The 57,671-nt window shown below is 56.4% G+C and carries 47 protein-coding genes (2 of these 47 running past the window's edge); 29 read left to right on the top strand and 18 right to left on the bottom strand.

Annotated elements, in window-relative coordinates; all coding sequences use genetic code 11:
• The 6 genes from ACEUCR_RS12560 to ACEUCR_RS12535 form a co-directional block, all read right to left on the bottom strand.
• Positions 1–1,576, bottom strand: partial view of an EAL domain-containing protein gene (locus ACEUCR_RS12560; RefSeq protein ID WP_408790559.1) — the 5' portion only. It extends 347 nt beyond the left edge of the window; only the first 1,576 of its 1,923 coding nucleotides appear in the window; its start codon is at positions 1,574–1,576; its stop codon lies off the left edge, out of view.
• Positions 1,577–1,579: 3 nt separating this feature from the next.
• Complete coding sequence (locus ACEUCR_RS12555; RefSeq protein ID WP_374704012.1) at positions 1,580–2,305, bottom strand: transglutaminase-like cysteine peptidase; 726 nt, start codon at positions 2,303–2,305, stop codon at positions 1,580–1,582.
• A 139-nt stretch (positions 2,306–2,444) separates the two neighbouring features.
• Complete coding sequence (locus ACEUCR_RS12550) at positions 2,445–3,764, bottom strand: TolC family outer membrane protein (protein ID WP_041996570.1); 1,320 nt, start codon at positions 3,762–3,764, stop codon at positions 2,445–2,447.
• Positions 3,765–3,800: 36 nt separating this feature from the next.
• The gene (locus ACEUCR_RS12545) at positions 3,801–5,192 is read right to left on the bottom strand and encodes an HlyD family type I secretion periplasmic adaptor subunit (protein WP_041996565.1); all 1,392 of its coding nucleotides are present in this window, start codon (positions 5,190–5,192) and stop codon (positions 3,801–3,803) included.
• Positions 5,185–7,329, bottom strand: coding sequence for a type I secretion system permease/ATPase (locus ACEUCR_RS12540; protein ID WP_041996562.1), 2,145 nt, complete (start codon positions 7,327–7,329; stop codon positions 5,185–5,187). The genes ACEUCR_RS12545 and ACEUCR_RS12540 overlap by 8 nt, the downstream gene beginning before the upstream one ends.
• A 371-nt stretch (positions 7,330–7,700) precedes the next feature.
• Complete coding sequence (locus ACEUCR_RS12535; RefSeq protein ID WP_408790556.1) at positions 7,701–8,621, bottom strand: TIGR01212 family radical SAM protein; 921 nt, start codon at positions 8,619–8,621, stop codon at positions 7,701–7,703.
• Between the two features lie 601 nt (positions 8,622–9,222).
• Between ACEUCR_RS12535 and gltB the strand changes: the two genes are divergently transcribed.
• From gltB to ACEUCR_RS12455, 16 genes are all read left to right on the top strand, one after another.
• A complete protein-coding gene (gltB, locus tag ACEUCR_RS12530) occupies positions 9,223–13,680 on the top strand; it encodes a glutamate synthase large subunit (protein ID WP_111873017.1) in 4,458 nt (1,485 codons plus the stop codon).
• 11 nt (positions 13,681–13,691) lie between these two features.
• Positions 13,692–15,107: an FAD-dependent oxidoreductase gene (locus ACEUCR_RS12525; protein WP_111873016.1), complete on the top strand. Its 1,416-nt coding sequence runs from the start codon at positions 13,692–13,694 to the stop codon at positions 15,105–15,107.
• Positions 15,108–15,407: 300 nt separating this feature from the next.
• Positions 15,408–16,100, top strand: coding sequence for a 5'-methylthioadenosine/S-adenosylhomocysteine nucleosidase (mtnN, locus tag ACEUCR_RS12520; protein ID WP_408790553.1), 693 nt, complete (start codon positions 15,408–15,410; stop codon positions 16,098–16,100).
• Positions 16,097–17,059 (top strand): cobalamin biosynthesis protein, encoded by a 963-nt coding sequence (locus ACEUCR_RS12515; RefSeq protein WP_408790551.1) that lies wholly within the window; start codon positions 16,097–16,099, stop codon positions 17,057–17,059. Before mtnN ends, ACEUCR_RS12515 begins: the two co-directional genes overlap by 4 nt.
• Positions 17,052–17,891 carry a cobalamin-binding protein gene (locus ACEUCR_RS12510; protein WP_408790548.1) on the top strand — a complete coding sequence of 280 codons (840 nt, stop codon included), beginning with the start codon at positions 17,052–17,054 and terminating at the stop codon, positions 17,889–17,891. The genes ACEUCR_RS12515 and ACEUCR_RS12510 overlap by 8 nt, the downstream gene beginning before the upstream one ends.
• A gap of 15 nt (positions 17,892–17,906) precedes the next feature.
• Positions 17,907–18,290 (top strand): rhodanese-like domain-containing protein, encoded by a 384-nt coding sequence (locus ACEUCR_RS12505; RefSeq protein WP_408790545.1) that lies wholly within the window; start codon positions 17,907–17,909, stop codon positions 18,288–18,290.
• A 98-nt stretch (positions 18,291–18,388) separates the two neighbouring features.
• On the top strand, positions 18,389–19,393 hold the full coding sequence (gene pseB, locus ACEUCR_RS12500) for a UDP-N-acetylglucosamine 4,6-dehydratase (inverting) (protein WP_408790542.1): 1,005 nt from the start codon (positions 18,389–18,391) through the stop codon (positions 19,391–19,393).
• A complete protein-coding gene (gene pseC / locus ACEUCR_RS12495; protein ID WP_408790539.1) occupies positions 19,390–20,535 on the top strand; it encodes a UDP-4-amino-4,6-dideoxy-N-acetyl-beta-L-altrosamine transaminase in 1,146 nt (381 codons plus the stop codon). Before pseB ends, pseC begins: the two co-directional genes overlap by 4 nt.
• Before the next feature lie 57 nt (positions 20,536–20,592).
• Positions 20,593–21,303, top strand: coding sequence for a pseudaminic acid cytidylyltransferase (gene pseF, locus ACEUCR_RS12490; protein WP_408790536.1), 711 nt, complete (start codon positions 20,593–20,595; stop codon positions 21,301–21,303).
• On the top strand, positions 21,300–22,004 hold the full coding sequence (locus ACEUCR_RS12485) for a PIG-L deacetylase family protein (RefSeq protein WP_408790533.1): 705 nt from the start codon (positions 21,300–21,302) through the stop codon (positions 22,002–22,004). The genes pseF and ACEUCR_RS12485 overlap by 4 nt, the downstream gene beginning before the upstream one ends.
• Positions 22,004–23,041 carry a UDP-2,4-diacetamido-2,4,6-trideoxy-beta-L-altropyranose hydrolase gene (gene pseG / locus ACEUCR_RS12480; protein ID WP_408790530.1) on the top strand — a complete coding sequence of 346 codons (1,038 nt, stop codon included), beginning with the start codon at positions 22,004–22,006 and terminating at the stop codon, positions 23,039–23,041. Before ACEUCR_RS12485 ends, pseG begins: the two co-directional genes overlap by 1 nt.
• The gene (locus ACEUCR_RS12475) at positions 23,038–24,096 is read left to right on the top strand and encodes an N-acetylneuraminate synthase family protein (RefSeq protein WP_408790527.1); all 1,059 of its coding nucleotides are present in this window, start codon (positions 23,038–23,040) and stop codon (positions 24,094–24,096) included. Before pseG ends, ACEUCR_RS12475 begins: the two co-directional genes overlap by 4 nt.
• Positions 24,093–24,554 (top strand): acyltransferase, encoded by a 462-nt coding sequence (locus ACEUCR_RS12470; protein ID WP_408790524.1) that lies wholly within the window; start codon positions 24,093–24,095, stop codon positions 24,552–24,554. The genes ACEUCR_RS12475 and ACEUCR_RS12470 overlap by 4 nt, the downstream gene beginning before the upstream one ends.
• On the top strand, positions 24,541–25,560 hold the full coding sequence (locus ACEUCR_RS12465) for a DegT/DnrJ/EryC1/StrS family aminotransferase (RefSeq protein WP_408790521.1): 1,020 nt from the start codon (positions 24,541–24,543) through the stop codon (positions 25,558–25,560). The genes ACEUCR_RS12470 and ACEUCR_RS12465 overlap by 14 nt, the downstream gene beginning before the upstream one ends.
• Positions 25,557–26,210, top strand: a complete 654-nt coding sequence (locus ACEUCR_RS12460; RefSeq protein ID WP_408790519.1) for a WbqC family protein — start codon at positions 25,557–25,559, stop codon at positions 26,208–26,210. Before ACEUCR_RS12465 ends, ACEUCR_RS12460 begins: the two co-directional genes overlap by 4 nt.
• Positions 26,211–26,221: 11 nt before the next feature.
• A complete protein-coding gene (locus ACEUCR_RS12455; RefSeq protein WP_408790518.1) occupies positions 26,222–26,902 on the top strand; it encodes a class I SAM-dependent methyltransferase in 681 nt (226 codons plus the stop codon).
• A gap of 74 nt (positions 26,903–26,976) precedes the next feature.
• Here ACEUCR_RS12455 and ACEUCR_RS12450 read toward each other — a convergent pair whose 3' ends face one another.
• The 9 genes from ACEUCR_RS12450 to ACEUCR_RS12410 all read right to left on the bottom strand — a co-directional run bounded on the left by ACEUCR_RS12450 (position 26,977) and on the right by ACEUCR_RS12410 (position 36,364).
• Positions 26,977–27,624, bottom strand: coding sequence for a pseudaminic acid biosynthesis-associated methylase (locus tag ACEUCR_RS12450; RefSeq protein ID WP_408790515.1), 648 nt, complete (start codon positions 27,622–27,624; stop codon positions 26,977–26,979).
• Between the two features lie 91 nt (positions 27,625–27,715).
• The gene (locus tag ACEUCR_RS12445; protein ID WP_408790512.1) at positions 27,716–29,806 is read right to left on the bottom strand and encodes a motility associated factor glycosyltransferase family protein; all 2,091 of its coding nucleotides are present in this window, start codon (positions 29,804–29,806) and stop codon (positions 27,716–27,718) included.
• Positions 29,806–30,132, bottom strand: coding sequence for a hypothetical protein (locus tag ACEUCR_RS12440; protein ID WP_408790509.1), 327 nt, complete (start codon positions 30,130–30,132; stop codon positions 29,806–29,808). Before ACEUCR_RS12440 ends, ACEUCR_RS12445 begins: the two co-directional genes overlap by 1 nt.
• Positions 30,129–30,551 carry a flagellar export chaperone FliS gene (gene fliS, locus ACEUCR_RS12435; RefSeq protein ID WP_111873004.1) on the bottom strand — a complete coding sequence of 141 codons (423 nt, stop codon included), beginning with the start codon at positions 30,549–30,551 and terminating at the stop codon, positions 30,129–30,131. Before fliS ends, ACEUCR_RS12440 begins: the two co-directional genes overlap by 4 nt.
• Before the next feature lie 25 nt (positions 30,552–30,576).
• Positions 30,577–31,971: a flagellar filament capping protein FliD gene (gene fliD, locus ACEUCR_RS12430; protein WP_408790507.1), complete on the bottom strand. Its 1,395-nt coding sequence runs from the start codon at positions 31,969–31,971 to the stop codon at positions 30,577–30,579.
• Between the two features lie 33 nt (positions 31,972–32,004).
• Positions 32,005–32,460, bottom strand: a complete 456-nt coding sequence (locus ACEUCR_RS12425; RefSeq protein ID WP_408790504.1) for a flagellar protein FlaG — start codon at positions 32,458–32,460, stop codon at positions 32,005–32,007.
• Between the two features lie 39 nt (positions 32,461–32,499).
• A complete protein-coding gene (locus ACEUCR_RS12420) occupies positions 32,500–33,372 on the bottom strand; it encodes a flagellin N-terminal helical domain-containing protein (RefSeq protein ID WP_408790501.1) in 873 nt (290 codons plus the stop codon).
• 538 nt (positions 33,373–33,910) lie between these two features.
• The gene (locus ACEUCR_RS12415) at positions 33,911–34,819 is read right to left on the bottom strand and encodes a flagellin N-terminal helical domain-containing protein (RefSeq protein ID WP_408790499.1); all 909 of its coding nucleotides are present in this window, start codon (positions 34,817–34,819) and stop codon (positions 33,911–33,913) included.
• Positions 34,820–35,443: 624 nt separating this feature from the next.
• On the bottom strand, positions 35,444–36,364 hold the full coding sequence (locus ACEUCR_RS12410) for a flagellin N-terminal helical domain-containing protein (protein WP_408790496.1): 921 nt from the start codon (positions 36,362–36,364) through the stop codon (positions 35,444–35,446).
• Positions 36,365–36,764: 400 nt separating this feature from the next.
• Here ACEUCR_RS12410 and ACEUCR_RS12405 point away from each other — a divergent pair, with 400 nt between their 5' ends.
• Positions 36,765–37,397, top strand: coding sequence for a trimeric intracellular cation channel family protein (locus ACEUCR_RS12405; protein WP_041996517.1), 633 nt, complete (start codon positions 36,765–36,767; stop codon positions 37,395–37,397).
• Between the two features lie 102 nt (positions 37,398–37,499).
• Positions 37,500–37,889, top strand: a complete 390-nt coding sequence (locus ACEUCR_RS12400) for a hypothetical protein (protein ID WP_408790493.1) — start codon at positions 37,500–37,502, stop codon at positions 37,887–37,889.
• Between the two features lie 89 nt (positions 37,890–37,978).
• Here ACEUCR_RS12400 and thiI read toward each other — a convergent pair whose 3' ends face one another.
• Positions 37,979–39,427 (bottom strand): tRNA uracil 4-sulfurtransferase ThiI, encoded by a 1,449-nt coding sequence (gene thiI, locus ACEUCR_RS12395; protein ID WP_111872999.1) that lies wholly within the window; start codon positions 39,425–39,427, stop codon positions 37,979–37,981.
• A gap of 196 nt (positions 39,428–39,623) precedes the next feature.
• On the opposite strand from thiI, the gene ACEUCR_RS12390 reads away from it, so the two are divergent.
• Positions 39,624–40,613: a hypothetical protein gene (locus ACEUCR_RS12390; RefSeq protein WP_408790490.1), complete on the top strand. Its 990-nt coding sequence runs from the start codon at positions 39,624–39,626 to the stop codon at positions 40,611–40,613.
• A gap of 10 nt (positions 40,614–40,623) precedes the next feature.
• On the opposite strand, the gene ACEUCR_RS12385 is transcribed toward ACEUCR_RS12390, so the two are convergent.
• The gene (locus ACEUCR_RS12385) at positions 40,624–42,321 is read right to left on the bottom strand and encodes an FAD-dependent oxidoreductase (RefSeq protein ID WP_408790487.1); all 1,698 of its coding nucleotides are present in this window, start codon (positions 42,319–42,321) and stop codon (positions 40,624–40,626) included.
• Between the two features lie 132 nt (positions 42,322–42,453).
• Here ACEUCR_RS12385 and ACEUCR_RS12380 point away from each other — a divergent pair, with 132 nt between their 5' ends.
• The 3 genes from ACEUCR_RS12380 (at position 42,454) to ACEUCR_RS12370 (ending at position 46,960) form a co-directional block, all read left to right on the top strand.
• Entirely contained in the window at positions 42,454–45,417 is a 2,964-nt protein-coding gene (locus ACEUCR_RS12380; protein ID WP_408790484.1) for a sensor domain-containing phosphodiesterase, read from the top strand.
• A 65-nt stretch (positions 45,418–45,482) separates the two neighbouring features.
• Positions 45,483–46,268, top strand: coding sequence for a pyruvate formate lyase 1-activating protein (pflA, locus tag ACEUCR_RS12375; RefSeq protein WP_408790481.1), 786 nt, complete (start codon positions 45,483–45,485; stop codon positions 46,266–46,268).
• Positions 46,269–46,318: 50 nt separating this feature from the next.
• Positions 46,319–46,960: an energy-coupling factor ABC transporter permease gene (locus ACEUCR_RS12370; protein ID WP_111872995.1), complete on the top strand. Its 642-nt coding sequence runs from the start codon at positions 46,319–46,321 to the stop codon at positions 46,958–46,960.
• 68 nt (positions 46,961–47,028) lie between these two features.
• On the opposite strand, the gene ACEUCR_RS12365 is transcribed toward ACEUCR_RS12370, so the two are convergent.
• Entirely contained in the window at positions 47,029–47,553 is a 525-nt protein-coding gene (locus tag ACEUCR_RS12365) for an acyloxyacyl hydrolase (RefSeq protein ID WP_111872994.1), read from the bottom strand.
• Between the two features lie 802 nt (positions 47,554–48,355).
• On the opposite strand from ACEUCR_RS12365, the gene ACEUCR_RS12360 reads away from it, so the two are divergent.
• The 7 genes from ACEUCR_RS12360 to ACEUCR_RS12330 form a co-directional block, all read left to right on the top strand.
• Positions 48,356–48,730 carry a hypothetical protein gene (locus ACEUCR_RS12360; protein WP_111872993.1) on the top strand — a complete coding sequence of 125 codons (375 nt, stop codon included), beginning with the start codon at positions 48,356–48,358 and terminating at the stop codon, positions 48,728–48,730.
• Positions 48,731–48,756: 26 nt separating this feature from the next.
• Positions 48,757–50,523, top strand: a complete 1,767-nt coding sequence (locus ACEUCR_RS12355; protein ID WP_408790582.1) for a polysaccharide biosynthesis/export family protein — start codon at positions 48,757–48,759, stop codon at positions 50,521–50,523.
• Between the two features lie 66 nt (positions 50,524–50,589).
• Positions 50,590–51,390 carry an ABC transporter permease gene (locus ACEUCR_RS12350; protein ID WP_408790477.1) on the top strand — a complete coding sequence of 267 codons (801 nt, stop codon included), beginning with the start codon at positions 50,590–50,592 and terminating at the stop codon, positions 51,388–51,390.
• A gap of 22 nt (positions 51,391–51,412) precedes the next feature.
• Entirely contained in the window at positions 51,413–52,063 is a 651-nt protein-coding gene (locus tag ACEUCR_RS12345) for an ABC transporter ATP-binding protein (RefSeq protein WP_408790474.1), read from the top strand.
• A 15-nt stretch (positions 52,064–52,078) separates the two neighbouring features.
• Positions 52,079–53,281, top strand: a complete 1,203-nt coding sequence (locus ACEUCR_RS12340; protein ID WP_408790471.1) for a sugar transporter — start codon at positions 52,079–52,081, stop codon at positions 53,279–53,281.
• 137 nt (positions 53,282–53,418) lie between these two features.
• Positions 53,419–56,286: a class I SAM-dependent methyltransferase gene (locus tag ACEUCR_RS12335; RefSeq protein WP_408790469.1), complete on the top strand. Its 2,868-nt coding sequence runs from the start codon at positions 53,419–53,421 to the stop codon at positions 56,284–56,286.
• A 4-nt stretch (positions 56,287–56,290) separates the two neighbouring features.
• Positions 56,291–57,671, top strand: the 5' portion of a protein-coding gene (locus tag ACEUCR_RS12330) for a glycosyltransferase family 2 protein (RefSeq protein ID WP_408790466.1). It continues 1,037 nt past the right edge of the window; only the first 1,381 of its 2,418 coding nucleotides appear in the window; its start codon is at positions 56,291–56,293; its stop codon lies off the right edge, out of view.

The raw sequence follows: 57,671 nt of genomic DNA, 5'->3' as shown, positions 1-57,671 counted from the left end.
GGAGCTCGAGCAACAGACGGTTCTTGAGGTCGGGGTGGCTGCCAAGGAAGCTGCCCAGCCAGAGCAGGAACTCATCTGAACAGATGGCCCCCGGGGTGATGTTGATGGCCAGCACCAATTCACTCTCCTTGAGCAGCAAGGGCACAGTGGCCGTCAGCACCGCCTGGTCGAATTCGCTGCCCAGCTTGAATTGCTCGATGGCAGGCAGGAACTGACCGGCAAAATAGTCGTGACCATCGCGATGAATGGCCGCAAACAGCTCGGCGTGCAGCCGGGTGCCATCATCGAAACGGCAGGCGGGCTGCGCCTTGAAACGCCACAGTTGGCGGGCAATGGCATCTTCGACCAGATCCCGCCACGCCAGGCGCCCCATCATGCCCTGGGCGTGGCCGCCCTCCATCACCACGGCGCCACGGCGCTCGTTGCGCGCCCGGCCGAGGGCGTTATCCGCCTTGGTCAGCAGACTGGAGAGATCATCCTGGCTGTCGCGCCCGGCGATCCCTATGACGGACAAGGCATCGGCCTCACCCATGGGATTGACCACCAGATCGGCGATCCGGCCGTTGATCCGCTCGGCCAGCTCTTGCAGGCTGGCCAGCTCGCTGGTCGGGCAGAGCAGGGCATATTCGGTGGCGGAGATACGGGCGATGGCAGCCCCGTCCCAGCCACTGAGTTCATCATTGAGACTCTGGGCTATGCTCTTGACCATGTTGTCGCGCGCGGCGAAGCCCTCCTCCCGATAGATGTCGTCGAGCATGTCCACCGCCACCAGCAGTATGCCCCCTTCCCCACCCTCGGCTATCCAGGCGTTGACCTGGCCGACGAAATAGGCCCGGTTGCCCAGCCCAGACACGGCATCCAGATAGACCCGCTCGCGCAGATGCTCCGCCTCTTGCGCCTGCTCCTTGAACTGGTCGGCCAGCTTGCCCGAGAGGGTATTGATGGCTTGTACCACCTGCTTGAGCTCAAGGGTGCGTGGCTCGGGGATCACATGACCGAAATGGTGCAGCTCTATCTCCTGGGCCTGATCCCGGATCTGGGCCAGGGGTTTGAGCAGATAGTTGAGGGCACGCATCAGCAGCAGGGTCGTTACCAGGAAACCGATGATGAACCAGCTCGCCAGATTGGTCATCCCCTGCCAGAGCTCGTAGTAGGCTTGGCCGCTGTGGCCGACCACCTTGAGCTTGCCGAGCTGAAGCCAGCCCGAGGTGAGAATGGATTCATTGGATACATCGGGAAACAACTCCAACCCCATGAACCAGGCGGGCACCCCCTGAATGCCATGGCTGTTGTCGAGCTCGATCACCTCCTTGGAGGCCAGCATGTCGAGTCGCACCTGCTGGTAATAACCGCCATCAAACACTGCCTTGAGCACCGACTCGGCACTCACTTTGTCGCCATTCTCGAGATAAGGGGTCAGCGCCAGCCCGAGGGAGGTGGCCGTGTTGATCACCGTGGTCTCCTGCTGCTGCGCCAGATAGTTCCGGGTCGACGTGAATTGAACCCAGTAGGTCACGGCAAAGAGGACCCCGAACAGCATCAGCATGGTGGCCAGTAATTGTCGATATAGCGTCATAGGTTAATCATCCAAATTCACCACAGGTCGAGCCAATCGCCCAGAAGTCATGCGATTGCGTAAATCATTCCATAATCCCAAACGTGAAGACTGCCCGGCCAGCTCCCCCTGGCCACGGGCCTTCATCAACCACAGGTGACGACCATTGAAACTGTAGATAGGCAGCAAGTCCCTACGCTCGGTCGCCGGGCGTATGTCCCCTATCAGGTTATCCAGGATGATCGGCACGGATGACGGGGTCTCATAGTAGGCGACAACCATATGAAACTGGTTGTAATCCAGTGCCTTGACATACACCATCCGCATCTTCTCATCGTCGATGCCCAGCTCCAGCAGGGTAAAATACTTGGCGATGCTGAAGTCTTCGCAATCCCCCCCCGCGGCCCCCAGAAACTCGAGGGGCGTGGCCCAGTAATCCTTCTTGCGCCACAGCTTGCTGTCGTCGATAAAGCGCAGCTGATTGAAGAAACGATTGACCCGCTCCAGTTTCTGACGTTCCGGCCAGGCCGCCGCCCTGCTCTCAAGTGCCAGCAGACGCCAGCTCGCGGCGCGTTTGCCCGCCCGCTCACCATAGGTGTCCTTGGCCCGCTTGATGAGGGCAAGATCGGCATCCGTCAGCGGCTGGCTCGCCGCCAGCAGCAGAGGAAGCAGGGCAAGCCCGCACCAGAGCAGATGTCGCCCCTTGCGATAACAGGGACTGAGCCAACGCCCGATTGACCACGCTGTCACATCTTTCCCCTACGCAACGGGCTGACTGCCATATGAGTTACAAAACACGGGAGACGAGAGCGACATGCTGCAACCCTGATACGGAGATGACGACAAGTGGATTGTCGTCATCTCCCACACACAACATCAATGCATTGCATCAGTTTTTGGCTTGCCACTCGGCGGGTGGCTGCACCTGCATGGCACTGAGCAGACTGCCGGTCGCATTGAGGATGCGGTAGTCAGCCAGGAGGGAGTCATATTGCGCATTGATATAGCTGCGGCGCGCCTCGAACAGTTCGTTCTCCGTGTTCAAGACATCCAGCAAGGTACGCTGGCCCAGTCCGAACTGCTTCTTGTAGGCCTGAACCGTGTCATAGCTCGCGTCCACATGCTGTTGCAGGTAGATCTTCTGCTGATCCAGAGACTGTTTGGCATTCCAGGCCAGACGAGTCCCTTCCTCCACCTGACGGAACGCATTGAGGTGAATGTCTTTCGCCTGGGAGTAGAGCGCCGAGGTGGCCTTGCTCTCGGCCAGATCGGAACCGCCGCGGAACAGGTTGTAACGCATGCGCACCATGGCGGTCAGATCGTCATTGCGTCCCTTGATGGCATCGATATCCTCGTTCCAGTTCTTATCCACCTCAATGGCGACGTTGGGATAGAAGCCGGACTTGGACCCTTCATGCTGGTACTTGGCCGCCTCTATGTCCTGCAGGGAGGAGAGCAGGGTCGGGTGCGCCTCGGTCGCCGTCTTGAGCGCCGTCTCTATGGTCGCGGGCATCAGGCTGGCATCGGGCACCGGCTGAACCAGATCCCTGGGGGTTTCATTGACGACGCGGATAAATTCGCTTTCGGCATCGCGATAGTTGTTTTCCGCCGCGGCCTGGTTGGCGTAGGCACGGGCGACACGGCCCTCAATCTGGGTCTGATCCGCGGTAGAACCCAGACCGGAGTCGGTCCGTTTGCTGATGTCGCTGCGGATCTGCTCATGGGTCGCCAGGTTGTCCTTGGAGAGCTCCAGTATCTCTTGCTGGCGCAACATGTTGAGGTAGACCTCTGCGGTGCGCAGCGCCGTGTTCTCCGCTTCCGAGATCATGGCCAGTCGCTGGGCATTGGCCTCGGCTTTGGTGCGGGACACGTTGCTGCTGACATCGAAGCCGTCGAACAGCATCTGACGCAGACTCAGTCCCGCCTCCTTGCGGGTCAGGGTGTCATCGATACCGGGGCCGCCCACGCGAGTGGTCGGGCTGTCGGTCTCTTCATAGCCGACCCCTGCGCGCAGATCGACGGTGGGATAGTAGCCACCCTTGGCACCATCATGCTGGTACATGCGGGCCTGGTAGAGATCAAACGCTTCCTTGATCTTGGGGTGGGTAGCCAGCGTCTGAGCAACGGATTGCTCCAACGATTGGGCCTGAGCCAGGCCCGGAAGGAATATAGCGCCACTCACAATCATGGCAACAATCGTCTTTTTCATAATATCTCCAGTCATATGTTTTTATTGATTGTTGGCTTATCGTTCTCTCAATGCCGACTGTTTGGCCCGCAATATCGGTTTCAGCAAATAGTCCAAAACACTCTTTTTACCCGTGATGATATCCGCACTGGCCAACATCCCCGGGATGATGGGCAATGCATTGGTCTCATCCCCAAGATAGCTTTTTTCCGTCCTGACCCGTACCAGATAAAAGGAATTCCCCTCCTCATCCTGAATGGAATCTGCACTGATTTGTTCTACCTTGCCATGAAGCCCGCCATAAATGGTGAAATCATAGGCGGTAAATTTCACTACGGCGGCCAGCCCAGGGCGCAGGAAGGCTATGTCCTTGGGGGATACCTTGGCCTCAATCAGGAGTGTATCCTCAAGTGGCACTATCTCCATCAGATCCATGCCTGGCTGGACCACCCCGCCCAAGGTATTGATTTTCAGCTTCTTGATCGTTCCCTTGAGGGGAGCGACCACGCTGGTTCTATCCACCCTGTCCCGCAAACCCACCTGGCCTGCGGAGAGCTGGCCCAGCTTGCCCTGCCTTTCATTGAGCTCGGTCTGGGCATCGGCCCGGAATTTCAAGGCAATATCATTGCGCTTGGAGATGGCCTCACGCAATGCTGAATTCAATTTGGGAATAACGAGCCGGTTGCTTTCCAGCTCCCCCTGCATATCATTGACCTGGCGCTCGAGCTTGATCAATTCCACCTGAGGCACAATCCCCTCTTTTGCCAGGGGACGGCTGATATTCAGCTCCTGACGGGCTAGGTCGACACTGCGACTGATGGTGCGTATTTTCGCGTTGAGCTCGATTAATTCCTGCTCTTTCTGCTCTATCTGCTGGCCCAGAATATAGAGCTGGTTCTTGAGATTGTTGAGCCGATCATTTTGCGCCGATACCTCACGGGCCGCATATTCGGCAAAGACATTCTCGAACCCTTCCGGGAAATCGATGGCTTGCTTGTCGATCACCACCTGTTCCCGCCAGCCTATGTTGGGCTCCGTCTTGACCACCACGCTGCGGATCTCGGCCCGCAGACGCGCTATGTCGCCCTTGAGGGTGACCAGCTCCTGCTCACGCTCGCGAAAATCGGAGCGAAAACGGGTGTCATCGATGCGCAGCAAGGGCTGCCCCTTCTCGACTATGTCCCCCTCCTTGACGAAGATCTCCTTGACGATCCCCCCCTCCAGGTTCTGGATCACCTGCAACTGGCGAGACGGGATCACCTTGCCCTGCCCTACCGTCACCTCGTCGAGCTTGGCCCAGGCCGCCCACACCAGGGCGCTCATGAAGAAGATGAAACAGCACCAGAGCAGCACCCTGGCCCGAGTCGGCGTGCTCAGCAGCACGGCGGCGGCGCCATCATCGACGAAGGTCAGATGTTCCTGGGCAGGCAGCACCTCTTTCTTATCCATGGGATGCCTCCTGGACCCTGACCTTGCCCTCTTTGAGCTGTTGCAACACCTGCGCCTTGGGCCCATCGGCCACTATCTTGCCCTGCTCCATGACGATCACCCGGTTGACCACATCCAGCATCAGGGTCTTGTGGGTGATGACGATCAGGGTGGTCTCGGGCCCGAGCCGTGCCAGCTCCTGCTTCACCTGCTGCTCGGACTGGTTGTCCATGTTGGAGGTCGGCTCATCCATGACCAGGATGGGAGGATCATTGAGCAGGGCGCGAGCCAGCAGTATCGCCTGGCGCTGACCGCCGGAGAGCTGACGCCCCCCCTCGCCTATCTGCCTGTCCAGGCCGTTGGGATCCCGGTTGGTGAAACTGGTCACCCCGGCCCGCTTGGCGGCGCGCAGCACCTTGGCATCATCCACCAGCGGATTGCCCAGCATGATGTTGTCTCGCACCGAACCAAAGAAGAGGGTCACGTCCTGGGGCACGCAGCCGATGTTGCGGCGCACGGCCGAAGGCGGCAATTGATCGAGTTCGAAACCATCGAGCCGCACCGACCCATCGGTCGGGCGATAGAGCCCCATCAGCAGCTTCTCCAGCGTGGTCTTGCCCGCGCCAATGCGCCCTATGATGGCCACCTTCTCCCCCGGCTCAATCTTGAGATTGATGCCATGCAGGGTGCTGGTCTCCATGCCCGGATACTTGAAGGTCACATTCTCGAATTCGATGCGCCCCTCTATCACGGGGTGATGCACGTACTGGCGACCCTCCTCCTGTTCGCCCGGGGTGTCCATGATGCCCTCGAGAATGGTCAGCGCGGAGCGGGCCTGATTGTAGCGGGTGGAGAGGACGGAGAGCTGCACCATGGGCGCGATGGCACGGCTCGACAGCATGACGGCGGCGATCATGCCCCCCATGGTGACCAGGCCGTCGGCAATCTGGTAGACGCCGACGATCACCAGACCCACGGTGACCACCTGCTGGACATAGCTGGCCAGGGAAGACATGGAATTGGTGATGCGCCGGGTCTGCACGCCCCAGGTGGAGATGTGGGAGACGGCCTGCTCCCAGCGGTGCTGGAACATGCTCTCGGCGCCGAAGATCTTGACGGTCTCGAGACCGGCGATGCTCTCCACCAGGTTGGCATTTTTCTGGGAGGCGAGCCGTGAGCCCTCCTCGATGGACTGCTTGAGGGAGCCCTGGATATAGAAGCTGTATACCAGCAGGATCAGCATGGCGATGATGGGCACCACCACCATGACCCCGGCAAACAGCCAGATCACCACCAGGAACAGGATGGCGAAGGGCAGGTCGATCAGGGTCGAGACGGTGGCCGAGGTGAAGAACTCGCGGACCGACTCGAACTCCTGCAGATGCTTGGCGAAGGCACCGGTGGAGGCGGGTCTGGATTCCATCCGCATCCCCATCACCTTGGCGAAGATCTTGGCCGACAGCAGCACGTCCGACTTCTTGCCGGCGATATCGATGAAGTAGCTGCGCAACTGACGCATCACGAAATCGAAGGTGAACACCACCACGGCCCCCACCGCCAGCACCCAGAGGGAATCAAACGCCAGGTTGGGCACTATCTTGTCGTAGACGTTCATGGTGAACAGGGGGCTGGCCACCGCAAACAGGTTGATGAGGATGGAGGCGACCAGCACGTCGCGATAGATGCCGCGGGACTCCAGCAGGGTGCTCCAGAACCAGTGACCGTCCCGGGTCTCCAGTACCTTGGGAGAGCGCTCGTCGAAACGGAACTGCTTCTTGACGAAAAAGAGCCGCCCCAGATACTCATCGCCGAGCTGGGCCATGGTCAACCACTGGGCCGCATCACCGGCCTGGGGAAAAATCACCTTGGCCTGGCTGCGATCCTCGTTCCACTCCAGCAGGATGCAGGCGCCACCATTGCGGGTCAGCAAGATGCAGGGCAGCAACAGGGAGGAGATCTGATCCAGGGGCTGCAAGACTTCCCGCGCCGACAGCCCGGCTCGCTCGGCGGCACGACTGAACAGCGCCGTGGTCAGGCGGCCCGACACCAGGGGCAGCCCTGTGGTCAAGGCATCCTTGCTGTTGGGCACGCCGTAGAAACGGGTCAGGAAGACCAGGCATTCCAACAACTCGTCGATATGGTCGGTTTCTGCTTGCATATTGTCCTGTTTATAGATGAGGCTGGCGCTCGGCTTGTCCAGGCTCCCTCACTACGTGGCCAATCAGCCAGGGGGCCATGCCGACATATGATAAGCCAAAAAGAATACTCGTTCGCTACCATATTTGCCGCCACCCCGACGAGAACGGGAGATGGCAGCGGCTGCCACGGCGAGATATCGACCTCAGGGAGGCGAGGAGGCCATGACGACATCACATCTATATGGCACCCGCCCGGGGCTGGATCGGCAGCGATTTTCAAACGAAGCACCATACCAGTTCAGCGCCCTGAGAACTATAGAACAGAGTATGATTTTCATCTAATAACTCACTGTTTCTTTTGCTAAATATGACAAATCCATCAATGAGTGGCTCATGGCAGGAAGGGGCGCTCCAGGGCGCTCCCCTGAGACCCGGTGCGGGCGAGCCCAGCGGCAATGAGACTCATGGCTGTCCAGCGGTTCTCGCACCAGGCGGGGGCGAGCAGGGTCGGCCGCCGGGCTGACGCCGAGACGCGGTGATAGACCACGTCGGGTGGGGTGTGCTGGATCATGGCGATCGCCGCCGCCACATACTCCTCCAGGGTCGGCACTTCGAGGCGCCCCGCCTGCCAGGCCTTGCCGAGGGTGCTGCCCGCCACCACGTGCAGGGGGTGAAGCTTGATCCCCTCCACGCCGGTATCGACCACCCGGTGCAGGGTCGCCAGGCTGTCCATGGCGCACTCCCCCGGCAGTCCGACGATGAGATGGGTACACACCTTGATGCCGCGCAGGTGGGCGCGGCGCACCGCATCGGCGTAGGCGTCATAGCCATGGCCGCGATTGATCCGCCTGAGGGTCTGGTCGCTGGCGCTTTGCAGCCCCAGCTCCAGCCACACTTCATAACCTTGCTGCTGATACCCCGCCAGCAGATCCAGCACCGCATCCGGTACGCAATCGGGCCGGGTGCCGACACACAGTCCCACCATGTCGCTCACCGAGAGCGCCTCCTCATACATGCGCTTCAAGTAAGTCACTTCGGCATAGGTGCTGGTATAGGCCTGGAAGTAGGCGAGATAGCGCCGCGCCCGGGTCACCTCGTCGCGGCGGGCGTGCAGCTGGGCCACCACGGAAAGCTGCTGGGCCGACTCGTCGGCGAAGGAGGAGACGTTGCAAAAGGTACAACCACCGCGACCCAGGGTGCCGTCCCGGTTCGGGCAGGTAAAGGCGCCATGAATGGAGAGCTTGTGGATCTTCTCGCCATGGCGCCGCTTGAGATCCTGACCCAGGGTATTGACCAGCTCGTGTAACTGCATGACGTTTCCCGACAAAAACCGGCATTGTACAAGCTCGATTGGACATCATGCTGAGCTGGATCAAGAGTCTGGCGGGTGGAAAAACATATAAATATTCACATCAAAACGAATAAGTATCTCCAACCGAGACTTTCTCATGACCCCTGTCGGCGCGCAGAGCGACGACTTTCTTACAATAAAGCCTATCAATAGGGTTATAAGCTTATGTTTATAAAAACAAATAAAGTGGTAGATCCAAGAAAGGCAAATGCAAGTCTCGAAACGGATAAATGTGATCGAACTCATTCGCCCCGGCAGGGGGTTGGTAAGATTACTACAGGTTGACGGGAATGCGACCTGAACTGCCATGACGCAATATTCACCATCAATATCCCGAAAAAATGAACAAACCCAGATTTAAACACCAACACACCCCCTTAATGTCGATATTCAACCAGATTTTGTTATGCGGTTGTAACAGCTAAAACATCTGACGTGTCCAATTGACCTGCTGCTAAATTCCCATTAGTTTGGAGATTCGCCACGTCAGGCAGACGGAACCACAAGAGCCAATCGCAATTTATGCAGTTTGCGATACAAGGCCGAGCAAGGGAGATATGCAATGTCACTATATGATCCAAAGCTGGAGAGGGATAACTGTGGCTTCGGCCTGTTGGCCCACATGGAAGGGGAAGCCAGCCACAAGCTTGTCCGTCTCGCGATGTCAGCATTGGCTCGCATGCAACACCGCGGCGGCATCTCCGCCGATGGCAAGACCGGCGATGGCTGCGGCCTGCTGCTGCAAAAACCCGACAGCTTCTTTCGGGCGGTCGCCGAAGAGAAGGGATGGCACCTGGGCCGCAAGTACGCGGTCGGCATGCTGTTTCTCAATCCGGATCCCGTGCTGGCCCAGCAGGCTCGCGACATCATCAATGAAGAGCTGGAACGGGAAACCCTGAGCCTGGTCGGCTGGCGTCAGGTACCTATCGATACCCATGTGCTCGGCCCCATCGCCAAGGCCTCCCTGCCCAGCATAGAGCAGGTGTTTGTCAACGCGCCTCCCGGCTGGGTCGACAAGGATCTCGAGCGCCGCCTCTATATCGTGCGCCGCCGCATCGAGAAGCGCATCAGCGACGACTACTTCTACGTGGTCAGTCTCTCCAACCTGGTCACCGTCTACAAAGGGCTCTGCATGCCCGTGGACCTGCCGCACTTCTATCTGGATCTCGCCGACATCCGCCTGCAATCGGCCATCTGCGTGTTCCACCAGCGCTTCTCCACCAACACCAGCCCGCGCTGGCCGCTGGCGCAGCCGTTCCGCTATCTTGCCCACAACGGCGAGATCAACACCATCGCCGGCAACCGCCAGTGGGCCAAGGCCCGCAGCTACAAGTTCGCGACCCCGCTCATTCCGGATCTGCAAGAGGCCGCGCCCTTCGTCAACACCACGGGCTCCGACTCCTCGAGCCTGGACAACATGCTGGATCTCTTCCTCGCCGGCGGCATGGACCTGTTCCGTGCCATGCGCCTGCTGATCCCGCCCGCGTGGCAGAAACACCCCAACATGGATGAAGATCTGCGGGCCTTCTACGACTTCAACTCCATGCACATGGAGCCCTGGGACGGCCCGGCTGGCATCGTCATGACCGACGGCCGCTACGCCACCTGCGCCCTCGACCGCAACGGCCTGCGCCCGGCCCGCTACGTCATCACCAAGGACAAGTTCATCACGCTCGCCTCCGAGGTCGGTACCTGGGACTACACCCCGGATGAGGTGCTGGAGAAGGGCCGCGTCGGCCCGGGCGAGCTGTTCGTGGTGGATACCAGCAACGGCAAGGTGTGGACCAGCTTCGAGATAGATGACGATCTCAAGAGCCGTCACACCTACAGGGAGTGGATGGGCAAGCACTGCAAACGACTGGTACCGTTCGAGCAGATGGATGACGCCAACACAGGCGCCCGCGAGCTGGACGACGATCAACTCAAGACCTATCAGAAGCTGTTCGGCTACTCCTACGAGGAACTGGATCAGGTCATTCGCGTGCTCGGCGAGAACGGCCAGGAGGCCGTCGGCTCCATGGGTGACGATACCCCCATGGCGGTGCTCTCCTCCCGTCAGCGCACCCTGTATGACTACTTCCGCCAGATGTTTGCCCAGGTGACCAACCCGCCCATCGATCCCCTGCGGGAAAATCACGTCATGTCCCTGGCCACCTGCATCGGCAGCGAGCAGAACGTGTTCAACGAGACCTTCGGCCACGCCCACCGGGTGCTGTTCCAGTCGCCGATCCTGCTCTACTCCGACTTCCATCAGCTGCTGGCCCTGGAGGGCGACCACTATCGCCACACCCTGATCGACCTCAACTATGCCCCGAGCGAGGGGCTGGAAGCGGCGGTGCAGCGCATCTGCCAGGAGGCCGAAACCGCGGCCCGCGCCGGTACCGTGCTGCTGGTGCTGTCGGACAGAAACATCAGTGCCGACACCCTGCCCATCCCGGCCGCCATGGCGGTGGGCGCGGTGCAGCGCACCCTGGTGGACAACAACCTGCGCTGCGACGCCAACATACTGGTAGAAACCGCAAGCTGCCGCGACCCGCACCACTTCGCCGTGCTGCTGGGCTTTGGTGCCACCGCCATCTACCCCTATCTGGCCTATGAAACCCTGGCCAAACAGGTGGAAGAGGGCGTGCTCAAGATGAGCCTGCGCCAGGCCATGCTCAACTACCGCAACGGCATCAACAAGGGCCTCTACAAGGTGATGTCCAAGATGGGCATCAGCACGGTGGCCAGCTACCGCTGCTCCCAGCTGTTCGAAGCCATCGGCCTCTCCCAATCCGTCATAGAGACCTGCTTTCGCGGCGTATCGAGCCGCATCCAGGGGGCCGATTTTGACGACATCCAGCAGGATCAGCTCAATCTGGCCCGCACCGCCTGGCTCAAGCGCAAACCCCTCAACCAGGGCGGCCTGCTCAAGTTCGTCCACGGCGAGGAGTACCACACCTACAACCCGGACGTGGTGCAGACCCTGCAAACCGCGGTGCGCTCCGGCGAATACAGCGACTACCTGCACTATGCCCGCCTGGTGAACGAGCGGCCGGTGGCGACCCTGCGCGATCTGATCGGGGTCAAGCAGGGCCAGCAGGCCATCTCCCTGGACGAGGTGGAGCCTGCCACCAACCTTTACCAGCGCTTCGACTCCGCCGCCATGTCCATCGGCGCCCTGGGCCCCGAGGCCCATGAAGCCCTGGCGATTGCCATGAACCGCCTCGGCGGTCAGAGCAACTCCGGCGAAGGCGGCGAGGATCCCAAGCGCTTCGGTACCGAGAGGAATTCGCGCATCAAGCAGGTGGCGTCGGGGCGCTTTGGCGTCACCCCCCACTACCTGATGAACGCGGATGTCGTGCAGATCAAAGTCGCCCAGGGCGCCAAGCCCGGCGAAGGGGGCCAGCTGCCCGGTGACAAGGTGACGGCCCAGATAGCCCAGCTGCGTTACTCCGTGCCCGGCGTGACCCTGATCTCGCCGCCGCCCCATCACGACATCTACTCCATCGAGGATCTGGCCCAGCTCATCTTCGACATCAAGCAGATCAACCCGAACTGCCTGGTGTCGGTCAAGCTGGTCTCCGAGCCCGGTGTCGGCACCATCGCCTGCGGCGTGGCCAAGGCCTATGCCGACTTCATCACCATCTCGGGCTATGACGGCGGCACGGGCGCGAGCCCCATCACCTCGGTCAAGTATGCCGGCTCCCCCTGGGAGCTGGGGCTGGCCGAGACCCAGCAGGCCCTGGTCGCCAACGGCCTGCGCCACAAGGTGCGCCTGCAGGTGGATGGCGGTCTCAAGACCGGTCTGGACATCATCAAGGCGGCCATCCTTGGCGCCGAGAGCTTCGGCTTCGGTACCGGCCCCATGGTGGCGCTCGGCTGCAAATACCTGCGTATCTGCCATCTGAACAACTGCGCCACCGGCGTCGCCACCCAGGACGAGAAGCTGCGCCGCGAGCACTTCACCGGTCTGCCCGAGATGGCCATGAACTACTTCAAGTTCGTCGCCCACGAGACCCGCGAACTCATGGCCCAGCTCGGGGTCAGCCAACTGACGGATCTGATTGGCCGCACCGAGCTGCTGGAAGCCCTGCCCGGCCTCACCGCCCGTCAGGCCAAGCTGGACCTCTCCGGCATCCTGGCCAAGCCGGTGGCGGTGGAAGGCTCCAGCCTGTTCTGCCAGCAGCACAACCCCACCTTCGACAAGGGGCCCCTGAACCTGCGCATGGTCGAAGACCTGCTCGAGGCCGTCGAGACCAAGAGCGGCGGTGAGTATCGCTACGACATCCGCAACACGGACCGCTCCGTCGGGGCCCGCCTGTCCGGCGAGATCGTGAAGCGTCACGGCAACCAGGGCATGGCAGCCGATCCGGTACGGGTCCACTTCAACGGCACCGCAGGCCAGAGCTTCGGCGTCTGGAACGCGGGGGGCCTCGAGATGATCCTCACCGGGGATGCCAACGACTACGTGGGCAAGGGCATGACAGGCGGCAAGCTGGTGGTCAAACCCCATGTGGGCGTGTCGTTCAAGTCCCACGAGGCGGCCATCATAGGCAACACCTGCCTCTATGGCGCCACCGGCGGCAAGCTCTATGCGGCCGGTACCGCGGGCGAGCGTTTCGCGGTGCGCAACTCAGGTGCGCTGGCGGTGGTCGAGGGCATAGGCGACAACGGCTGTGAATACATGACAGGGGGCATAGTCACCGTACTGGGCGAGACCGGGGTCAACTTCGCGGCGGGCATGACAGGCGGTTTTGCCTATGTGCTCGACTGCGATGGCAACTTCGCCAAACGCACCAACCCCGAGCTGGTGGAACTGCTGGAAGTGGCGAGCCTCGCCATTCATCAGGAGCACCTGCGCGGCATCATTACCGAACATCTGAACGCAACCGGCAGCTCACGCGCCGAGGAAATTTTGGCCAACTTTGATTCCTATGTGCCGAAGTTCAAGCTGATCAAACCCAAGTCCAGCGACGTCAAGTCCCTCTTGGGCCACACCAGTCGTTCCAGTGCAGAACTCAGAATCCAGGCGCAGTAAGGAGGGAACCTATGAGCCAGAACGTATTCCAGTTTATCGATGTTCAGCGGGTCGACCCGCCGAAGAAACCGCTCAAGATCCGCAAGATCCAGTTTGTGGAGATCTACGAGTCCTTCAATCAGGCCCAGGTCGGCATGCAGGCGGATCGCTGCCTCGACTGCGGCAACCCCTATTGCGAGTGGAAGTGCCCGGTGCACAACTACATCCCCAACTGGCTGAAACTGGCCAACGAGGGGCGCATCCTGGAGGCGGTGGAGCTCTCCCACCAGACCAACAGCCTGCCGGAAGTGTGCGGCCGGGTCTGCCCGCAGGATAGGTTGTGCGAGGGTGCCTGCACCCTCAACGACAGATTCGGCGCCGTGACCATTGGCAACATCGAAAAATACATCACCGACAAGGCGTTCGAGATGGGCTGGCGCCCGGATCTCTCCAAGGTGGTCCAGACCGGCAAACGGGTCGCCGTCATAGGTGCGGGCCCGGCGGGCCTGGCCTGCGCCGACGTGCTGGCCAGAAGCGGGGTCAGCGCCGTGGTGTTCGACAAGTACCCGGAGATCGGTGGCCTGCTCACCTTCGGCATCCCCTCCTTCAAGCTGGAGAAAGAGGTGATGCAGCGCCGCCGCGAGATCTTCGAGGCCATGGGCATCGAGTTTCGCCTCGAGACCGAAGTGGGCAAGGATGTCTCCTTCGCCGACTTGCTCGGCGAGTTCGACGCCGTCTTCCTCGGGGTCGGCACCTACAAATATATGAAGGGCGGGTTCGAGAACGAGAGTGCGCCTGGGGTCTATGACGCCCTGCCCTACCTCATCTCCAACGCCAACCGCTTGCTGGGCTTCGAGAAGGCGCAGAGCGACTACATCGACTTCGCCGGCAAGCAGGTGGTGGTGCTGGGCGGCGGTGACACCGCCATGGACTGCGTGCGCACCGCCATCCGTCAGGGGGCCGACAAGGTGATCTGTGCCTATCGCCGGGATGCCGAGAACATGCCTGGCTCCAAGCGGGAGGTGCAAAACGCCCGCGAGGAGGGGGTGGAATTCATGTTCAACCTGCAACCCATCGGCGTCGAGCTGGATGCCCATGGCCGCACCTGCGGCATCAGGGTGGTGAGCACAGAGCTGGGGGCCCCCGATGCCAACGGTCGCCGCAACCCTGTGGTGATCGAGGGCTCCGAGCAGGTGCTGGCCGCCGATGCGGTGGTGATGGCCTTTGGTTTCCAGCCCAACCCCCAGCCCTGGATGGCGGAGTATGGTATCGAGCTGGATAATCGCGAGCGGATCCGCGCGCCGGAGCAGAATGATTTTGCCTTCCAGACCACCAATCCCAAGGTGTTCGCCGGTGGCGATGCGGTACGGGGCTCGGATCTGGTGGTCACCGCCATCTACGAGGGCCGCAAGGCCGCAGAAGGGATCATGGATTACCTGGCGGTCTGAGCCGCCTCTGCCCAGGACCCAAGCAAACAGCCCCGCAGATGCGGGGCTGTTTCTTTGCGGCCACCCAGGGTGGCCTAGTCCCGGATCTGGTGCGCCGCGGCCAGCACGGCCGCAGTGCCGCCACGGGCCCATGGGCAGCCCTCCACTCTCATCCGGGGCCATCGCTCGCCCCCCTCGCCCCTGCGGGGGCGCTTTTTTACGCAGATGCGCGGCCAGGGCCGCCTCATCGCTGGGCTTGGCACCATTTTTTGCTATGATTGCCGCAACTTAGCCGGGCTATGCCCATAGACGAGGTTTGTGATGAGAGTAGGTATCATAGGCGCCATGGAGCAGGAAGTTGCCCTGCTGCGCGGCCAACTGAGCGACATGACCACCACCAGGGTCGGCGGCTGCGAGTTTTACTGCGGCACCCTGGCGGGCAAAGAGGTAGTCCTGACCCGCTCCGGCATCGGCAAGGTGGCCGCCAGCGTCGCCACCAGCCTGCTGCTGGAAAAATTTGCCCCGGATTACGTCATCAACACGGGCTCCGCCGGCGGCTTCGCCCAGGACTTGCACATAGGTGATGTGGTCATCGCCAGCGAGATGCGCTTCCACGACGTGGACGTGACCGCCTTCGGTTACGAGATGGGCCAGATGGCCCAGCAGCCCGCCGCCTTCCCCTGTGATGACAGGCTGATCGCCCTGGCCCAGGAGTGCATCGCCCTCCATGGCAAGCACCAGACCAGGGTCGGCCTCATCTGTACCGGCGATCAGTTCATGTGCAAGCCGGACGCCATCGCCAAAGCCCGCGCCGACTTCCCGCAGATGCTGGCGGTGGAGATGGAAGGGGCCGCCATCGGTCAGGTGTGTCACATGTTTGGTGTCCCCTATCTGGTGGTGCGGGCCATGTCCGACATCGCCGGCAAGGAGCAGGTGGAATCCTTCGACGCCTTCATCGAGGTGGCGGGTCAACACTCCGCCGAGGTGATCCTCTCCCTGCTCGGCAAGCTGTGATCCCGCTCCCCTCCTCCGACACCCTGGCCATGATGGCCGCCACCCCGGCGGCCATCATGGCGGGCGCCGCCCTGCTCGAAGCCCTGCTGCCAAGGCCGGAGTGGCTGCGCCTCTCCGCCGCCGAGCCCTTGCTGGCTCGCCTGGGCCACAAGGTGCGGCGCCCGGACGGAAGCCCCCGTGCCCAGTGGCAGGCCGGTATGCTGGCCCTGCTGGTGGTCTGGGTGCCCTGCGCAGCCGGGCTTTGGGCGGTGCGCAATCTCTCCCTCAGCGAGCCCCTGTTCGACCTGCTATGCCTGCTGCTGCTGATAGAGTCTCGCCCCCTGCGCACCCTGGCCAGTGCCGGCGGTGCCCTGCTCAAGGGGGATACCCTGCCCCTGGCCCGGCTGCAAGCCGCTCCCTGGCTCAGGCGCGAGACGGGTAAACTCTCGGCCATGGGCCTCGCCAAGGCCCTGTGCGAAGGCACACTGCTGCGCCTGCTCGGAGGCTGGGCCGGCCCCCTGTTCGGCTTTGCCCTGGCTGGGGTGCAGGGGGCCCTGCTCTGGCGCCTCGCCCAGCTCAGCCACCTCGCCTGGAGCGGCAAGCAGGCAGATTTCGTCCACTTCGGCCGACCGGCCGCGGCCCTCTATCAGGCCCTGATCGCCCCGGCTGCCCTGCTGCTGGCCCTGCCCGCCCTGCCCCCCCGCCTCAGGGAGGGCATGCGGGCATGGCGCCATGGTCTGACTCACTGGCCCCATCCGGCCGCCGGCGCCCTGCTCGCCGCCCTGGCCTGTCAGTCTGGGCTGCGCCTGGGGGGACCCCGTTACTATCAGGGCACTCTGGTGAGGCTGGCGGTGCTGGGTAAGGGAGGCGATCCCGACTGGGAGAGTCCACACCGACTGCTCAACCGGCTTCAGTTGATCGGCTGGGGATGGCTGGCCCTGATGCTGCTGCTCACCCTGGCGGGAGGCAACCATGGCTAGACCAGTCATAGGTCTGACCCTGCTCTGGCTGCTGGCCAGCCTGGCAACCGCCAGCGGGCAGGCCGCCGAGCCGCCCCGGCGCATCATCAGCCTCACCCCTCACCTGACCGAGCTGCTGTTTGATCTGGGGGCCGGGGATCGCATCGTCGCCACCGACGATGCCTCAGACACGCCCCCCGAGGCGCGCACCCTGCCCCATGTGGCCAACTATCGCAGCATCAATGTCGAGGCCCTGCTGGCGCAAAAGCCCGATCTGGTGGTGGCCTGGCGCTCGGCCCAGTCCCGCATGCTGGCACCCATCGAGCAGCTCGGCATCCCGGTGTTTTATTCAGAGCCCACCGATTTTGCCTCGTTGGGCCAGGAGATCCGTGCCCTGGGCTCCCGACTGGGGTTGCAGCACAATGCCGATGCCCAGGCCGACGCCTATCTGGCCAGGCTCAAGGCCCTCAAGAGCAGATACGGCCATGGCGAGCCGGTGCGCGTCTTCTATCAGCTCTGGTACCCGCCACTCACCAGCGTCAGCGGCGTCGCCTGGCCTGCCCAGGCCATCACCCTGTGCGGCGGCCACAATCTGGTCGCCAACGCCGCCAGCCCCTATCCCCAGGTGGGATTGGAGCAGATCATCAAGGCCGATCCCCAGCTCATCCTCGCCGGCAGCCGGGATGCAGAGGCGCTGGCCCACTGGCAGCAATGGCCCAGCCTGACTGCCGTGAAGGAGCGCAGGCTCGTCCTGATCAACCCGGACGAACTGCACAGATTCACTCCGCGGGCACTCAACGCGGTCGAACAGGTGTGCCTGGCCATCGCCGCGGCGCGCACTTCCCTCCCCTAGATAAGGATGTCACCCATGGCCCTCTCATCTCGAGCCTGTCTGTTGCTGCTGTGCGCCGCCCTCGCCAGCCCCGCCTTGGCGGCCGTCCCCATCGACAACCAGACACTGCAAAGCTGGCAGCAGCAATCGGGCAAGCGCCCCCTGCTGCTGGATGTGCGCACCCCGGCGGAATTTGCCGAGGGACACATCCCCGGCGCCATCAACATCTCCCACGACCAGCTGCGCCAGCGTCTGGTCGAACTCGGCGATGACAGAAGGCTGCCGATCGTGGTCTATTGCCGCAGCGGCCGACGGGCCATACAGGCACAAACCGAGCTGGAGAAGGCCGGATTTGGCCATGTCTATCACCTGAGCGGCGACTATCCAGGCTGGCTGAAATACAAGGACGCCCAACAATAAGCCCCTTTTGACACCATTTGGTGCACCAATAACCTTATTTTTGGCCCTGATTTTGCATTCCCATTTATCTGATTTCCTCTTCACGCGAGATGCACTCTATGTTCAACGACAAAACGATCCTGGTTACCGGCGGCACCGGCTCCTTTGGCAAGCGCTTCATCCAGATGGTGCTGGAGCGTTACCAACCGGCTCGTCTCATCGTCTACTCCCGTGATGAACTCAAGCAATTCGAGATGCAGCAGCACTTCAACCACCCCTGCATGCGCTACTTCATCGGCGACGTGCGCGATGGCGAGCGGCTCGACATGGCCATGCACGGCGTGAACTTCGTGGTCCATGCTGCCGCCCTCAAGCAGGTGCCCGCCGCCGAATACAACCCCATGGAGTGCATCAAGACCAACATCTATGGGGCGGAAAACGTCATCAAGGCGGCCCTCAACAACGGGGTCGAGAAGGTGATCGCCCTCTCCACCGACAAGGCCGCCAACCCGGTCAACCTGTATGGCGCCACCAAGCTCTGCTCCGACAAGCTGTTCGTCGCCGCCAATAATATGGCGGGCAGGCACCCGACCATCTTCTCCGTGGTGCGCTACGGCAACGTGGTGGGATCCCGCGGCTCTGTGGTGCCCTTCTTCGATCGCCTGATCAAGGAAGGGGCCAGTAGCCTGCCCATCACCCATGGCGAGATGACCCGTTTCTGGCTCACCCTGCAACAGGGGGTGGAGTTTGTGCTGACCAACTTTGCCCGCATGAAGGGGGGGGAAGTGTTCGTGCCCAAGATCCCGTCGGTGCGTATCACGGATCTCGCCAGTGCCATGGCCCCGGACTTGCCCCAGGAGATCATCGGCATCCGTCCGGGCGAAAAGCTGCACGAGGTGATGTGCCCGGCCGATGACTCTTACCACACCTATGAGTTCAAGGATTATTACGTCATCGCCCCCAGCATCACCTTCAATCACCGTAGCGATGACTTCTCTGTCAGTGCCATAGGAGAGCAAGGTTGCTGCGTACCTATAGGATTTGAATACAACTCTCTCAATAATCCCGTCTTCATGTCCCAGGCTGAGTTGCAACAACTCAACAAGGAGGTATTGGCGGAATGATCCCCTACGGTAAACAGGACATTTCAGCGGCAGATATAGCCGCTGTCAATGCAGTGCTAAGCTCCGACTTCTTGACTCAAGGCCCGAAAGTTGCCGAATTCGAGCAGGCACTTTGTGCCTACACTGGGGCCAGGTATTGCCTGGTGGTCGCAAGCGGCACCGCGGCCTTGCATCTGGCGGTCGCTGCGATGGAATTACCCGAAGGTAGCGAAGGGATCACTACACCCAATACCTTTGCCGCCACGGCCAACAGCATGGCTTACTGTGGTATCAAGCCTGTATTCGCCGATATAGACCCCATCAGCTATAACCTATCCCCCAGCTCAGTATCGGCGCGTATTACTCCTGCTACTCGGTTACTCAGCCCGGTCCATTTTGCAGGCCAACCTGCGGACATGCCGGCTCTTTCCCTCATCGCAAAAAAGCATGGTCTAAAGATCATCGAAGATGCGGCCCATGCAATTGGTTCCCGCTATTCCGACGGCAGTCCGGTGGGCAATTGCCTGTTTTCGGATGCAACAGTGTTCTCATTCCATCCAGTCAAAACGATCACCAGTGGTGAGGGAGGGGCCGTGATGACCAATGATCCTGTGTTGTATCAGCGCATGTTGCTGCTACGCAGCCATGGCATTACCAAAGATCCTGCTCTCCTCAGCCAACAATCGGGGCCCTGGTATCACGAGATGCAGACGCTTGGCTGGCATTACCGCATGACTGACATGCAGGCGGCTTTGGGCTTAAGCCAGTTGCAACGCCTAAACCTGTTCAAGGCGCGCCGTCGTACCCTAGTAGCGCAATATAACCAGGCACTGGCAGAACTTCCCTGGCTGAAGACCCCCCAGGAAATGGAGGGGTTCTCCTCTTGTTTCCATCTCTATGTGGTAGAGATAGATTATGCAGCTATTGGTAAGAGTCGCCGCCAGGTCATGGATTCATTGATGGCTGACGGCATTGGCACTCAGGTTCACTATATTCCTGTTTATCATCATCCTTGGTATCGTGAGCAATATGGAGACAAAACAGGATCATGTCCGGTAGCAGAGCGTTATTATCAGCATTGTCTCTCTTTGCCTCTCTATTTCACTCTGAGTGACGAAGAGCAGAGCCACGTGATCCAAGCTATACAGCGCTTGGCCCGTTAGTCAGAAAATACTGTGTATCACTCTCGACAGCCCGACCTCGATGACATGGAAACTCATATGACCGCATCACAGACCCTGGCTATCATCCCTGCGCGGGGAGGGAGCAAACGCATTCCGGGTAAGAATATTCGTCCTTTTGCTGGTGTCCCTATGATTGTGCATTCAATTAGGGCTGCACAGGACGCGGGCTGTTTTGATCAAATAATCGTCTCAACCGATGATGAGCAGATCGCAGACGTGGCCCACAAACATGGGGCCAGTGTGCCATTTATCCGCCCTCCGGAATTGGCCGATGACCATGCTGGAACCCAAGAAGTGATCGTACACGCCATCCACTGGGCCATCTCACAAGGATGGCAACTCGGTTCTGTATGCTGTCTTTATGCAACGGCGCCTTTCGTCCGTGCCGATGATCTACGCACTGGCCAAAAGATACTTGAAGAGAGCCATCAGCATTTTGTTTTTAGTGCCGCTACTTTTGATTACTCTCCTTACAGAGGGTTTATTCGAGCTGGTGATGGTGTCGAAATGCTTTTCCCCGAACACTTTCCCACCCGCTCTCAGGACCTCCCTTTAGTTTTACATGACGCAGGACAATTTTATTGGGGTACCCAAAATGCTTGGCTCGAAAGTAATATTTTATTCAGTCGTCTGGCTACACCACTGATATTACCACGTCATCTAGTTATAGATATCGATACACTAGAGGATTGGCATCAGGCTGAACTTATGTGGCAACTTCAAAAACAGCAAGGTCTTATCGTATGACAACGTCCTCTCAAAAAGTGCTGGTCGTTGCCGCACACCCTGATGATGAAGTTTTGGGATGTGGAGCAACAATTGCTAACCATAGCGAGCGAGGTGACCAAGTATCGGTTCTTATTATGGCTGAAGGTGCAACTTCTAGACTCTCCAAACGGGAACGCTCGGTGGTAATGACGGAGTTAACTGAGCTGAATAGCGCTGCGCAGATGGCAAATAGCATTCTAGGTGTAAAGAGACTCAACTTACTAGACTTCCCAGATAACAGGATGGACAGTGTCGATCTGCTTGATGTCATTAAAGTTATCGAAACCGAGATAAATGAATGGCAACCAGATATTGTTTATACCCATCATGTTGGTGATGTGAATATAGATCATAGAGTAATACATGATGCCGTTATTGCAGCAACCCGCCCCTTGCCCGGGAGAAAACTCCAAACAGTTCTCTTTTTTGAAATTCCATCAAGTACGGAATGGCGCCCTGCGGCATCTGCTTATCCCTTCTCACCCAATTGGTTCGTCGACATTACGCCACACTGGCAGAAAAAAAAGTTGGCGCTCGAGACATATGCTTCAGAAATGCGCTCCTATCCACATCCTCGATCACTTGAAGCTGTAGAATACTTAGCAAAATGGCGGGGGGCCTCTGTTGGATATCATTATGCTGAGGCCTTCATGCTTGGCCGTCACATAATAGGTGCCTGATGATTGTATTTCGTGCCGACGCATCAGTGAGCTTAGGATATGGGCATGTTATGCGCTGCCTTGCACTTGCTGACGCATTTAAGAAATTAGGAGAAAAATCTGTTTTTCTTTTTTCCCCTAATGGAGATGCACTCTGTGAAGAGCTGATTAAAAAGGGATATGAATATAGAATATTGACCTCTTCACCTCTACATTCTCTTGGTGAAAGCGAGCAAGATGATGCCTATGCTACATTATCTAACCTATCAACCTCTACGAAACTCGTGGTAGTCGATCATTACCAGCTGAATATGGATTGGGAAGAGATAATTACAGCATCCGAAATTCCGTTACTGGCAATAGATGATATTTTCCGTTCCCACTGTAGCCAGTTTCTTTTAGACCAGAATGTTATTAACAGTAAAAACGCCTATGTGAACAATGTATCAAAAAATTGTATTCTTTTCTTAGGCCCCCGCTATACCCTATTGTCTGAATCCTTCCAACACCTTAGGCATCTAGTAAAGATAAGAAACAAGTTGGAAAAAATAATTATTTTCTTTGGTGGCACAGATCCAGATAATGAAACTGAAAAAGCTCTGCTAGGGGTATTAGCTTCAAATAAAAGCTTTAAAATAGATGTCGTTATTGGTGGCAACAACCCACATCGAAACCGGTTATTAAAATTATGTAGCTCAACACACACTACTCTGCATATACAGACTCCACATATGGCTAGGCTGATGCTCGATGCAGACCTTGCTATTGGTGCTGGAGGGAGTGCGTCCTGGGAACGTTGCTGTATGGGGCTACCTGCATTGATCAGCACCCAGGCGGATAACCAGGTCCCTATTGCAGCAACACTACATGAATTGGATGCAGTAATTAATTTAGGTATGGCAGATAACCTTACTGCCACAGATTATCGTACTGCAGTTGATCGCCTTGATTGCAACCTAATAAATAATATGTCCATAGCGGCTATGCCGATTACCGATGGTAACGGAGCAAGCTATGTTGCGTCATCTATTATATCTACTCTGGAGAAGATGAAATGACAGTTGATATCAACACTCTATTTTCTAACAAACCGGTTGGAAATAGGGAACCGTATATCATACTTGAGGCAGGAATTAATCATAATGGTGATATAAATATCGCAAAAGAAATGATATCTGTCGCTAAATCGGCGGGTGCCAATGCTATTAAATTTCAAACGTTCAAAGCTGATGAATTTGTCGGTGATCCGGAGTTGCTCTTTACCTACAGCTCGCAAGGTAAAAAAGTGACTGAGTCGATGCGAGATATGTTCCGTCGCTACGAATTTTCAGTAGCAGAATGGCATAGCATAAAAAAATTCTGTGATGAGCAAAAGATAACATTTTTATCTACACCGCAAAATGTTAGTGATATGGAGTTGCTACTTCAACTAGGCGTTTCTGCGCTAAAAGTAGGCTCTGATGACTTTACCAATATTCCCTTGCTTAAGCAGTATAGTGCCACTGGATTACCACTTCTCATATCTTGTGGAATGGCTAATCTTGGGGAGGTTTATCAGGCTCTTGATGTTACAGGTGCAATGGAAGGTAAACCTGTCGTATTAATGTTATGTACATCTCAATACCCGACACCAGTATCTGATGTAAATCTGAGTAAATTAAAAACTCTAGCGGCAGCGTTTCCAAATCTAGTATTAGGATTTTCAGATCATACCCAAGGGCCATTGGCTGCAGCAATTGCATATGGTTTAGGCGCTGTGGTATTCGAGAAGCACTTCACACTCGATCACCAATTACCAGGTCCAGACCATTGGTTTTCAGAGGATCCCAACGGATCTCGAGAATGGATATCTGCGATCAGAGACGCCCACCTGATGCTTGGCTCTCCTCTTATAAGACCTACGATTGCAGAGCAAGATATGAAAGTATTGGCTCGCCGAAGTATCACCGTATTAAAAGATATTACGCCTGGTGAGATATTCAGTAATATAAACATCGGATTGCGCAGACCTGGTAATGGGCTACCACCAATTCACCTCGACGATGTGCTGGGGAGAGTGGCAAAACACAGTCTTCAGAAGGGCACATTACTTTCTTGGGAAGACATATCATGATGAAGCAAGATGAATACAAGCAGCATTTTTATGATTTGACTACTTTTAAAGAAAATCCTTACCATCCATTTGTATGGATATTAGGCACTCCTGAAATTGGAGAAAATGTTTATATTGGTGCCTTTAGCGAAGTTAATGCTACAGGTGCTAACGTTGTCATTGGTGCTCACTGCGATATTGCATCCTTTGTTACTATTAACTGCGCAGATTCTCACTTGAAGTGCATTGAGCTAGCAAATTCTATTGATAGAAAAGATATTATATTAGAAAATAATGTCTTTGTAGGATCCCATTGCGTAATAAAAGGTGGTGTCTACATAGGACATCATTCTGTCGTTGCTGCCGGTACTATTGTTGATACTGGCCATATTCCACCATATTCATTAGTAATTGGTAATCCCATGATTGTAAAGGAGGGTTACTATTTGGAGGGTATCAGAAAAAATGATCCCACATAATAGGCCGACACTTGGTCATGAGGAGTCTCAAGCAGCAGCCAGAGTATTATCATCCGGGTGGATTGCACAAGGAGAAGAGGTCTTAGCCTTAGAGAAAGAGTTTGGTGAATATATAAAATTGCCCGCAGAAAATGTTGTCGCTGTCAGTAGTGGCTCTGCAGCACTTTATATGTCATTGACGATAGCAAATGCCAAAAATAAATATGTATCTGCCTCTGCCTACTCATGTCGCTCCATATTTAATGCGATACAGTTATCTGGTGGTATACCCAATTTTTTAGATGTAGAAGAAGTATCAGTAAATGCCTCATTAAAAAAAAATAATGCGGATATTTACATCATAGCCCATATGTTTGGCCTGCCAGATTTGAATGTAGATAACAAAAGAGGCTACTTTTTAATTGAAGATGCTGCACAAGCCCTTGGTGCCAAGATAAAAAATATACAGGTAGGTCTTTTCGGAGATATCGGTGTATTTTCTCTCGGTGCAACTAAAATGATAACGAGTGGTGGGCAAGGTGGGATTATATTATCGAAAAATCGAGATATATCCGATCTGGCAAGAAAAATGAGAGATTATGACTCAATTGTCGATGCCATACCAAGGTTTAATTTTCAAATGACCGATATTCAGGCTGCAATTGCTCGAGAGCAATTAAAAAAGCTACCTGAATTTATTTTTCGTCGCGCTAGTATATTTGAAAAATATCAGAAAGCAGGCCTCCCTGTTATTGACAGCATAAGCCAAGATGTGAAACCGGTTAGGTTTAGAGCTGTGATTTTCACTGATAGCGCAAAGGTTATATCCTGTCAAAATGCTTTACTTGAAAGTGGCATCAGATCCATCGTGCCAGTCACAGAGGATGAACTGCTTACTACAAATACATTGGTGCCTAATGCAGCTGACTTAAGCAAAAAAACACTATCCATACCGATCTACCCTTCCCTTTCAGATAATGACGTAAATAAAATTATCTCTATCTGTTCGAAGGTACTAAAAATATGATCATCAGCATCCATCAACCCGCATATCTACCTTGGCTAGGATACATAGAACGTATCAAGAAGAGCGACTTATTTATATTTCTCGACACCGTCCAATTTGAGAAGAATAGTTTTACCAACCGAAATTTAATTAAGGGTGCTAATGGCCCATACTGGCTAACTATACCTGTCAAAAAAAAGGGGCACTTAAGCAAAAGTCTATTAGATACTGAAATCGTAAGAGATGTAGACTGGCGAAAAAGTCACTTAATGTCCATCAAAAGTAGTTACTCAAAAAGTGTTGAGTTTCATGATAAATATGCAAAAATATCTAAACTCTATAACAATGATGAGACTCTCCTTGCCGATCTCTGTTTTAATCATCTATTATTTTGGCTAGATGAGCTACATATTAAAACGAAAATAGTTAGATCTTCATCACTGAGCATTTCATCAAGAAAGTCAGATCTTATCTTAGATATCTGCCAAGAAGTCGGTGCAACGACTTATCTTTCTGGCCCTATGGGAAAGAACTATCTGGAAGAAAATGATTTCATCTCAAATGGGATAAAATTGGATTATCATTACTTTGAGCCCACGCCCTATCCGCAATTGTTTGGTTCATTTATCCCTTTTATGGGAATTATTGATTACTGGTTTAATACTAAATAAAGGACTATTCAATGACATATTCTGATGGATGGAACAACGCATACAAAAATAACTCTCATATGAGCACATGGCCATGGAGTGACCTTGTATCATGTGTATATCGATATGCCAATCCTAAAGATGGCTATCACCATGTTCTAGAACTTGGTTGTGGAGCTGGTGCTAACATACCATTGTTCCTTGCTCTAAACTGCAATTATCATGCTATCGAAGGTAGTCAAGTTATTACAACCAAGCTTGTTCAAACCCACCCCCAATTGAAGGGGAAAATTATAACTTGTGATTTTTCAAAAACACATCTATCAGAATTTAATGGCTACTTTGATCTTATTGTTGACCGGGCCTCTATTACTCATAACGACACTTTGGCCATAAGACACATCCTTGAATCCACTATGAGATACCTCCGACCAGGAGGGAAATTTATTGGTATAGATTGGTTCTCCACTCATCATTCTGACTTTCTCAAGGGTGATAGCATTGATAGTTACACAAAAACAAATTTACCCAAGGACAGTCAATTTGCCAAAATAGGCCAAGTCCATTTTAGTAACGAAGAGCATATAAAAGAATTGTTTACCGACGCTGGACTTATTATTGAGAGGCTCGAACATAAAGAAAGAGTATCCATATTGCCAGACAATAACCACCATTTTGCAAGCTGGGATATTATTGCATATAAGTCCATTTAAACTAAAAGACCCAGCTTGTGTTTTGCTGGGTCATTTTTGTATTGTTCTTCACATTTATTTCTAAAGATAATTTTCTATTTCTCAAGCAAGAACCAAGTAACATCATCTTGAGGGAAATTCGTGTCCCCATGATATATAAAGCCATAATCAACCAGCGATAAATCTGGATATTGCGTCAACATTTCCCCTGCAAAATCTCTTTTGAAAAGTTTTCCAGAGTGCCCTCGATAAGTAACCTCAATAGGTGTCTGATTATAATATTCGGCGATGAGTATATATCGAGATGACTTCTGATACATTAACTCATACACTTTAGGTAGTTGATCTGGATTGATATGGATCAACACCCCTTTTGTAAAAATAAAATCCCAGACTTCATTAGAAGTGAAATCAACTATTGATTTTTGGTATATATCAGCATCTGGAACATTACGTTTTAATGCCAATGCAGCCCTCTCGTTTATCTCAACTGCCGAAAATTCCACATTTGGTAATAATTGCTTCAGAGCCATTAAATTAAGGCCTACATTAGCGCCGAGCTCAAGAATTTTATTAACCCTCTGCGTGCGTGCTATAACTTTGCTAAAAAACGCTAAATTATCGGCCACATAATGTTCATTTTTATTACGTTCAACGTACGAATTGCCAAATTCACCGGCCCAGAAGTCTTCCTGCTCCGTACTCGGTGTGTTTATATTTTTTATATCAGAATGATATCCCATAGCGACCTCTTACCGTTAATGCATTCTAAGTATAACTATTAAACTTCTATAAATTAATATTGTTAGTTACAGATATGAAGAAGTAAAAATTTCATTTCTTGAATAAATCCATAGTCTGATGATCATCAATCATATCTACACTGTCGAGCGCTCGTGGATACATATCCTTTACTTTTGACAAGAATTCCAGCCATAAATCGATAGCTGGCTCCATCAATTCCAGCGTTTTTTCCTCTCCTTCAAATGAATAAAGAAGGGTACTTAACAGACTGAAAACATAATTCATTGAACCAATCATGACTTGTGCGATATGCTGTTGCTTTGTCGCAGCAATCTGCGCAAGATAACCGAAATTACGTAACATAAGCTGATTCAGTTCATTTCTAGACGAAAATGGACACTGCCAATCATCAATCATCTTGTCTATAAATACGTTAAAGAAATCAATATCTAACAGTGGGTATAAGTCCTGCTTTGACAAGGCAATGGGTGCTCCTAACCCGGCGATTTCTTCAATCAAGACTGATTTATTGATCGACTGGGAAAGATGTATTTCCGTACTAGGTAGAGGTCTAGCCATTTCAATTTTGGCGCCATCACTACAGTTGAAGCATTGGACATCGCCATTAGCTGCCAATACCTCTTCTGTCACACGGCGAGAAGTATCAAACATGATGTTACTGATAACTACACCACCAAAGTTTCCCTCACATGCTCTCTGGCTATCACCATAAACTTTCTCTCCAAAAGCCTCGGCCTTATCATTATTATTATAATATGCACTAAATTTGGAATGATGATGCCCTCTCTGCCGGTAGCCATTATCCATACCAAATAAATATATGTTTTTGAAACCAAGATTAATGGGTAGACTTACACCAATATTGCCAACCAATGGGTTCATACCACTAAATGCGGCACAAGGTTGCAAGTGAGGAAAATGATTCTGATAAAGAGTGACACCTGGCTCACCGAGTTTAAATGTGAGCATGGACTTGTTGAAAAGTGTCGAACAATCTGGATGGATAACGTCGGTACTCAAAAATAGAATTTCACGTTGATAATCAGGGTCGTTCAAATTGGCCAGGAAGTCGTAAACTATCTTGGTTCTCTCAGTTTCAACATGGATATCCGGTTTTATGCCGACTTTGTGCAAAGCGGTCATGGCACTGCCGCAAGAAATCAATATGGCCCTATCTTTATGTGCCTTGATAACCGAAATTGAATCATCTAATGAGGGACCATTAGCAATAATAAAGACAGGGGTCCGTTGATATACTGGTGAGATTTTTTTATCGTGCTGCAAAAATGGCACTGCACGCTCGATGTTATTGATGGTGTGAGACAAAGCGATCAGATTGTCGTCGAAAAAACCCCACCCCATAACCAGCAAGAAATACTCTTGCTGCACCTTCTCGATCAGCTTCCTTATCTTCTCGTTCTGATAGCCCCACATGATGAATGCATTGGCAATCAGGAAGGAACCGCGGCTGTGAATGGCAGAGGCGAAATCCTTGACGATGCTCTCCTCATCCTGCCCCAGCAGGATCTGCATCCCCAGGTTCTCCTGATGCAAGTAATCGAGCAAAGGTGCCCAGTCGAAGCAATACAAGGAGGCGTAAAAGAGATCCAGATCCGGCTCGAAGAGGAACAGAGTGCCGATCTTGCACCTTTCATAGAGATAGCCAAGGTGGTATCCGAGACCAACACCGAATACCAAGGCACTGGGCACCTCGCTGGGCACATGACCAAGCAAGGTTTCCTTCGCTGAAATGTCGTCAAGATAGGCATTCAGCTTGTTGAGATACTCGACATGCATAAAGCCAAGGGGATTGGCCTCCTGGCTGAAGGAGAACTTGGACAAGGCCCCCTTCTCCATGAACTCGCTCACCAGGGTCTCGCAGATGAGGTAGGGCTCGGCCCCGTAAACGGCAACATCATCATCGAGCCAGACCAGATTGGGCTGACCATTTTCAGTGCAGAAGAATTTGAACGGGCGGGCAGGCTGATACGCCTCATACGTGTCGGCGATATGGGGAATGTATTGGCGAAACGCCACCATATTCTGTTCAAAACGCAGCGGCAGTGCGACCGCCATGGCCGCCTCCTGCTCGGCTTGCTGCTGCAGTCGCTGCGCCTCCTGCTCGGCTTTTGCCAGAGCCGCATCCAAATTGACTGACATCAGAACTCCTTGCTATTCATGCGATACGCTTGCCCAGCCTTGTTGGCTTTACCGACTTGAGCCAGCTGTTTGAATACGATCTGGTGATGACTGGCAGCCAGGGCTTGCTGGCGTGCGTCCTCAACGGCAAGGGCGGCAGCCAGGATGGCGACGGACTGTCGCTGCGCCGGCTCCGCCTTGGCCAGCTGTACCAGACTCTCTATCAGAGCCAGCCTCTCATCCATGCACTGCAGGGCCTCGTCATATTGCTGCTGCTCCAGCAGCGCCTCCATCAGGCTGACATTGTCCTGCAGCGCCGTGTCGAGGGCGGCGAGCGCGGTGCTCACAGCTCACCCAGCTGCTGACGCATCTGAAAACCTTGCTGTTTCTCTGCCTCGGGCAGCTGATCCCAAGCGGATTTGATCGTCACCATCAGGTTCATGACCTCATCGAGAGGGGCAACATTCCGTGTCAGGCTGGCATCCCAGATCCGCTCATCCATATAGGCATAAAGACCGTGCAAGTCTTCGGAGATGGCGCCCTGACTCATATCGAGTGCATCTTGCAGCCCATGCAACAAGCCCTGGGCCTTGGAGACGGCGATGGACTTTGCCTCCATGTCTTGCCGCTCAATGGCGCCCTTGGCCTGCGCCAGGCGTTCGAGAAATCCCTGCATCATCAGCTGAATGACACGGTGCGGATCGGCAACCGCCAAATCCGCCGCTATGCTGGTTGCCTTATATGCCTTCAAATTACGGTGGTACATAATATGAAACCTCGAAATATCACTCTCAATTATCTTTTATTTGCAATGCAGACAGGGCGGATGCCGAGTTGTTCATTTTGACCAACAGGGCATCCAGGCTACCGTATTGGGCACGCAGGGCTGCCTCATACTTCACCAGTTGGGCATTGGAGGTCACCTCTTTCTGGCTCAGGCTACGCAAATCAGAATTCAGGGTATCGGTGCGCTGCGCCAGCATGCCCCCTGACTTGGTGTATTCTTTGAGCCCCTTGCTCAGAGAGCCGGCAAGGCCCTTTTCATTGCCAAACAGGGCGACGACCTGATCGAAGTTCTTGTCGACCGCTTCGCCGAACTTTTCTTTGTCTAGAGACAATTTGCCCTTGTTATCCATCTTCATGCCGATCTCGAAGATGGTCGAATAGGTCGAACTGCTTTCAGACGGGCTGACCAGCAGATTACTCATGAAGGTGCTGATGGCCCGTGTCGTGGAATCCCCGGCCAGGGCTCCGCCGTCATCCTGCTTCACGCCCCCGACGAAGCTGCTGCGCTTGCCGAGTGTCCCTATCTTGTCCTGCAAGGCGTTGTAGCCATCGACGAACTGCTGTACCAGCTCCTGAATGGAGGTCTTGTCCGTCGTGATCTCCACCTTGTTGGACTTCAGATCGCCATTGCTGTCCTTGTCGGAGACCCGCAGCACCGTCAGTTTCAGATCCTGAATGGTGTCATCGAAGACATTGGTATCACTCTTGAGGATGTTGCCATCGACCACGATTTCGGCACTGCTCGCCGCCTGGATCTGACTCATGGCACTGCCGGCGGCACCGGTCGAGAAGATACCCAGCTCGGCGTTATCACCCGTGATGGTCAGATCCTTGCCGTCGCCCGACACGCCCGAGTCGATGATGAGTTTTGCCTTGCCATCCGCAGTGTTGACTATGTTGACGCTCAGGCCGAAGTTGTCACCATTGCCGTTGATGCTCTTGCGGATATCCTGCAGGGTATCCCCCGCATTCACATCTACCTTGAATTCCTTGTCACCCGCCTTGAAGGTCAGCTGACCATCCTGGGTAATCAGAGGGGCTGTCGAGCTGTCAAACACCCCTTCCTGTCGGCTCGTCTGTGCCAACTTATTGACGGTAATATTATATTGACCATTGGAGCCGCCGCTCTTGCTCTCCATCTTCAGCACAGGATCATCTTTGTCTTGCGTGATATTGATGGCCCGTTTGTTGAACGCACCCGGGGCACTCAACTTGTCGAGGATGTCGGTGAAGGCGGAGATAGAGGACTTGAGCTGACCTACACCAGACAAGGTGATCTGGGTGCTGTTGCGTTTGGTGATGATCGGCTGCTGCAACTGGGCCTTTTTGGCGGCGACGCTCGCCGAAATCACACTTTCAAGATCGAGACCCGATCCTGCACCGGCGGAGGTAATCGCCATAACATGCTCCTGTCAATCAGCTAAAAAATATGTTCACACCTGGCCATCGAACAACAGACCCGAGAGGTTGACACTATCGTTCCCCCCCTGCTCCATGGTCTGCAACCTCTTTTTCATCAAGAGGATCTCTTCACTCGGGATCTGGCGGATCACCTGCCTGGTATCGGCATCTATCACCTTGACCACGGGTTGATCGAGCTCAGGCACCAGACTGAAGTTGATGGTCCATCCCTTCACTTTGCTCAAATTGTCCAATCTTTCCTGCAATTCTTGGGCCTGCTTCTCTAGTTGCTCCTTCTCCATGCGCGATGCTGACGCCTTGATATGCGCTGCGGGTTCCTGCGATGCCTTGGTTGTCGGCTCGACACCTGCCTGTTCGTCCACACGCTCCTCAGCGATGGATGGAGAAACAGACATGGCGGCCTGAGGGCCGCCATGTTGAGTTAGCGTCGAAGTAACAGAGGGCATGGCTATCGATTCATTGGCCATCTGCTGCTCCTTCTATCAGTGGCTGAGGGAAATAGCGATTTAGCCCAGCAGCGACAGAGCCGACTGCGGACGCTGGTTGGCCTGAGCCAGGATGCTGGACGCGGCCTGTTGCAGAATGTTCTGCTTGGTCATGTTGGCAGTTTCTGTCGCAAAGTCCGCATCACGGATACGGGAGCGTGCGGCGCTGACGTTCTCGGAGATATTAGCCTGGTTGCGAATGGTCGAATCCAGACGGTTTTGCACCGCACCCAGCTCGGCTCGTTTGCCATCTACGACCTCCAGCATGGAATCAACCGAAGCCAACACATCTTGTGCTGTACTTTGGCTACTGATATCGATCCCACCTGCTGAGCCGCCGACAAAGATACTTGCAACCCCACCAGCCGTTATCGCAGCTGCAATCCCGGAGATGCTAAATCCACCAGCCTGAGAAAGGCTGAAGCCGATAGTCTGGTTGGCATCCGCTCCCACCTGGAAGCTGCCGCTGTAGTTGCCATCCAGCAACTTGGTACCGGCAAAGGTGGTGTCTTTGGAGATACGGTTGATCTCCGCCCCCAACTGATCCACTTCTTTTTGCAGGGCTTGGCGATCCTTGGCGGAGTTGGAGCCGTTGGCAGATTGCTGGGCCAAGGTGCGCATACGCTGCAACATGCCAGTCACTTCGTCCATAGCCCCTTCAGCGGTCTGTGCCAAAGAGATGCCGTCGTTGGCGTTGCGGTTGCCCTGATCCAGGCCGTTGACCTGAGAAGTCAGACGGTTGGAGATCTGCAAACCGGCCGCATCGTCCTTGGCGCTGTTGATACGCAGACCAGATGCCAGGCGGGTATATGAGGTATCCAACGACTTGGTGGTATTCATCAAGTTACGCTGGGCGTTCAATGATGAAGTGTTGGTATTGATAAACATGGCCATAAAAGATTTCTCCTGATGAACAAGAAACTGCGGGCTCTGTTTGCAGTGATGCAGCCAGGATCCCACCGTTCAGACGGGCAGATTGAACGGTCTGTACCATCTGGCGGGTCCCTTGTTTGAACGGACATAGGACCCGCAGTTGCGCAAATATTGGTTTTCCGAACACCCCTCAATTTGCTTCACATTCTGTAGCGGCAGCCCCATCAGAAGCTTTAGGACATTTATTGCCGCCTTCATCAAGAAAGAGGCAAGGACCTTCCGCCTTGTCGGCATGGCGTGGCAAAGCAGAACCACCATGACTACCCTGCGTCTGGGCTTAGGGGTGCCGTATCAGAGTCCACAAGGATGGGCCCGCTGCGCGGCGAGAGCTGGGAGAAGAGATATAGAGGAAGGCAGATAAGGGAGTGACATACCCTCGGGGAGAACAACACAAGCACAACGCAGTATTAATGGCACAAGGCAGCAGTCACTTCGCCTTGCGCCATCTTATCGAACTGAGCGCCCTGAACGAGCGCCCTGTTCCTGGCCTACTCAACCATTAGCCCAGCAGTGACAGGGCAGACTGCGGGCGCTGGTTGGCCTGGGCCAGTATGCTGGAAGCAGCCTGTTGCAGGATATTCTGCTTGGTCATGTTGGCGGTTTCGGTGGCGAAGTCCGCATCACGGATACGGGAGCGGGCGGCACTGACGTTTTCCGAGATATTGGACTGGTTGCGAATGGTTGAATCCAGTCGGTTCTGCACCGCACCCAGCTCGGCACGTTTGCCATCGACGATTTCCAGCATGGCATCAACCGCACCCAGGACATCCTGAGCAGTACTCTGACTACTAATATCGATACCACCGGGGGCTGAACCACTGGTGAAAATTGATGATACCGCGGCGCCGACAATAGAACCCGCAGGACCACTTTTAAGGTTGGAGGCCGCAGCAGCAATGCCCGAAATACTGAAGCCACCAGCTTGACTCAGGCTAAAACCTATGGTTTGGTTGGCATCCGCCCCCACTTGGAAGGTTCCGCCATAATTACCATCCAGCAACTTGGTGCCAGCGAAGGTGGTATCAGTGGAAATACGGTTGATTTCTGACCCTAGCTGATCTACCTCTTTCTGTAACGCCGCACGATCCTTGGCAGAGTTGGAACCGTTGGCAGATTGCTGGGCCAGGGTACGCATACGCTGCAGCATGCCGGTCACTTCATCCATGGCCCCTTCCGCGGTCTGTGCCAGGGAGATACCGTCGTTGGCGTTGCGGTTACCCTGATCCAGACCATTGATCTGGGAGGTCAGACGGTTGGATATTTGCAGACCCGCCGCATCGTCCTTGGCGCTGTTGATGCGAAGGCCCGACGCCAGACGGGTATATGAGGTATCCAAGGACTTGGTGGTGTTCATCAAGTTACGCTGGGCGTTCAATGATGAAGTGTTGGTATTGATAAACATGGCCATAAAAGATGTCTCCTGATGAACAAGGAACTGCGGGCTCTGTTTGCATCTATGCAGCCAGGATCCCACCGTTCAGACGGACAGATTGAACGGTCTGTCTCATCTGGCGGGTCCCTTGTTTGAACGGACATAGGACCCGCAGTTGCGCAAATGTTGGTTTTCCGAACACCCCTCGATTTGCTTCACTCTCTGTAACGGCCGCCTTATCAGAAGCTTTAAGTAATTTATCGCCTGGCGAGGTTCCCATTCAGCTCTGGGCCACACGGTGGAACAGCCAAACGGGAATGCGGTTGCCTGGGGGGCAATAAGAGGGACAAGAGGAGACACAGGCCCAAAGACCATGGGCAATCGCGCCATCAGAATAGTGATATTGGCACGGTTAATGCTTTGATTTTGAAGCTGCCAGTTTTCCGGCACAAATAAAAAAGGCCGACAATGTCGGCCAAAGAAGAGCTTACGCTCAGGAGAACAACCTCGAGGGTGACAGAGTGAACGATCTGGGCAACACTCGAGGGGTAATACCAATAAGAGAAACCCTCTTTCGATAGAACAAGGCGTAAATCCGAACACCCCACTGTTCCATCTTCTTTAACAGGGCGGCCTGAACAACCGCCCTGTTTTCTTTTATCAGCCCTGCAGCAGTGAGAGTGCGGACTGCGGACGCTGGTTGGCCTGGGACAAGATGCTGGAGGCGGCCTGCTGCAGAATGTTCTGCTTGGTCATGTTGGCGGTCTCGGTGGCGAAATCTGCATCGCGGATACGGGAACGGGCAGCCGAGACGTTTTCCGAGATATTGGCCTGGTTGCGGATGGTCGAATCCAACCGGTTTTGCACCGCACCCAGTTCGGCACGCTTACCGTCAACAACTTCCAGCATGGAGTCTACAGCGGCCAACACGTTTTGCGCATTGCTCTGGCTGCTGATGTCGATACCACCTGCACTGCCACCCGTAAAGATGGTCGATACACCGACAGTTGTAATTACGCTCCCTGCTGGTCCTGATACCACATCAATCGTGGTCGCAGCCGCTGTCGCGATTCCGGAGATGCTGAAACCATCTGCCTGACTCAGGCTGAAGCCGATGGTCTGGTTGGCATCCGCCCCGACCTGGAAGGTGCCACTGAAAGAACCATCGAGCAGCTTGGTGCCCGCGAAGGTGGTCGCACCAGCGATACGGTTGATCTCGGCGCCCAGTTGATCCACCTCTTTTTGCAGGGCTTCACGATCCTTGGCGGAGTTGGAGCCGTTGGCAGACTGTTGAGCCAGGGTACGCATGCGCTGCAGCATACCGGTCACTTCGTCCATGGCGCCTTCTGCGGTCTGGGCCAGGGAGATGCCGTCGTTGGCGTTGCGGTTGCCCTGGTCCAGGCCGTTGATCTGGGAGGTCAGACGGTTGGAAATTTGCAGACCAGCCGCATCGTCCTTGGCGCTGTTGATGCGCAGGCCTGAGGCCAGACGAGTGTAGGAGGTATCCAGAGATTTGGTGCTGTTTGTCATGTTACGCTGAGCGTTGAGTGACGAAACGTTGGTATTGATATACATACTCATGACTATTTCTCCTAAGCTATTAAAATTTAACTTTAATTCACTCAGGCTTTATTTTTGTTTGTGCCTGATATGTTCTGGTTAACGGCATGTTTTTCGAAGTCTTTAGCACTTTTTTTGGCTGTTCGATTCATTATCGCCGCTTACCCTATATATCGGCCTGTTATCCCCATACTTAAGCAAAAAGTCGCAAAAAAAGAGTCTCTGCATTCGTGACGATGCCCCCGCCTCACCATGAAGAGGGTGGCAAACCACGCCGCCAGCCCCCTCACCAGGACGACCATCGGGCTGGCACTGGCCGCAAAGCCGGGTGGATCTCTCACTTTCACATGGTCGGACTTGGCGCCCGCCGATTCCCCCCCTAGAATCCTCGCCCCACTGTTTTTCGAGTCGATGTTCCCCCATGCAGAGCCTGGTTGATCAGATTGTTTATGTCAGCGACATGTTCGGTACCGCCGTGTTCGCGTTTTCCGGCGTGCTGGTAGCCGGCAGGTTGCGGATGGATGCCTTCGGCGTGCTGGTGCTGGCCGCGGTCACCGCCATCGGCGGCGGCACCATCCGCGACATGATCCTGGGGGCCACCCCTGTGTTCTGGGTGCGCGACACCCTCTATATCTGGGTCATTCTGGTCACCGCCCTGCTGGGCATGTGGCTGGCCGGGCTGCCCAAGCGCCTTCCCTGGTATGTGCTGCCGGTGGCCGATGCCTTCGGCCTGGCGCTCTTTACGGTGATCGGGGCCCAGAAAGCCCTTCACTTCGGCGCCTCCGGTCTCATCGCCGTTCTGATGGGCACCATGACGGGGGTGGCGGGAGGCATGATCCGCGACGTGCTGGCCCGGGAGATCCCCATGGTGCTGCAAAAGGAGATCTACGCCACCGCCTGCATCCTCGGCGGCATCGTCTACACGGTGGCCCTCGAGTGCGAGGTGGAGCGGGTGCTGGCCATGTTCGTCAGCATGGGGGTGGTATTTGGCCTGCGGGTCGCCGCCATTTACTGGCACCTCTCCCTCCCCACCTTCAGCCTGCAACGAGGCTGAATACCAGGGAGTCGAACAGAACGATCATACCCACCCGCCGGATTGAACCTCGCGGGCTTTTCTGTTGTCATAGAGGGCAGTCGTTGTCAGGCAGGAACCTTCATGCAAAAACTCGGGATCTTTACCTCGCTGCTACTCCTGGTCGCCTCCAGCTGTGCCCATGCCCAGCTCCTGTTTGGACGGCTCGCCTCCACCCCGGTGCAGGAGTTCAACCTGCAGATCCGCCAGGCCAACACCAGGCAGCAAACCTGGGTGAACGACTACAGGGCCATCGCCTTGCGCTTCGTGGGGCACGGGGACGTGCCCAGCCGTATCCAGGCCCAACAGCTGGATAACGATCTGGTGCTCTCCGTCGCCCTCGATGGCAGCAAGAACGACATGCTCTACATCCTCACCCTGTTTCGCAGTGACAATCTGTGGCAGATGCGTCAGGCCCAGATGGGCTGGCGTTGCCAGGGTCAATCGACCTTCACCCCTGTCCCCTGCCCATAGGGCGGCGCGTACAACCAGGCGTGCAATAAAAAAATCCGGCTCATGGCCGGATTTTTTTATTGGCGAACGCCAGGGGTCACCCAGGCCGGTTACGGGCGGTACACCTTGACGTTGTCAAAGCCCTGCTCTTTGAGATAGAGCGCCTGCAGCTTGCTCATCACCCCGCGATCGCAGTAGAGCAGGTAGGTCTGCTCCTTGGGCAGATCGCCAAAGGCGGTCGCCAGCTTGAAGAAGGGGATGTGCAACACTTCGCGCCCCTCCACCACCAGGGGTTTCTCGTCGCGCTCATCGCTCGAGCGAATGTCCAGGATCACCTCGTTGACGGCCAGCACCTGGGTGGTCTCCACCTCCTGCACCTGGGCGGCGGTCTCTTCACCGATGCGGCGAATGTCGAGGTAGCGCGCCTCGTCCACCACCTTGTCCAGGATGGCGAAGTCGAAGTTGGCCTCCTCCGCCTCGATGCGGGAGAGCTCGGCCTTCACGGTCGGCTTCTTGGAGATGACGCCGCAATACTCCGGCATGGTCTCGGCAAACTCCAGGGTACCGATGCGGCGCGCCTCGCTGATGATGTCCGGCTTGTCCCAGGTGATGAGGGGGCGCAGGATCACCTTGTCGGTCACCCGATCGATGACGTTCAGGTTGGTCAGGGTCTGGCTGGACACCTGGCCCACACACTCGCCGGTCACCAGGGCCGGGATCTGGAAATGGTCGGCCACCTTGCCGGCGGCGCGCATCATCATCCGCTTGAGCACCACCCCCATCTGGCCGTTGTCCACCTTCTCCAGGATTTCCGCCACCACGGGCTCGAAATCGATGGCGGTGAAACGCACCTTGTGGGAGGCGCCAAACTTGTTCCACAGGTAATAGGCCACCTGCTTGACCCCGATCTCGTGGGCGGCGCCGCCGAGATTGAAGAAGCAGTAGTGCACCCGGCAGCCACGCTTGATGAACTGGTAGGAGGCCACGCCCGAGTCAAACCCGCCGGAGAGCAGGCTCAGCACATCTTCCTGGGTCGCCATGGGGAAGCCCCCCATGCCGTGGTGGACGGCGCTGATGATGTAAAGCTCGTCGTTCTCCACCTCCAGGTTGATCTGGATGTCCGGCTTCTTCAGGCGCACGCCGGCGGTCTCGCAGTGCTGGTTGAGGCCACCGCCCACGTAGCGCTCCAGCTCCAGGGAGCTGAAGTCGTGCTTGCCGACCCGGCGGGCACGGACGCAGAAGGTCTTGCCCTTGAGACGATCGCCCCAGACCGCGCGGGTCTGCTCGAAGATGTCATGCAGATCGGTAAAGTTGCTCAGTTTCACCTCGAGGAAGTACTGGATGCCCGGGATACAGGCCAGGGTCTCGAGATACTGGGCGTGGAACTGATCGTTGCGCGAGCTCACCACCAGCTTGTCCCAATCCATTCGCACGCGGGCGTCCTCGTCGAAACGGCGCAACACGTTGCGGATATTGCCCTGCAACATCTTGGTGAAGCGCTGACGCACTGACTTGCTCTTGATGGTGATTTCCGGAAACAGCTTGATGATGAACTTCATGTCATTGACTCGGGTGACCTTAACAAAAGGGCGCGAATTATAGCAGAGCTTGCCGCCATCGCCTACCAGGATGGCATGGCGACCGCCAGGGCGGCTCCTGCGTCCCTCGCCCGCGCCGCCATTTGCCGGGCCCGGACGAACTGGGTATATTGCCCCTCCTTGCATCAGCTGCGACGGTGGACGGCGAGCACCCGAGATGAAAACCTTTATCTACTACCCCGGCATGGAGGTGCGCGACGAGCTCTGGCTCAAATTCGCCCTGCTCTGGCTCGAGCGCCTCGCCTTCGTGTTTACCGTCAGCGAGCAGAGCCGCCTGCCCCCCCTGCTGGCGCGGTTGGCCCGCCAGAGCGATCTGCTGGCGCCGCCCCCGAGCGCCGCTGACTTTGATGCCATCACGCCCCCGCTCATGGGGCTGCTGGGCAATCTGCTCGACCCCGGCTTCGTCCGTCACAAGGTCTTTGGCAACCGGGCGCTCATCGCCCGCTGGCGAGCGAGCGCCAACCACGACTGCTTCTGCCCGGTTCAGCCGGGTCTGGCCGCCTTGCACCAATACTGCCTCGAGCAGGGGCTGGCCAGCCGGGATCAGGGGGGCATCCGCATGGCGCGTCGCCTCGCCAATCTCCTCTCCATGTACCTGGCCAGGGAGTGGGCGCTCACCCATGACGGCCTCCTCATCACCGACCATGACTACCTGGATCGCCTGCTGCACCTGAGCGAATCCCGCTACCAGCCCAGTGGTGGCCAAGCCTGCTTCCATCTGGAGATGGGCCTGCGCCTGCCCGCCAGTCTGGCGAGCCTCTCCTTCGATACCCTGCTCGCCAGGCGCGCCGCCCCCGGCTATGGCGCGGCCCTCGGCACCTTTCACCTCGCCCTGGCCGCCCTGTGCCAGACCCTCGGCAAGGGCACAGCCACCCAGGAGCAGCTGCTGGCCTTTGCCCAGGCGAGGGACGCCCTGGAACAAAAGGTACTGGGGGAGGACAGCGATGCCTCCCCGCCCGTCCTGCTGCCCCTGACCTGGCTCATCAGCACGGAACAAGGGGCCCTGCCCATGCTCAGTCGTCTGCGCGGCGCCAACGAGGCGCTCGCGCGCCCCCTGATCTTCCACCCCGTCCGCCAGAGCCACTTCCAAAAGCGCAAGAGCCAGCACGGCTTCACCCGCTTAGGCCAGATCCGCCGCGCCCCCTAGCCGCCCCGGATCACGGCCGCTCGTCATCAAGGCTCAGCTGCCAGGTCTTGAAACCGCCGGAGAGGTTCTTCACCCGAAAACCGTGCTGGCTCAGCAGGCGGCAGGCCACGTGACCACGCAGGCCCACCTGACAGCTGACCAGCCATTCCTTGTCTTTGGGCAGTTCGGCGAGACGGCCGCGCAGCTCATCGAGGGGAATGTTCATCGCTCCAGGGATGCGCCCCAGCTTGTCGAGCTCGGGGGCATTGCGCACATCCAGCACCTGCTGATGGGGGTGGCGGGCATTGACCTCGGCGGCGTGACAGAGCAGGGTATCCCCCTTCAGATGGTTGCTCGCCACGAAGCCCGCCATGTTGATCGCATCCTTGGCCGAGCCGTACGGCGGCGCATAGGTGAGCTCCAGATCCTGCAGGTCAAACACCGTCAGACCGGCGCGCTGGGCCACCGCCAGCACATCGATGCGCTTGTCGATGCCATCCTTGCCGATGGCCTGGGCGCCGTAGATCTTGCCATCGGGGGCAAACAGCAGCTTGAGGCTGATGGGGTGGGCACCGGGGTAGTAGCCGGCGTGGCTGCCCGGGTGGACATAGACCTTCTCGAACGGCCATCCCAGCTGCACCAGCCGCTTCTCGTTAAGCCCTGTGCTCGCCACCGCCAGGTCGAACAGCTTGCAGATGGCGGTACCCTGGGTCTGCTTGTAGGTTTCGCTGCGCCCCAGCATGTTGTCGGCGGCAATGCGCCCCTGGCGGTTGGCGGGGCCCGCCAGGGGGATCAGCACAGGCTCGCCGGTCACGAAGTCGCTCTCCTCCACCGCATCGCCCACCGCGTAGATGAAGGGATCCGAGGTGCGCATGGCGGCATCCACCCTGATGCCACCGCGTGGTCCCAGCGCCAGCCCTGCCTTGGCGGCGAGCAGGGTCTCGGGCTTGACCCCGATGGCCAGGATCAACAGGCCGGTGTCAAGGTGGGAGCCGTCGCTCAGGGTCAGGCGCAGACCGCCACTGCGGGCGACAGACACGTCCGCCGTCTTCTCCCCAGGCACATCCAGGCTCTCGATGGCAGACAGGCCGGTGCGAAGGCGCAGGTCGATCCCCTCTTCCCGGATGCGGGCGTGGAGCAGGTTGGCCATCTCTTTGTCGACCGGCGCCATCACCTGATCGGAGAGCTCCAGCAGGGTGACCGCCAGCTGGCGCTGATGCAGCGCCTCCATCATCTCCAGCCCGATGAAGCCGCCGCCGACCACGGTGACGTGGCGAGGCTGGTCATGGTGCAGGGCCGCCAGGATGCGATCCATGTCCGGGATGTTGCGCAGGGTATGAACGTGGGGGCTGTCGATGCCGGGGAAGGGAGGGCGAATGGGCGCCGCCCCCGGGCTCAGCAGCAGTCGATCATAAGGCTCGCGCCGCTCTTCCCCGGTTTGCAGGTTGCGCACCAGCAGGCTCTTGCCCGCCCTGTCTATCTCGATCACATCGTGAAACACCCGCACATCCACATTGAAACGACGCTTGAAGCTCTGGGGCGTCTGCAGCAGCAGGGCATCCCGATCCGGTATGTCCCCCCCTATGTGGTAGGGCAGACCGCAGTTGGCGAAGCTGACGAACTCGCCCCGCTCGAACATCACTATCTCTGCCTCTTCACTCACTCGACGGGCACGGGCCGCCGCCGAGGCGCCGCCAGCCACACCGCCCACAATCAGAATACGCATCATCTCAAGACTCCAGTTGGCACGGGAAACCAATAAATTAGCAACACCTAATTTAGATATCAATGGAATTTTGTTTGCCCCCAATATGCAGTATTCTTGGCCCTCCGGCAGTTGCTCAACAGGATGTTTCCCTTCATGTCGTCTATCGCACTTCGCCAGTCAGTGCCCGCCACCTCGGCACCGCTCTTCTTTCGCCTGGATGCTCGCAGCCAGCGGCTGGTCGCCCTGACGGATGTGATGCAGACCCCCCTGCACTGGCTCGATGAGCCCAGGTCCCCCTGGCCAGCCCAGTTGCCCGAGCCCCTGCGCGGCCCCATAGAGCGGATGCTGAGCCAGGGTCAGAGCGGCCGGCTGAGCCTGCGCTTTGACGGCATGATCTGGCAGATTGCCCTCTCCCACGAGCAAGACGCCTTCTGGCTGCTGTGCCTGCAGACCCAGTCCCAGGAGGTCATGGCGGACCTCGCCCTGCACCTGCCCCGACTGAGCCAGATGGCGAGCCAGCAGCAGTTCGCCCCCATGCTGGAGAGCCTGAGGGAGACCCTGGTAGCGGATCGCCTCATCCTCTGGCATTACCAGGCCAGCGGCCCGTTTGGCGGCGAGCAGCTCACCCCTGTCTTCACCCTGGGGCTGGACGAAGCAAGCGCCTCTCCCCTCGGCCCCCTGCGCGGTGACAGCCGTTACATCCGCGCCCTGCGCACCCGCAAGTCCCTGAGCTTCTCCGAGGCAGCCCACCAGCCCATGCTCTGTCAGCACTACTACCTGAGCGAACATGGCGTGCGCGCCCGTCTCGATGCCGCCCTGCTCGACCATGACAGGCTCATCGGGGTGCTCAGCCTGGAGTATCAGAGCCCGACCCTGCTCAACGACGAGATGCTGCAACTGGTGCGCCACTGCGCCCAGCGCCTGGGGCACTGGCAGCCGCAAACCGACGAGCCTCAGCAGGGCGTGGCGCCCCTGCTGGCGCTGCCCGGCGAGCTCAGCATGCTGACCGGCATCGACTATTGCGAGGCGCTGGTCGGCTGGGCCTGCGCCGCCAGTGGCGCCACCCTGGGCTGGGTGGGTGAGTACCAACCCAGGGGCAGCAAGCTCTGGGTCATACCGCGCCATGTTCGCCATCGGGACGAGACGCAGCACTGGCCCCCCATGGATCTGGATCCCGGTCCCAGCGCCGAGCTGTTTCATCATGGTCAGGCCCTCTATGTGGAGGATCTGGCGCTGCGCTACCCCCTGGCGACCAGGCTGCTCCATCACAATGCCCAGGCCTTCATCGGCATTCCCCTGGCACAGGCGGCCCAGGCCCCCATCGGTCAGCTCATCCTGCTGCTCCCCCAGACCCTGACCGATCCCATGCCCCTGCTCGATGCCCTGAGCGCCCAGGCCAGCCGCGCCGCCATCGAGCTGCAACGTCTGGCCGCCGACGATGCCCTGCGGCTGGCAGAGGTCGCGTTCAACACCCACGACGGCCTGCTGGTGACCGATGCCAGGGGCATCATCCTCAAGGTGAACCAATCGTTTTGCCGCATCACGGGTTTTGACGCTCAGGGGATAGTGGGCCAGCACATCGACCGGCTGCGCCCCCCCTATTACGGCGATCGCCTGAAGGAGGAGGTGTGGCAGGCGGTACAGCGCCAGGAGTTCTGGATCGGGGAGGAGCAGTGCCTCAACCAGGCCGGCAACCTGTTCCCGGTGCGCCTAATGGTGAGCGGGGTCAAGAATGAACAGGACGAGGTCAGCCACCTGGTCTGCAGCTTCTATGACGTCAGCAAGGAGCGGGAGGCGGCCCGCAACATAGAGCAGCTCGCCTACTACGACGATCTATGCGGCCTGTTCAATCGCCGCAGCCTGACCAACGCCCTGCGCCGCACCCTGGATGAGCCCAACGGCCAGTGGGGCGCCCTGCTGCTGATGGATCTGGACAACTTCAAGTCCATCAACGACTCCCTCGGCCACGCCTATGGCGACAAGCTGCTGCAGGCCGTGGTCGAGCGACTCAAGGGACTGCCCCAGGAGAATCTGGTGCTGGCCCGCATCTCGGGGGACGAGTTTGCCCTGCTGTTCACCGCGCTGGGTCAGGGCTATGTCACCGCCAAAATTCTGGCGGAGCACTTCGCCCGCGAACTGATGAGCCTGTTTCGCATCCCCTTCGACATCGAGTCCCACAAGCTGCACTGCAGCGTCTCCATCGGCATCAGCCTCTTCTCGGGAGAGGACAAGGATCACCTGATCCTGATGCAGCAGGCCGATACCGCCGCCCACATGGCCAAGCGCGGCAGCCAGGGCAGCTATGTCTTCTTCAGCCAGACCATGGCGGAGAAGGAGAAAAGCAAGCTGGCCCTCAACAACCAGCTGCGGGACGCCCTGCGCAACCACGAGCTGCTGTTGCACTATCAGCCCCAGTATCGGGTCGACAACGGCGCCCTCTCCGGCATAGAGGCGCTGCTACGCTGGCAGCGCAGCGATGGCACCATGGTGCCCCCCGGCGAGTTCATCCCCATCGCCGAAGAGACCAGCCTCATTCAGGACATAGGCTACTGGGTGATGAAGACCGCCTGCGCCCAATACAGCTTCTGGCTCAACCAGGGGCGGGTCATTCCCCACCTCTCGGTCAACGTCAGCGCCCGCCAGTTCCACACCGCCGGCTTCGTGCAGCAGGTGGAGTACATATTGCGTGACACCGGGGTACCCCCCTCCCGATTGCTGCTGGAAATCACCGAGTCCGTGGTGCTGGAGAACCGGCTGGAGAGTATCGCCCGCATGCGCCAGCTCAAGGAGCTCGGTATCCTGCTCTCCATCGATGATTTTGGCACCGGCTACTCATCCCTGGCCTACCTGCGGGATCTGCCGGCCGATGAGGTCAAGCTGGACAGAAGCTTCATCCAGACCCTGGTCCACAGCGAGCAGGACAGGGCCATCGTCAAGGCGATCCTGGATCTGGCCCGGGTATTTCGCTTCACCGTCACCGCCGAAGGGGTCGAGGAGCAGGAGCAGCTCGACATGCTCAAGCAGCTCGGCTGCCAGCACTATCAGGGCTTCCTCACCAGCAGGCCGCTGCCGGTCAAGGGGCTGGAGGCGCTGCTAGCCCCCTTGTCGCCCGGCTAAACATGTAGGATTTATAGGGACTTTAGTAATAAAATAACGGCCTGCTCGAAACGCTGGAGTTGTCTATGTCTGTCAGTAATCAGATCCCTGCCGTTCAAACCAGTGCACCCGGTGTCATTGGCCGGATCCACTCCGTTGAAACCTGCGGCACCGTCGATGGCCCCGGTATTCGCTTCATCGTCTTCATGCAAGGCTGCCTGATGCGCTGCAAGTATTGCCACAACCGGGACACCTGGGACACCCAGGGCGGCCGGGAGGTGACGGTGCCCGAGCTGATGAAGGATCTCACCAGCTATCGCCACTTCATGAATGCCTCAGGCGGCGGCGTGACCGCCTCCGGCGGGGAAGCCATGTTGCAGCAAGCCTTCATCGCCGATCTGTTTGCCGCCTGCAAGGCCCAGGGGATCCACACCTGCCTCGACACCAACGGCTTCGTGCGTCATTACGACGACATGCTCGACAAGGTGCTCGACAACACGGACCTGGTGCTGCTCGACATCAAGCAGATCAATGACGAGAAGCACATCCCCCTGACCCATGTCAGCAACAAGTACACCCTGGAGTTCGCCCGCCATCTCGCCGCCAAGGGCAAGACCATGTGGATCCGCTACGTGGTGGTGCCGGGCTGGACCGACGACGAGGAGAGCGCCGAGGGACTGGGCCGCTTCATCAGGGAGCTGGGCGGCGCGGTGGAGAAGGTGGAGCTGTTGCCTTATCACGAACTAGGCAAACACAAGTGGGACGTGCTGGGGGAAACCTACGAACTGACCGGCATTCACCCCCCCAAGCGGGAAACCATGGACAAGATCCAGGCCATCCTCGGCCAGTACCATGGCAATGTGAAGTACTGATCCCCTGATTCGGCCGCGACCCGCTCGCGGCCCCAAGGCAAGGATGCCCCATGAGTGAAGGCCAACTCGCGGCCCTGCTTCTCTGGTTACTGCTGCTGACGACGACCCTCAAGGGGAGCCTCTGGCAGAGCCTGCGCACGACCCCCCTCTATCAACACCTGCTGCTGGGCAGTGCCATCGCCTTGCTGCCGCTGTGGCTGCTGCGGGCCGGACTCCATGAGGGTCTGACCATCCACTTTCTCGGCATCACCAGCCTGACTCTGCTGCTGGGCTGGCGCCTGGCGCTCTGGGCGCCCACCCTCACTCTGCTGCTGCTCAGTTGCGCGGGCACAGAGCCCTGGGCCGACATCGGCTGGCATGCCCTGATAGGCATCGCCCTGCCGGTGGCCACCAGCTGGCTGCTGTTCCTGGGGAGCTGGGCCTGGCTGCCCCGTCACCTGTTCGTCTACCTGTTTGTCGCCGCCTTCCTCGGCGGCGCCCTGGCCATCTCGGCCAAGATGCTGGCCACCGCCCTGCTGCTTGGCCTGAGCGGTGACTACCCCTGGCAGACCATACTGGATGACTACCTCACCATCTGGCCCCTGCTGCTCTTCCCCGAGGCCCTGCTCAACGGCATGACCATGACGCTGCTCGCCGTCTATCGCCCCCACTGGGTCTACACCTTCTTCGACCGCACCTACCTCGGCCGCTGAGGGCACCCGCCATATGACGACAAAAGCCCCTGACAAGCAGGGGCAGGCAGCACAAAAAAGAAGAAATTTTAAAACCGATACTCGATATGCAACGTGTGGGTGTCCAAACCAGGATTCTGCTCATACATATTGGCATTGGACATGTGTTCATACTGATAACCAAGCCACCAGTTTGCCGTTAGCTCATAACCAAGGCCAATACCGAGAATATATTGGAAAGGGCCACCATAATCCTTGAATCCATTACCTTTGTGACCAAACTCATGCTCTGCCAGCCAGACCATCTCCGCCGGGATCCACATCACCCAGCGGTCCCATAAGCATTCGGCGCGAACACCCCCACCCAGCCTGGTGGTGTACTCCTTCCCAACGTTCAGCATGCCGCCACGAACGCCCATACCAAATTGACACCCTGAATCTCCCCAGCGCCAGAACATGCGATGATATTTAACATCCGCGATAAAGATGTCGAATTGTTCGCTTTCGGCCGGAGTACCCAATTGCAGTGCAACAATATCGTCATTGGCCAGTGCCCCGGAACTCGCCACCAGCGAAGCCAGCAGTCCTGAGAGCAAGAGAGTGTTGACGTCCATGTCCCCTCCTACATCCTGTGATCCAGTCGTGCCTGCATCAAACTCGCCCAAGCACATATCAGGCATAGTCAGTAGCCAGAGAGGTTGTCAATGCGATAGCTAAAACTAAAAAACAATGCATTTCAAGATAGTTGAACTACCCGTTACGCTACCCAACACTAAATTTCAGCATAATAAACATAATTGGTTAAATTAAGACCAACCAATAATCACAGCCCAAAAAAATGTAAATGGATTGTAAAATTAAAACCAATCTGGCGCGAATGGAGAGAACAATTACATAAGAAATCCCTTAATTAATCATGCTTTGTCCATTCATCTTCATGAAATTAACACTCTAGTATGAAGAGAGAATATAAATGCTTTAAAAACAACAAGTTGATAAAACATATTACCTGCTAAAATGGTGCTATTATGTGTTGACTCAATCGCATCTGAAAAGTAAGATGTTGCGCAATTAAAAACAAAGCGTTGTGCCTGTCACCGACTCGCACAAACAAGCATGGGATATTGGCCTGGATGACAGGCTTTTTTGTTAAACAGTACCACTGTTAACCCCCTCTGTGTGCCTTGCTTTTATCTTGCAACCAAAAAGACGCCTTTTTTTGACCGGAACAATGTCATTTCCGTGCGGTAGCTTTCCTCTTTTTTACCTTTCGATGTGCCGCCTGACGGTGTTCGGCCTTACTAGGGTCGCATCTGTACCCAACAATCCAGCGTCACTGTTGCAGCAAGCGCGACAGGGAAATAACGCAACATTAAATTTACATTCAAGTTCTGATTCCATGGATAATCTTGACACATGAACGATGCAACCCGGTTTCTGGTGATATCGCTAGCTATGTATCTTGGCGGCTGCGCCTATGAACCAAAGCAAGTCGAAGCCTCCCGTCCTCTCGTCAATCCATCATCGACCACACAGCTACAGGCCATGCCAGCAAACTTGCAACAGGCTCTCGATACTCAGCCGCAAGGGGCTGCACTCAGCACTAACAGCACCACTTTTACTCTGGGGCAACGCTATGTTTCAGCCTTGGGGCGTGAGTGTGTAGAACTGTTGTTTGATAGCAGTCAAAGCCACTCACAGAGACGAGCCGCATGCAAGCTCGATGATCAGTGGTATCTGGTACCCCAATTGGAACAGGCCTCTATCAGCAACCTTCTTGCTGAGCAATAAACTCGAAGGTGTATGTTTTGAAGAAAATGAACGTTCGTCAGCTGGGTGCCCTTCTGCTTCTCATCGGTGCTTCCACCACCATGGCGGCCAGCGCACCAGACCAAACCCAATCGAATGGGTCATCATTTGGCTATAACCTGTCAGGCAATGGGGGTGGCAACAACCGGCCCCAGTTGGGTGGCCAATCCTCTTTGAGTGGCCAAGCCAACACCAGTTCCACCACCGGTAGCTTTACCCAGCAGAATCGTCAAGGCATGTTGCTGCCAGGCGAATCAGATGTGCGGAAATTGCTGCCGCAAGCCGAGTCTGGACTCCCTCCCCCTTACGGCGCCAATCTGTTTGCCGGTGGCTATGAAACCGAGCGCAGTGATGGCTTGAATGACAATTATCTGATAGCGCCAGGAGACAAACTAAATATCTGGATCTGGGGCGCGGTCAATTTCTCCAATGTGGTAACGGTCGACAATCAGGGTAATATTTTCATTCCCGATGTGGGCCCTATCAATGTCAAAAATGTCCCTGCCAGCCAGATAAACAATTTGGTGACCAGCAAGATTGGTGACGTATTTACCAACAACGTCAACATTTACGTCAATTTACTGACGACAACCCCGGTGAGTGTATTTGTGACGGGGCCGGTCATCCGCCCTGGTCAATACGCCGGGCAATCTTCCGACAGCGTGCTCTATTTTCTCAAGCGGGCGGGCGGCATAGACTCAGAGCGCGGCAGCTATCGCCAAATCAAAGTCCTGCGTCAAAACCAGCTTATCCAGCAGATAGACCTGTACGAATTTATCCAGAAAGGCAGAATGCCAAAGCTGTCCCTGAAAGATCAGGATGTCATCCTGGTGGAGCCCCAGGGGCCGATGATCAATGTGGCCGGCAAGGTTAGAAACCCGTTCCGCTTCGAGCTGAAGCAGCGCAATACGCTGGGTTCAGAACTGGTCAACTATGCCCTCCCCCTCGCCAAGGTGAGCCATGTCGGTGTTATTGGTGACCGCTCAAATGGTCCCTTCTCTATCTATCTGCCTTACAAGGATTTTGCCCGGGTCCAGCTCAGGGATGGGGACAAGGTCTTGTTCAACGATGACATGCATGCGCAAGTTTACGATGTGCAGGTCAGTGGCAGTTACATGGGGCCCTCTTATTTCACCGTTCGCAAAGAAACCAAGCTGCACGATCTGCTCAATCATATTCCGATCAACCCAGAGCTGGCCGATTACCAATCCATCTATCTGATGCGTAAAAGCGTGGCCATCCGGCAGAAAGAGATGCTGGATGAATCGCTCAACCGGCTGGAACGCAGCGTGTTCACCGCGCCGGCCAGCTCGGATGGGGAGGCGAACATCCGTGCCAAAGAGGCCGAGCTGGTCATGCAATTTGTCGACAAGGCCCGCAAGATCCAGCCTCTGGGCAAGGTCGTGGTGGCCGACAAGGGCATCATCGCCAACATTCAGCTGGAGCAAGGCGACCAGATTGTGATCCCGAACAAGACGGATCTTATTCAGGTGGGCGGTGAGGTGCTGATGCCACAAGCCGTGGTCTACAACGCCAATGCCGATCTCGATGACTATGTCGCCTGGGCCGGTGGCTTTACCGAACGAGCCAATGATGAGCGTATTGCCGTGGTGCATGCCAACGGACTGGTGGAATTTAAAGGCCAGGGCAGTGTTCAGCCAGGGGATCAGATCATGGTATTGCCCAAGGTTGACAGCAAAACCATGCAGTCGGTCAAAGACATTACCCAAATCATCTATCAGATCGCCGTGGCGGCGAACGTAGCGCTGAAGTAAGCCGCCCCTGTCACCGAAGAACGCGGACTCGTCCACTGGCGAGTCCGCCATACGGTAAACGACTCAATGCATAAACCCATTCTCAATCAGACACCTAGAACGCCCGTGCAGGTACTGCGCGACGTGACGTTTGGTTTGCTTATCCGGGAGCTGAAGACCCGCTTTGGCAGTTACCGGCTTGGCTATGCCTGGGCCCTGCTTGACCCTCTATTGATGATAAGCGCATTTAGTCTGATTTTCGGGATGCGCAGCCAGAGTGGTTTCGGGGGCGTACCTGTACAGGTTTTTATCACGGCCGGCTACCTGCCTTTCATGTTTTTTAACAAGGTGGTGAGTCAGCTTAAATCTGCGGTCAACGCCAACATGGGGCTGTTCTGCTACCGCCAGGTCACCCCCTTCGCCACCTTCATTGCCCGCTTTATGCTAGAGGTCATGGTGGGCATGATGGTGGGCATCATACTGGTGCTGGGGCTGCTCTGGTTCGGTTTTGATGCCATCCCCGCAGACCCCTTGCAAGTCATCCTCGGCTATCTGCTGCTCATGGTGTTCTCGTTCTCCCTCGGCATCGTCTTTTGCGTCATCGGCAAGCTATTTCAGGAAGCAAACAAGTTCCTTGACCTGCTGATGATGCCGCTGATGTTTATCTCTTGCGTGATGTATCCGCTGGCGGCCATTCCGGTGCAGTACCAGCACTGGTTTTTATGGAACCCGCTGGTGCATGCCCTCGAATTGATACGCAGCGGCTGGATAGCGGGATACAGTAGCCCCAGTGTCAGTTGGGCTTATTTCGCCAGCATCACCTTGCTACTGCTGACCTTTGCCATGAGCTGCTATCGCCTGAATCATCGCCGGCTGATCGCCAGTTGATCGCCAATGAGTGCGGAATAACATGATCATTCTCGACAATGTATCCAAGTACTACCCCACCAAGTTCGGCCGCAACTATGTGCTGCGGGATGTGAGCATCGAGCTGCCGCGGGATCGCAACATTGGGATTCTGGGGGTCAACGGGGCGGGCAAATCCACCCTGCTTCGCCTGTTGGGGGGCATGGATACGCCCAATCAGGGCAAAGTGACCCGTCTTTGCCGCGTCTCCTGGCCGCTGGCCCTTGGTGGCGGATTTCAAGGGAGCATGACTGGGCGGGAGAACACCCGTTTCGTCTGCCGCATCCATGGGGTGCGTGATAGCCGTACTGTGGAGGAGTGGGTCAAGGAGTTCTCCGAAATCGGCCAGCACTTCGAGTTGCCGATCAAAACCTACTCCAGCGGCATGAAGTCCAAGTTCTCCTTTGCCGTCAGCATGGCCTTTGACTTTGATATCTATCTGACCGATGAGATCACCTCGGTAGGGGATGCCCGCTTCAAGCAAAAGTGTATTGACACCTTCAATCAAAAACGCGAGACCGCAAGCCTTATCATGGTATCCCACGACATGAAAAACCTGCGCCAGCAGTGCGACATGGGGATCTTGCTGCGCAACGGCACCCTGGAAATATTCGACGATATCGATGACGCCATCCGCATTTATCAGGATCTTTAACAAGCTGCACCCAATATGACTCAACCTATACGTTCCGAAAGACCATCCCGCTTCGCGCGCAAATTGCGCAAGCTCGGCAATGAGCCCAAACGCTTTTTTATCGATTCCAGCGGTTTTCAGATTGCCCACCGCTCCTGGCAGAAGAGCCTCAAACTCGGCAGCTTTCTTTGGGTCGTCGCCTGTTTTGCCATTGCCGCCCTCTATCTCGGCGTCATCGCCTCGGATCGGTATGTGAGCCGGGCTGAGCTGATGATCAAGCAGGCGGATCAGATCAAGATGCTGCCCGATGCCCTGTCGATGCTGGGACTGGGTGGCAGCAATCATCAGGATGTGCTGCTTATCCAGGAGTACCTGAAATCCTGGGATCTACTGGCCAAGCTGGATAAAGAGCTCGGCCTCAAAGCCCATTACCAGAGTGACAAGGCCGACTACTTCTCGCGCCTGCCACAGAATGTCAGCCGGGAAGACTTCATCGAATACTACCGCAAGCACCTGACGCTGCGCCTTGATGATCTGTCGGGTGTGCTCACCATCGAATTACAGGCGTTTGATCCCGAATATGGCCAGCAGGTGGTGGGGCTGATGCTCAAGGAGTCCGAGCGTTTTATCAACAAGCTGGGGCATCAGGTGGCGCTGGAGCAGCTGGCCTTTGTTGAGCAAGAGGTTGATAGAGCCTATCGACGGCTGCAGGATGAGAAAGCCAAGGTCTTGGCGTTTCAAAACAGCCACCAACTCATCAGCCCCGAATCCACCAGCAGCGCGCGTCTCGGGGTCGTCAGCCAGATCGAGGGCGAGCTGGTGAACCAGCAGGCGCAGCTCAAACAACTGCGCTCTTACATGAAAGAGACCGCCCCCGCGGTCATTTCGGTACAGAGCCGGGTCGATGCCTTGACTAGGCAACTGGAGCAAGAGCGTGCCAAACTCACCGGCCAGGATAAAGAAGCCATGAACGAGATCACCGCCGGTTACATGGATGTACAGACCCAGGCCACCCTGGCGGCAGATCTTTACAAGACGGGCCTCATCAGCCTGGAGCAGGCCAGGATAGAGGCATACCGCAAGCTCAAACACCTGCTGGTCATCAGTCAACCGAGCCTGGCCCAGGATGCGGAATACCCTCGCCGTCTCTACAACCTGGCTACGGTAAGCGTGCTGCTTATCCTCTTGTATGGCCTGATCGTGATGGGCCTGGCCACCTTGCGTGAGCATCAAGATTGACAATAAACGCCCCGGATAGCTAACCCATATCGTATTCCAGCCCGGGTCTTCGACCTTGGCTAACCCCTCAAGAGCGTGGTCACCACAGTGGCCACCTCGATTGATTCATTGTTCAAATACCCAAGAGACACAACCCCATGGACCGTCAACAAAACAGCCGTTCAGTGGCAAACCGCAAGCAAAAGCCCGTAGTGCAGCCCAATCCCGAGCTGGACGTGATTTTCAAGCGCTCCCTTTTTTGGCGTCCAACCTATATCGCTCAATCGGCCTGGCTGGAGCACATCCCCTTTGCTTTCTGGTTGGTAGAAAGCCTCCGCCCTCGCAAGATTGTGGAATTGGGAACTCATTACGGCAGCTCTTATTTCTCGTTTTGCCAGGCTGTGACAAAGCTCGATCTGGAAACCCTCTGCTTTGCCGTTGACACCTGGGGGGGCGATGAACATGCGGGGTTGTATGGCGAGGAAGTCTATGGGCAGGTTTCTGAATACAATCAGCAGCACTACTCCAGTTTCTCTACCCTGATCCGCAGCACCTTCGATCAGGCGTTGGCACATTTCCCTCAAGGCAGCATAGATCTGCTCCATATCGACGGCTTGCACACCTTGGACGCCGTGCGCCATGACTTTGAAAGCTGGCTGCCCAAGCTCTCTGACCGGGCCGTTGTCATCATGCACGACACCAATGTGAGGGAGCGCGGCTTTGGTGTATTCCAGTTGTTGGATGAGCTCAAGCAGCAGTACCCCCACTTTGAATTTGCTCATGGTCATGGCCTTGGCGTGATTGGAGTGGGCAGTGAGCAGGTGCCAGAGATGAAAAACCTCTATGACCTGTTCGCCAATGCCCGTGCCACCAAGCAGGTACAAGATATCTTCTCTCGCCTGGGCAAGGCCTGCGGTGATAGCTGGGAAAACAGCCAGCTCAAGCAACAACTGGCCGCTCAGCGAGACAACCTGCAGATGGAGCAGCAGCAACTGCATGAGCAGCAAGCGCTCGAAAGAGGTCGTCTTGCCGAGCGCATCACCGCCCAGCATCATCAGCTGACAGCGCTTGAGAGCAAACTTGAAGAGAGCAAGGCGCAAGAGGCCGAGCTGACCGTACAGCAGCAACGTACCGTTGCATTGACATCCGAACTTGCCTTGCTGCAACAGCAGACAACGGATACTCAAGTCCAGCTTGCCTCGTGCAAACAGCAACGCGAAGAGGCGCTAGCAGCCAAGCAGAGTCTGGAGAGTGCGCTGTCACAAGCGACCCAGCAGCTCGCGCAAAGCGCTGAAGAGCTCACACAGCTTGCCCAGGAAAAACAATCACTGCTCGCCCAGCAGGCGCAGGCTCATGAGGAACAACAAACACTTCAGCGTCAGCTGGAGCAGCAACAGGAACACGCCATCGCCCATGAGCAGGCCCGGCACCAGTTGCAGCAACAGCTCAATGATCAAGCGCTGCAACTCAATGAAGAAACGCAGCGCACCGCACAACTGACCCAGGCGCTGGGTAATAGCAATCTGGCGCTCACGGAAGGATCACGCCAACTCGCAGACGTGCAGCATCAACTGGAGCAATCCCTTCGAACTCAACATGCGCAAGCACGTTCGCTGGCCGAGCAAGACGACACCGTCAGATTGCTGCAAGAGCGAGCCAAGGCCCTGCTCCAGGAACTGCAAGATCAGAATGAAACCAAGAGTCAGCTGCAACTGGCCTATAGCTTGTTGGAAAACCAGCATGACGCACTGGGCCATGAACGCGATGCCCTGCGTCAGGAGCAGCGCCAGTTGAACGAGCTGATCGAGCTGGGACGGCGCGAGCAGCAGATGCTGCAACAGCACCAGACCACACTTGTCCAGGAACACCAGCAGCTTCAGAGCCACAGCGACACGCTATCCCGCGACCTGGCCAGCCAGCGTGAGCAGCACGATGCCGCCCAGCACGCCTGGCAGCAACAAGAGCTGCGCCTTAACACCGAGCTCAATGAGCAACAGCAACAGATCGGCGAACTCCATCAAGCCCTGAGCGAGCGTTTTGACGAAATCGCCACCCTGACCCGCCTGCTCGAAGAGCAGGCTCAGTTGATTGCCAAGCACACCCACACCATCAAGCAGCAGGATGCGGCGCACCAACAGCTCACCAGCACGCTCTCGGCTGCACAGCAGCAAGTGCAGAGCGTGCAAGCGCAGCATCAGCAAACTCAGGCCGAACTGGCTTCGCTGGGCGCCGAGAAGCAGCAGCAGATTGACGCCCTGGAACAGGGGCTAAATGAGCGATTCACTGAGATAGCGAGCCTGACTCAGTGGCTGGAAGAGCGTGACCAATCGCTTGCCTCGCTAACAGCAGAAAAGCAGCAGATGCACGATACCCTTCTGTTCCGTGAACAATCCTGGCAAGCAGAGCGGGCCAGCCAGGCACAGGCTCTGACCGACCTGCAGCAGCAGCTCGCGGCCAGCCAGCAGCGGGCGAGTAACCAGCAGGCAACACTCGAAGGGCAAATGGATGAGCTCACGACGCTGAACAAGGAATTGGAAGCCAATATTGCCGAGCGCTTTGCAGAATTGGCGACCATGACACGGCATATGGAGCAGTTGACCCGTCAGTTGCAGCAAAAAGAGCAGCAAGTCGAGCAAGCAAAGAAACGGGCACAGAAGCTGAAGAAGACCGTCTCCTGGAAACTGACCGCCCCGGTGCGCGCCCTTGGTCGCACGTTCAAAGAAAGCCCTGCTGGGGCAACAACCTCTGTAAGCGCCGCAGAGCGCATTGCAGCTTCAGGGCTTTTCGACGAACTCTGGTATCTGCACCGCTATCCAGAGGTTGTCGATGCAGGAGTGCCCGCCATCGAGCACTTTATCAAGGTGGGAGCGGATAAAGGCTATAGCCCCAGCGAGCAGTTCGATACCCGCTGGTATTTGCAAACCTACCCGGATGTGGCCCAAGGAACCATCAATCCGTTACTTCATTACATCATGCACGGGAAGGCCGAGCAGCGTCACTGTCTGCCGGCCAACAAGGGAAAATAAAAAAATGATGGTTAACAATAACCTGGAAGAGTTGCTGGCACAGTTTGATGAGCAGTGGTATCTGCGCACCTATTGGGATGTCAACCAGACAGGGCTCTCTGCCAAAGAACATTTCAAGCGCTATGGTCGGCTGCTTGGCAGAAAACCATGTGCATCCTGGGGCGTTGCGCCAGCAGTGAATCAGAGAGCCACTGCGATTGCCCTGCCCTATCTGGGGCTGAACCAACTTTCAACCGATATTGATCATCCCCAAGGGTGGTTGTCAGAGGGCGATGATCCTTTTTTCATCGTTGATTTAGAACAGCTCTCTGGTATAGGACAAGGTTGGTACCAGTTTAATCTGACCCTCAATTGCCCAGCCAAGCAAGGGCTGGCCAAACTGTATCTGGATACCGGCAAGGGGTTTAACGAACTTGAAACGGTCACCTTGCCATATAAAAGAGCGATGGCCTCCAGCCGTTTGTTTTATCTGGAATCCCCTCTCGTTGCCTTGCGCTTCGACCCTCTGGAGCAGGCATCTGCATTCTCAATCACGCAATTTGAGATTACTGCTGTCAATGAACACCACATCGAATCAGCGCTACTGGCTCGTATTCAAAAAGAGCATCAGAGCTATCGTGATATGCCGCTGGATAAGATCAAGGCATCTATCTCTGCCGAGCGTCATGGCATCTCAATGACACAGTTGCAGGCACTCTATAATGAGACCTTCAGCTTCTCCTTGCCTTCTGTCGATTATGAAGAGTGGATAGAAACGGTAGAAGCGGCCTCACTGCCCACTCCCGTGGAAGTGGACGCCATGCTCTCTGGTATGAAAGCGCCTCCCCTTATCTCTGTGGTGATGCCAGTCTATAACCCGGCTGAAATCTACCTGCGTGCCTGCCTGGATTCCGTCTTGGCACAGAGCTATCCCCACTGGGAACTCTGTATCGCAGATGATCGCTCGCCAAAAGCCCATGTACAGCGGGTACTGCGCGAATATGAGGCCAGAGACCGCCGGATCAAGGTTGTCTATCGCGAGCAAAATGGCCATATCTCGGCCGCTTCCAACAGCGCCCTGGAGATTGCCAAGGGCGATTTCGTGGCCCTGCTGGATCACGATGATGCCCTGCCAGAGCATGCCCTGTTGTTTATGGCCCAGGCCATCGGCGAAAAGCCCGATACCCAGATCCTCTACAGTGACGAAGACAAGCTCAATGGTCGCGGCGAACGCTTTGACCCCCACTTCAAGAGTGACTGGAACCCGGACCTGTTCTTCTCACAAAACTATGTCTCCCACCTCGGGGTCTATCGCCGCTCGCTGCTGCAACAGATAGGCGGCTTCCGCCTTGGCGTCGAAGGCAGCCAGGATCAGGATCTGCTGCTGCGTTGCCTGCCCCATGTGA

Source organism: Aeromonas bivalvium, assembly GCF_046078285.1.
GTDB lineage: Bacteria > Pseudomonadota > Gammaproteobacteria > Enterobacterales > Aeromonadaceae > Aeromonas > Aeromonas bivalvium.
Note: the sequence above shows the minus strand (reverse complement) of the source record. Positions and strands in the feature narration are given on the sequence as shown.

Excerpts from the sequence above, each read along its gene's own strand:
- ACEUCR_RS12550 (WP_041996570.1), bottom strand. The coding sequence starts at position 3,764 with ATGAAAAAGACGATTGTTGCCATGATTGTGAGTGGCGCTATATTCCTT.
- ACEUCR_RS12545 (WP_041996565.1), bottom strand. The coding sequence starts at position 5,192 with ATGGATAAGAAAGAGGTGCTGCCTGCCCAGGAACATCTGACCTTCGTC.
- ACEUCR_RS12540 (WP_041996562.1), bottom strand. The coding sequence starts at position 7,329 with ATGCAAGCAGAAACCGACCATATCGACGAGTTGTTGGAATGCCTGGTC.
- ACEUCR_RS12535 (WP_408790556.1), bottom strand. The coding sequence starts at position 8,621 with ATGCAGTTACACGAGCTGGTCAATACCCTGGGTCAGGATCTCAAGCGG.
- gltB (WP_111873017.1), top strand. The coding sequence starts at position 9,223 with ATGTCACTATATGATCCAAAGCTGGAGAGGGATAACTGTGGCTTCGGC.
- ACEUCR_RS12525 (WP_111873016.1), top strand. The coding sequence starts at position 13,692 with ATGAGCCAGAACGTATTCCAGTTTATCGATGTTCAGCGGGTCGACCCG.
- mtnN (WP_408790553.1), top strand. The coding sequence starts at position 15,408 with ATGAGAGTAGGTATCATAGGCGCCATGGAGCAGGAAGTTGCCCTGCTG.
- ACEUCR_RS12510 (WP_408790548.1), top strand. The coding sequence starts at position 17,052 with ATGGCTAGACCAGTCATAGGTCTGACCCTGCTCTGGCTGCTGGCCAGC.
- ACEUCR_RS12505 (WP_408790545.1), top strand. The coding sequence starts at position 17,907 with ATGGCCCTCTCATCTCGAGCCTGTCTGTTGCTGCTGTGCGCCGCCCTC.
- pseB (WP_408790542.1), top strand. The coding sequence starts at position 18,389 with ATGTTCAACGACAAAACGATCCTGGTTACCGGCGGCACCGGCTCCTTT.
- pseC (WP_408790539.1), top strand. The coding sequence starts at position 19,390 with ATGATCCCCTACGGTAAACAGGACATTTCAGCGGCAGATATAGCCGCT.
- pseF (WP_408790536.1), top strand. The coding sequence starts at position 20,593 with ATGACCGCATCACAGACCCTGGCTATCATCCCTGCGCGGGGAGGGAGC.
- ACEUCR_RS12485 (WP_408790533.1), top strand. The coding sequence starts at position 21,300 with ATGACAACGTCCTCTCAAAAAGTGCTGGTCGTTGCCGCACACCCTGAT.
- pseG (WP_408790530.1), top strand. The coding sequence starts at position 22,004 with ATGATTGTATTTCGTGCCGACGCATCAGTGAGCTTAGGATATGGGCAT.
- ACEUCR_RS12475 (WP_408790527.1), top strand. The coding sequence starts at position 23,038 with ATGACAGTTGATATCAACACTCTATTTTCTAACAAACCGGTTGGAAAT.
- ACEUCR_RS12470 (WP_408790524.1), top strand. The coding sequence starts at position 24,093 with ATGATGAAGCAAGATGAATACAAGCAGCATTTTTATGATTTGACTACT.
- ACEUCR_RS12465 (WP_408790521.1), top strand. The coding sequence starts at position 24,541 with ATGATCCCACATAATAGGCCGACACTTGGTCATGAGGAGTCTCAAGCA.
- ACEUCR_RS12460 (WP_408790519.1), top strand. The coding sequence starts at position 25,557 with ATGATCATCAGCATCCATCAACCCGCATATCTACCTTGGCTAGGATAC.
- ACEUCR_RS12455 (WP_408790518.1), top strand. The coding sequence starts at position 26,222 with ATGACATATTCTGATGGATGGAACAACGCATACAAAAATAACTCTCAT.
- ACEUCR_RS12450 (WP_408790515.1), bottom strand. The coding sequence starts at position 27,624 with ATGGGATATCATTCTGATATAAAAAATATAAACACACCGAGTACGGAG.
- ACEUCR_RS12445 (WP_408790512.1), bottom strand. The coding sequence starts at position 29,806 with ATGTCAGTCAATTTGGATGCGGCTCTGGCAAAAGCCGAGCAGGAGGCG.
- fliS (WP_111873004.1), bottom strand. The coding sequence starts at position 30,551 with ATGTACCACCGTAATTTGAAGGCATATAAGGCAACCAGCATAGCGGCG.
- fliD (WP_408790507.1), bottom strand. The coding sequence starts at position 31,971 with ATGGCGATTACCTCCGCCGGTGCAGGATCGGGTCTCGATCTTGAAAGT.
- ACEUCR_RS12425 (WP_408790504.1), bottom strand. The coding sequence starts at position 32,460 with ATGGCCAATGAATCGATAGCCATGCCCTCTGTTACTTCGACGCTAACT.
- ACEUCR_RS12420 (WP_408790501.1), bottom strand. The coding sequence starts at position 33,372 with ATGGCCATGTTTATCAATACCAACACTTCATCATTGAACGCCCAGCGT.
- ACEUCR_RS12415 (WP_408790499.1), bottom strand. The coding sequence starts at position 34,819 with ATGGCCATGTTTATCAATACCAACACTTCATCATTGAACGCCCAGCGT.
- ACEUCR_RS12410 (WP_408790496.1), bottom strand. The coding sequence starts at position 36,364 with ATGAGTATGTATATCAATACCAACGTTTCGTCACTCAACGCTCAGCGT.
- ACEUCR_RS12405 (WP_041996517.1), top strand. The coding sequence starts at position 36,765 with ATGCAGAGCCTGGTTGATCAGATTGTTTATGTCAGCGACATGTTCGGT.
- ACEUCR_RS12400 (WP_408790493.1), top strand. The coding sequence starts at position 37,500 with ATGCAAAAACTCGGGATCTTTACCTCGCTGCTACTCCTGGTCGCCTCC.
- thiI (WP_111872999.1), bottom strand. The coding sequence starts at position 39,427 with ATGAAGTTCATCATCAAGCTGTTTCCGGAAATCACCATCAAGAGCAAG.
- ACEUCR_RS12390 (WP_408790490.1), top strand. The coding sequence starts at position 39,624 with ATGAAAACCTTTATCTACTACCCCGGCATGGAGGTGCGCGACGAGCTC.
- ACEUCR_RS12385 (WP_408790487.1), bottom strand. The coding sequence starts at position 42,321 with ATGATGCGTATTCTGATTGTGGGCGGTGTGGCTGGCGGCGCCTCGGCG.
- ACEUCR_RS12380 (WP_408790484.1), top strand. The coding sequence starts at position 42,454 with ATGTCGTCTATCGCACTTCGCCAGTCAGTGCCCGCCACCTCGGCACCG.
- pflA (WP_408790481.1), top strand. The coding sequence starts at position 45,483 with ATGTCTGTCAGTAATCAGATCCCTGCCGTTCAAACCAGTGCACCCGGT.
- ACEUCR_RS12370 (WP_111872995.1), top strand. The coding sequence starts at position 46,319 with ATGAGTGAAGGCCAACTCGCGGCCCTGCTTCTCTGGTTACTGCTGCTG.
- ACEUCR_RS12365 (WP_111872994.1), bottom strand. The coding sequence starts at position 47,553 with ATGGACGTCAACACTCTCTTGCTCTCAGGACTGCTGGCTTCGCTGGTG.
- ACEUCR_RS12360 (WP_111872993.1), top strand. The coding sequence starts at position 48,356 with ATGAACGATGCAACCCGGTTTCTGGTGATATCGCTAGCTATGTATCTT.
- ACEUCR_RS12355 (WP_408790582.1), top strand. The coding sequence starts at position 48,757 with ATGAACGTTCGTCAGCTGGGTGCCCTTCTGCTTCTCATCGGTGCTTCC.
- ACEUCR_RS12350 (WP_408790477.1), top strand. The coding sequence starts at position 50,590 with ATGCATAAACCCATTCTCAATCAGACACCTAGAACGCCCGTGCAGGTA.
- ACEUCR_RS12345 (WP_408790474.1), top strand. The coding sequence starts at position 51,413 with ATGATCATTCTCGACAATGTATCCAAGTACTACCCCACCAAGTTCGGC.
- ACEUCR_RS12340 (WP_408790471.1), top strand. The coding sequence starts at position 52,079 with ATGACTCAACCTATACGTTCCGAAAGACCATCCCGCTTCGCGCGCAAA.
- ACEUCR_RS12335 (WP_408790469.1), top strand. The coding sequence starts at position 53,419 with ATGGACCGTCAACAAAACAGCCGTTCAGTGGCAAACCGCAAGCAAAAG.